Genomic DNA, 41,610 nt, shown 5'->3' on the forward strand with positions numbered 1-41,610 from the left:
CTGGTGCCGCAGGACGTGGCCCTGTTCAACGACACCCTGCGGGCCAATATCGCCTTCGCCCGGCCCGAGGCGAGCGCCGCCGACATCCAGGCCGCGGCCGAAGCCGCGGAGCTGGGCGACTTCCTCGAAGGCCTGCCCGAGGGCCTCGACACCATGGTGGGCGAGCGGGGGCTGAAGCTGTCCGGCGGCGAGCGCCAGCGGGTGGGCATCGCCCGCGCCCTCTTGGCCGATCCCCGCCTGCTGATCCTGGACGAGGCCACCAGCGCCCTGGACGGGCGGACCGAGGAGGCGATCCAGGCGACCCTGCGCAAGGTCCGCACCGGCCGCACCACCCTGGTGGTCGCGCACCGGCTCTCGACCATCGTCGACGCCGACCTGATCGTCGTGCTGCGCCGGGGCCGGGTCGTCGAGCACGGGACCCATGACAGCCTGCTGGCCGCAGCCGGCGAATATGCCGCCCTGTGGCGGCGTCAGACCCGCCAGCGCTGAACCTATTCGGCGGCCCGGGGCAGGGCCTCATCGTTGGCGGCGCGGCCGGCCCGAGGTCGCATGCCAAGCCTGCGGCGCGCCCAGTCTGCAGCCCTGCCCAGGCGTTCCCCATAGACCTTGGGGGCGGCCAGCATCACCGGGGTCAGGACCAGGGTGAGCAGGGTGGCGAAGGACAGCCCCCAGACCACGGCCGCCGACAGCTGGACCCACCACTCCGACCCCGGCGCCCGATACTCGATGTGGCCGACCCTGAAATTGGGATGCAGCTGGAACATCAGGGGCAGCAGGCCGACCACGGTCACGACGGTGGTCAGGATCACCGGCCGGAACCGCTGGGTGGCGGCCCGCACGGCGGCGTCATCGGCCGGATATCCCGAGCGCCGCAGCTGGTAATAGGTGTCCACCAGCACGATGTTGTGGCCCACCACGACCCCGGCCAGGGCGACGATGCCGGTGCCCAGCATGATCACCGACACATAGTTGAACGTGCCCAGGAAGTTGATCTGCACCCCCAGCAGCACGCCGACCGTCGACAGCGCCACCGCCGAGAGGGTGACCACGACCCCATAGAAGCTGTTGAACTGCCAGAGGAGGATCACCCCCATCAGGAACAGCGAGACGGCCATGGCGGTCATGAAGAACTGCGCCGCCTCCTGGCCCTCCTCGTCGGCGCCGGTGAACTTCCAGCGCACCTGATCGTCGATATCGGCCTGTTCCAGCCAGGGGCGCAGCTCGGCGATCTTCTGGTTGGCGGCGACGCCGTCGATGGCGTTGGCCTGGACGATGACCAGCCGCTCGCCGTCCCGCCGCTGGATGGTGGTCACCTGCTGGGCGGGCGCCTGGCGGATGAAATAGCTGGCCGGCACGGGACCCAGCGCGGTGGAGATCTTCAGGTCGTCGAAGGCGGCCATGTTGCGCGCCTCCGGCGGGAAGCGGACGCGGATATCCAGCTCGTCCTCGGCGTCATCGGGGCGGAAACGGCCCACCAGCACGCCGGTGGTGATGAACTGGATGGCCTGGCCGACGGACAGGACATCGACCCCGTAGCGGCCGGCCGCCTGGCGATCGACGGCCAGGTTCAGCTCGATCCCGGGCGAGGTGCGGTTGTCCTCCAGCTCGAACAGTTGCGGGTCCGACGCCAGCCGCGCGCGGACCAGCTCGGCGGCGGCGTTCAGCGCCTCGGGGTTCTGGCCGCGCAGTTCGACCTGCACGTCCTTGCCGGTCGGCGGCCCGCCTTGAGGTTCACGCACCTCGATCTGCACGCCGGGCAGATCGGTCAGGCGGGTGCGGATGTCACCCACAATATCGGCGCCGCGGAGATCCAGGGCGAGCCGTTCTTCGAAATCGACCAGATCCACCTGTAGGCGGCCGACCGTGTCATTGGGGGGGCCGCCACCCCCGCCACCGGGGCTGGTGGCGCCGGAGCGGGTGTAGATGGAATTGACGCCGGGCACGTCCAGCAGACGGGCCTCCACCTGGCGGACCAGCACGTCGTGGGCCTCAGGCGAGAGGTTGCCCCGGGCCTTCACATAGACCTGCGCCCATTCCGGATCCTCCTCGAGGAAGAACTCGGTGCGATGCGGGGTCATGGCGAACCAGACCACGATGGCGGCCACGATCAGGAAGGTGGCGGCGAAGGTCCGGGTCGGCGCGGCGCCCAGGGCCCAGAGGGTGCGGGCATACCAGCCCATGAAGCCCGACATCTGCCGCGGGTCGCCCCGCTCGGATTTCTCGATCTCGGCCAGGTGGGCTTCGTCCACGGCGGCCTGTCGGCCGAAGATCGAGCCGAGCGCCGGGGTGAAGATCAGCGCCACGAAGATCGAGGCGCCGAGCACGTACATGAGCGTCAGGGGCAGGAAGCTCATGAACTTGCCCGGGATCGAGTTCCAGAACATGAACGGCAGGAAGGCGCAGAGCGTCGTCAGGGTGCCGTTCAGCACGGGGAAGAACATCCGCTTGCCGGCGGCTGCGAAGGCTTCCTCCTTCGGAAGGCCCTCGGCCATCTTGCGGTCGGCGTATTCGACCACGACGATGCCGCCGTCCACAAGGATGCCGACCGCCAGCACCAGGCCAAACATCACCATCTGGTTCAGGGTCACGCCTGAGGCGTTGAGCATCAGGAAGGCCAGCATGAAGCAGGCCGGGATCGCAGCGCCCACCATCAGCCCCTGACGGATGCCCAGGCTGTAGACGATGATCATCATCACCAGGATGGTGGCGATCAGCAGGCCCGATTCCAGCACCACCAGGGTGCGATGGATGAAGTCGCTCTGGTCATAGGTGTAGGAGACGCGGATCGTCTCCGGCCAGCGGGTCTCCTCCTCGGCGACGACGGCGCGGACCGCGTCCACCGTATCGAGGATGTTGGCCCCGCTGCGCTTGGCCACCTCCAGCGACATGGCCGGTTCGCCATTGAAGCGGGTGATGAAGTTGGGCTCCTTGAAGGTGCGCCGCACCTCGCCGATGTCGCCGACGGTGATGACCCGATCGCCGTTCTTCTTGATCGGCAGGCTCAGGATGTCGGCGGGCTCCTCGACCACGCCGGGCACCTTGACGGCGAACTGGCCGCCGCCGGAGCGCAGATTGCCGGCCGGCACCAGCTGGTTGTTGCGGCTGATCACCTGGGCCAGCTCGCCGGTGGTGACGTTGTAGGCCTCCATCCGCAGGGGATCGATGGTGACCTCGAGCATCTCCTCGCGGCCGCCGGTCAACTGTACTTCCAGCACGCCCGGCGCGGCCTCCAGGCGGTCCTGCAGGGTGCGGGCGATGCGGTACAGCTCTCGCTCAGGGGCGGCGCCCGACAGGACGATGCCGATGATCGGCTCGCCGCTGAAATTGGCCTCCTCGATGATCGGCTCTTCGGCGTCGGGGGGGAAACGCCCGCGGGCCAGGTCCACCTTGGCGCGGACCTCGGCCAGCGCCGTGTCCTTGTCGAAGTCGGCCTCGAACTCGAGGTTGACGATGGCCATGCTCTGGCGGGCCGCGGAGTTCATCTCCTTCAGCCCTTCGATGGACTGAAGCTCCACCTCCAGCGGCTTGACCAGCAGGCGCTCGGAGTCTTCGGGGCTGACCCCCGGATAGGGGACGACCACGGAGACGAAGGGGAAGTCGATGTCGGGATTGGCTTCCCGCGGCATGGCCAGATAGGCGAACAGGCCGAAGATACCGGCGATCAGCGTGACCCCGAGCACAACCTTCCGTCGCTTGATGGCGCCGTCGATCAAGGGACCGATCATTGTCGCAAGCCTCCTGTGCGGCGCGCCCTATTGGGCCATCGCCACGCGAACCTTCTGGCCCTGGTCGACATAGGACTGGCCGACGGTGATGACGCGGGTCTGGCCGGTGAGGCCGCGGACCCAGACCCCCTCGGCGCTCTCCTCCAGCACCTGGACCGGCGCGAAGGCCACCACCTCGCCTGCGCCCACATGGCGCACCCCCTGTCGGCCCTCGGAGTCGAGGACCAGGGCCGAGGGCGGCACCAGGTGCGCCGGACCAGAGGCGCTGGTGACCTTGATGTCGGCGGAAAGGCCCGAGCGCACGACGCCGCGGGGATTGCTGGCGATGATCTCCAGGCGATAGGTGCGCGTCGCCGGATCAGCCTCCCGCGCCACATAGCGGACCTGGCCCGAAATAACCTGGCCCGAGACCAGGGTGGCCGTGGCCGGCTCGCCGCCGGTCAGCCGGCCAGCCTGGGTTTCGGGGACGTCGCCGACGATCAGGATGGGGTCGAGCTCGATGAGGGTGCCGCAGGCCTGGCCCGGCGACAGATAGGTGCCGACCTCGGCCTCGCGGTTGTCGAACACCCCGGCGAAGGGCGCGCGGATATTGACCTGCTCCAGGGCGATCTCGGCCTGGCGCACAGCTGCGGCGGCGGCGTCCAGATTGGCCTGGTCCTGCAGCACCTGGGTCTCGGAGCGATAGCCCTTCTCGGCCAGGGAGGCCGAGGCCTTGCGCTGCAGTTCCCGGGACCGCAGGGCGGCCCTGGCCTGATCGAGCGAGGCCTGGCGGGCGTCCACCGACAGGCGGCAGAGCACGGCGCCGCGGGGCGCCACCGCCCCCTCGCGGGTCGGTGTGGCCGCGACGACGCCGGAGGTTTCGGAGCGGATCGTCACGCTGCGGGCGGCCTCGGTCCGGCCGCGCAGGCTCACCTGATAGGGCCGGGTCACCTCCTCGATCAGAGCGACCTGGACCTGCGGCGCCGCGTCAGCCTTGGCGGCGGCTTCGGCCGGGGCGCTGTCGCCGCCACCCAGGACGGTCATGAGGATGAAATAGAGCGCCAGCGCCCCAAAGACGCCGAGAATGAAATAGTGAGACGCCTTGAGACGCATAAATCTGTTCCCCCGGCTGCAACGACGGCGTGTGCAGCCCGTCCTAGCCCGCATGCCCATGTTCTCTGGGATCACGCGCCGGTTGTGCTGCGCTCCCGGCGCTCACGCAAATGAAATCGCAGACAGGATCGCTTTCGCGCTGCGACTGTGCCTGACGAACCGCAGCGAACGGCATAGGATTGCGGTCAAACCCCAGGGGCGCTTGCCCCCACCAGCCTTCCGAGGGAGCTCCTATGCGATATCTCCACACCATGGTCCGCGTGCGCGATCTCGACGCCTCGCTGGATTTCTACTGCAACAAGCTGGGCCTGACCGAGGTCTCCCGGATGGAAAACGCTGCGGGGCGTTTCACCCTGGTCTTTCTCTGCGCGCCGGGGGACGAGGAGATGGCCAAGGCCAATCGCGCCCCCACGGTCGAACTGACCTTCAACTGGGATCCCGAGGACTATCAGGGCGGCCGCAATTTCGGTCATCTGGCCTATGCGGTGGACGATATCTACGCCGCCTGCCAGCGCCTGAAGGACGGCGGTGTGACCATCAACCGGCCGCCGCGGGATGGCCATATGGCCTTTGTCCGCTCGCCCGACGGCATTTCGGTGGAGCTGTTGCAGGCCGGCGCGGCTCTGCCGCCGGCCGAGCCCTGGGCGTCGATGCCCAATGAGGGGCAGTGGTGATGGCGGGCGGGGCGAGGCTGACCCTCAACGACGGTCGAACCCTTCCTCAGGTGGGGCTTGGGGTGTGGCGCACGCCGGCCGATGACGCCGCCGTGGTGGTGCGCACGGCGCTGGAGGCCGGCTACCGGGCGGTGGACACCGCCGCCGTCTATGGCAACGAGGCCGGCGTCGGGGAGGGGGTCCGCACCTCGGCTCTTCCCCGCGACGAGGTGTTCGTCACCACCAAGCTGTGGAACGAGAGCCAGGGCTATGACCGCGCGCTGCGGGCCTTCGACAAGAGCCTGGACCGCCTCGGCTTCGACCATGTGGACCTCTATCTGATCCATTGGCCCTGCCCACAGCAGGGGCTCTACCTGGAGTCGTGGAAGGCCCTGATCCGGCTGCGGGAGGAGGGGCGGGCCAGGTCCATCGGCGTGTCCAACTTCGCCCCCGAACACCTGCAGAGGATCATCGATGAGACGGGCGTCGCCCCGGCGGTGAACCAGATCGAGCTTCACCCGAGGTTCCAGCAGGCCAGCCTGCGATCCGCCAACGCCGCAGCCGGCGTTCTGACCGAATCATGGAGCCCGCTGGGGCAGGGCCAGATCCTCGAGGATCCGGTCATCGGAGGTCTGGCGGTCAAGCACGGTGTGACGCCGGCCCAGGTGGTGATCCGCTGGCACGTCCAGCTTGGCCTGATCGTGATTCCGAAGTCGGTGACGCCGGCCCGGATTCTCCAGAACCTCGATGTCTTCGGGTTCGTCCTTGACGCCGATGACATGTCCGCCATGGCGAGCCTGGACAGTGCAGAGGGTCGCATAGGTCCCGATCCCGCGAGCTTCGGCTGAGCGGGGGGTGGCGACTGAGAGGGGTGTTGAATGCGCCTGCTGGCGCTGGGGTCGAAGCCTCTGACATCCAAGGCTTAGGCGGTGCGGTGGCTCCCCGAGCAGGACTCGAACCTGCGACAAGTCGGTTAACAGCCGACTGCTCTACCAACTGAGCTATCGGGGATCAGCACCGTAGGGCGGCGCGTATACGCCGGGCTGGCGGGCGGTGCAAGTCTCGCGAAGCGCGCTATCCACAGCCAGGATCAAAAAAGAGCCCGGCCGAAGCCGGGCTTGAGAAGGTTGGTGATGGTGGGGTGTCTTCAGAGAAGACGTCGTGAAGGTGGGCTTTTATGGTTAAACGAAGGTTAAGGGGCGCGGGTCCCGTCAGGACTGTCGGGCGCCGGATAGACAAGCCCTGGTCGAGGCCCTAGAGCCAGCATACCGGCCGTGCGAATAAGGCCGGGTGGCGATGCGAGCCGCGCCTCGCGGGGGGTCTTTTAGGACGTCATGCGGTTCTTCCAGCAGAACGCCATGTTCGCTTACGGCCTGGCGATTCTCAGCGCGGGTCTGGCCTTCTATGTTCGCTGGCTGCTGAACGGCGTGCTGCCGCCGGGCTTTCCCTATCTGACCTTTTTCCCCGCGGTGATTCTCACCGCCTTCTTGGCGGGGCTTTGGCCGGGCATTCTTTGCGCCGTGCTTTCGGGGCTGGCCGCCTGGTGGTTCTTCGTTCCCCCCATCGGCTTCAGCCTGTCGCTGTCCAGCGGCCTGACCCTGGTCTTCTTTGTCTTCGTGGTGGCGGTGGATATCGCGGTGATCGAGCTGATGCGCCGGGCGATGGCCAGCCTCGGCGCAGAGCAGGCCCTGACCGCCCAGCTGTATGAACGTCAAAGGGTGATGTTCCAGGAACTACAGCACCGGGTCGCCAACAACATGACCTTTGTCGCCGCCCTTTTGCAGATCAAGAAGCGGACCATCGAGAATCCGCAAGCCGCGGCGGCTCTGGATGAGGCGCGCGAGCGACTGGTCACCATGGCCCAGATCCACCGACGCCTCTATGATCCCGCCAGCCTGGAGCTTGGTGTCGACGCATCCCTGCGCGAGCTCTGTGACGACCTCGTTCAGGCGGCCGGGGTCAAGGGTGTCACCTGCTCGGTGCAGGCCGATGGGGTGGATCTCGACACCCCCCGGCTGGTGACCTTGTCTCTCCTGGTGGCCGAGGTGGTCACCAATTCCCTCAAGCATGCCTTCGCCGACCGCGCCGCCGGCCAGATCACCCTCGATCTGGCGCCTTTCGGCGACGATCGCGCGGCCCTGGTCATTGCCGATGACGGGCCAGGCTTCCCCGAGGCCGGCCCGAATCTGGAAGGCCGCATCAGCCTGGGGTTTGGCATCATGCAAAGCCTGGCGGGCCAGCTCGACGGCGCCCTGGACTTCCCGGCCGGTCGCGGCGCCCGGGTGCGGCTGATCTTCCCAATCTAGACAACCGCGACCCGACAAGTGCGGCGGCCATTGGCCTGTCGCACTCGGGGGGTGTCACTGCGGCTTCACGTCCGGGTGCGAAACCTCCCTCCCGACGGCGGGGCTCCCCGACGCCGGGATTTGACAGCGTAGAGGTTCTCCATGCGGCGACGATCAGGTGCGATCCTGGCGGCGATCGGCCTTGGCCTGGCGGGGTGCGGCGGCGAGGCCAAGACCTCGGACGGCAGCTGGCAGTCAGAGATGAAGGAAGTCCGGATGGCCGTTCGCGGGTCGGAGGACGACCCCATGATCACCCGGCGACTGACCGCCTACAAAACCTATATCGGCAAGGCCACCGGCCTGCCGGTCAAGCTCTACGAATCCTCTGACTATAACGGCACCATCCAGGCGCTCTCCAGCGGCCAGGTGGACATCGCCACCATCGCCGGCGGCGGCTACGCCAATGTGGACGCCCAGATCGGCGAACTGGCCCAGCCCATCCTCACCGTCCGCCAGGCCGAAGGGGATATCGGCTATTATTCCGGGCTGCTGGTGATGGCCTCCAGCCCCTACCGGTCGATCCAGGACCTGAAGGGCAAGACCCTCGGCTATGTGGATTTCAACTCCACGTCTGGCTACCTCTATCCCCGCGCCATGATGCGCGAGCAGGGAATCGACCCTGACACCTTCTTTGGCCGGTCGAGCTTCGCCGGCGGTCACACCCAGGCGGTGATGGCCTTGGACAATGGCCAGTTTGACGCCACCATCATCAATATGGGGGGCGGCGACCCCGAGCACGGCTTCACCACCGGCGCCCACTTCACCATGGCCCGTCGGGGCGTGGTGGACCTGGACGATTTCCGCATCATCTGGACCGCCGGTCCCATCCCCAACAGCGCCGTCGTGGTGCGCACCGACCGGCCGCAGCCCTTCATCGACGCCGTGCGCGGCGCCATGGCCGCCTTGCCCTATGACGATCCCGAGGTCTGGCGCGACATCGGCCAGCCCGATGGGGCGGCCTTTACCGCCGTCACCCGCGAGCACTATGCCCCCATCATCAAGCTGCGCGCCGACGACATCGCCGCCCGCCGTAGCGGAGCGCGGCAATGAGACGTCTGATCCTCGCCGCCACGGCGGTTCTGCTCAGCGCCGCCCAGGCCCAGACCCCGACCTTGCCCCTGCGGGTCGCCGATATTGGCCAGGCCGCCGGTCCTTGCGCGCCGTTGTCGGCCAACGCCCCGGCGGGCCAGAAGGCCTATTTCGACCTGCTGGCCGAGCGCCTGCAGACGGATGTGCTGAGCTGCCCGATGGCTGACTCTGCGGCCGCGGCCCAAGCCCTTGCGGCGGGTCAGGTCGACCTGGCGCGGCTGGACGGCGCGGTCTTCGGGCCCGTTTCTCACGAGGTGCGCAGCGTGCTCACGACCCGCGCCAAGGGGGCGCTGAACCGCCTGCCGGTGGTGGTCTCCACGCTGAAAACCGGCCAGGCTCAGACCCTGGCTGATCTGGCGGGCGCCGGCCTGGTGTTTGGCGGCCCGATGAAGGCCAGCCTTGAGGTCCCCAAGACCGCCCTGGCCAGCTATGGCGCCGATGACGCCTTCTTCGGGGATCAGTTGGTGGCGCAGGACTATGAGACCGCTGCAGTCCAGCTGCGCAGCGGCGCGGCCCAGGCCATGGTTCTGCACGCCGGCGCCTGGCAGAAGCTGTGCCGCGGCGACCAGCCGGGCGAAGACCTGTGCGCCGATCTTCGGGTCGTCTGGCGCCAGCGCCCGGTGGCCGGCCAGGCCTGGTCGGTTCGCACCGACATGACCGACGATCGCCGGTTCCGGCTCATCGGCGTCCATGTGGCCATGCACAATGAAGCGCCGGCCGCCTTCGCCTGGGCCGCGGGCCCAGACGCCGAGGAATTCGAGCCCACCGAGGCCAAGGCGCTGATCCACCAGGGTCCGACGGTCGGGTCATGAACGTGACCAACACCACCGTCGAGACCTTCGAGCGCGAACGCCGACGGATGTTGATCCGCCAGCGGACCCAGGCTGTGGTCGGCCTGGCGATCTTCTCGGCGCTGTTGCTGGTCTCGTTCCAGCGCAGCCAGTTCTTCGGCTCAGACATCGGCGGCGACCCCCTGGGGCGCATGGCCGACTTTCTCCAGCGGATGAATCCGGGGCTGCAGCCTGAGCTCCTGCTGGAGGACCGCCAGACCCGCGGCTCGCTGCATTCCTGGTTCTACGCCCTGCCGATCTGGTTGCGGGCGGCCTGGCAGACGGTGGAGATGGCGATCCTGGCCACGGCCCTGGGCTCCGTCCTGGCGCTGGGGGCCTCGTTCCTCACCGCCCAGAATCTCATGCCGTTTGCGCCGGTGCGCTTCGTGGTTCGTCGTATCCTGGAGGCGATCCGCACCCTGCCGGACCTGATCATGGCCCTGATCCTGGTGGCCGCCTTTGGGGTAGGGCCGCTGGCCGGGGTCCTGACCCTGACCATCTCGACCCTGGGGGGCCTGGGCAAGCTGTTCGCCGAGATCAACGAAGAGATCGACCCCCGTCAGCTGGAGGCCCTGCAAGCCAGCGGCGCGGGTCCGCTGAAGAAGATCCGCTACGGGGTCATGCCCCAGGTGCTGCCCAACTACGCCTCCTACGCCCTGATCCGGCTGGAGGGGAACCTGGCAGGGGCCGCGGCCCTGGGTATTGTCGGCGCCGGCGGCATCGGCCTCGAGCTGCAACGGGCCATCACCTACACCGAGTTCGACACCTATCTGGCCATCCTGATGATCATCATCGCGATGATCTTCCTGATCGACCTCTTCTCCGAGCATGTTCGCCACCGTCTGATCGGTCTGGAGAAGGCCTGATGACCCGTCCCGCCTATGATCAGGCCCTGGCCATCGCGCCGGACGCCCTTCGCGCCCCCTGGACGCGGCGGGCGCGAGACGCCGTCCTGCTGCTCCTGGCCCTGGCCGCGCTGGTCGGCATGGCTGTCGATCTGCAACTGGCGCCCGGCGCCCTGATGACCGGCTTCGGCAAGCTCGGCCGCTTCCTGGGCGAGATGTTCCCGCCCTCGTCCGGCGGCCAGTCGGAGCGCATCCTCAGGGCCCTGGCCGAGACCTTCGCCATGGCCTTTGCGGGCACGGCCATCGCCGCCGTGGTGGCCCTGCCGCTGGGCGTGATCGGCGCCAAGACGGTGGTGTCCAACGCCGCCCTGCATTTCGCCTTCCGGCGGTTCCTCGACATCTTCCGCGGGGTGCCGGCCCTGGTCTGGGCGCTGATCCTGGTCTCGGCCTTTGGATTGGGTCCCTTCGCCGGCGTGATCGCCCTGGCGCTCGCCGACATCCCCAATCTGGCCAAGCTGTTCTCCGAATCCCTGGAGAACGCCGACGCCAAGCCCCTGGAAGGGGTGCGCTCGGCCGGCGCCTCGCCCCTGGCGGTGATGCGGTTTGGCCTGGCGCCGCAGTTCGCGCCGGTGGCGACCAGCCAGACCCTGTTCTTCCTGGAAGGCAATTTCCGCAACGCCGGGGTGCTGGGCATCGTCGGGGCCGGCGGCATCGGCTTCGAGCTGGACGAGCGGATCCGCATCTTCGCCTTCGACGAAGTGGCCTTCATCATCCTGCTCTACATGATCGCCGTAGCCTGCCTCGACACCCTGTCCCGCTGGTTCCGCAACCGCCTCGCCTAGAGGGTAAAGGGGCGGTAGGCGCCCGGGGCGGCGTCCACGGGCGCGGAACTCGCCAGACCCACGGTGACCGCCCCCCAAGCGCAGGCCTGGTCGAGCGCCTGGGTCATGCTGGCGCCGGCGCTGAGGGCTTCCAGCAGGCCGGCGGCGAAGACATCGCCTGCGCCGGTGGCGTCGACCACATGGACTGGCGGCGGCCGCACGGTGGTCGGGGACCCGGCGCTGTAGGCGCTCGCCCCGGCCGCGCCATGGGTGACGACGATGGCAGATAGCCGTGGGCCGAAGACAGCCCGGGCGGCCTCGAACGGGGCGGCCAGGACGCCCGGCTCAAGATCGTCGGCCGAACAGACCACCACATCGGCGGGCCCGGCATAGTTCGGCGCCGGCCAGTGGACCACCACCGGCCCACGGCTGTGGGCGGCCCAGGCGTCGGCGCCCGGGAAGGCGGCGCGCACATAGACCCCATCAGGCCGAACGCCGGGGTGATCGGCCGGCGCGGGGAGGGGCGGCAGAACAAGCCGGGCGCGGTCGAGGTCCAGACCGAGCACCAGGCGCTCGCCATCCGGCTCAATCAGAATCAGGGTGGTGCGACTTTCCCCCGGTCGGCGTCCCACCAGGGCGACATCGAGACCGGCGGCCCTGGCCAGGGCGATCGCCTGGTCGCCGCCGGCGTCGGAGGCGACAAGACTCGCCAGCCTGACCGTGTGGCCCGCCTTCATGAGGGCCACGCCGGCATTGGCGCCTCCGCCGCCGAGGCGAGGGCCGAGGCTGGCCTCCAGGCTGCGCCCGGCCACGCGGCCGCCGCGTTCGAGGGCGTTCTCCAGCCAGACCGGACGGTCCAGGGCCAGGGCGCCGATCACCAGGAAGTCCGCCATGTTGTCGCCTCCGCAGGCCACACCTAGGTCATGGCGGTGACGTGGGCGAGACACCCCGCCACGGTCCAGCCGACAAATCCCCCCTTGGTGCGCGCAGGGGTCCTGGCGGCCGTCACGTCGGGGTCACTGGGCAGGTCTAGTCTGCAACACATCAAGAGCTTACCGCCGAACCCTGGAGGCAGGATGCTGGAGCTGCGCAACGTGACCAAGCGGTTCGGGGAGGTCAGCGCCGTCGACGGCGTGTCCTTCAAGTGTGACCGCGGGGAGTTCATCGGGGTGATCGGACGCTCAGGCGCCGGGAAATCCACCCTGTTGCGCATGATCAACCGCCTGGCCGACCCCAGTTCGGGTCAGATCCTCTGGGACGGTGAGGATGTCGGCAAGCTGAGGGGCAAGCCCCTGCGCCGCTGGCGTCGCCGCTGCGCCATGATCTTCCAGCAGTTCAATCTCTGCCCGCGGCTGGACGTGATCACCAATGTCCTGGTGGGCGTGCTGGCCGAGCGGCCGACCGCCACCTCCCTGCTCAAGATCTTCCCCGCCGAGGACCGCGCCCGCGCCATACTCGAGCTCGATCGCCTCGACATGGCCCAGGTGGCCCTGCAACGGGCCGCGACCCTGTCGGGCGGACAGCAGCAGCGGGTGGCCATCGCCCGGGCCATGCTGCAGGAGCCCGACATGCTGCTGGCCGACGAGCCGGTGGCTTCGCTGGATCCCATCAACGCCGAGGTGGTGATGGAGGCCCTGGAGGACGTGTGCCGCGAGCGCGGCATCCCGGTGATCGTCAACCTGCACAGCCTCGACATCGCCCGGCGCTACTGCACGCGCATCATCGGCATGTCCAAGGGCAAGATCATCTATGACGGCGCGCCCTCGGGCCTGACGCCGGACGTGGTCGACAGGATTTATGGCGTGCGCACCGGCCGCGCCGGCCGCGCCTTCGCCACCCAGGCCGTGGCCGCCGCCTGATGGGTCTGAAACTTGCCGACCGGCCCCTGGCGCCGGGTTATCGCTATGTCGAGCGCTTCGTCCCGCCGGTTGAACCGATTGAGAAGGTTCGCGGGCCAGAACCCGCCATCAACGCCCAGGCCCAGGTGCATGACAGCATCCTTGGCCCCTGGTGCCGGGTGGGCGCGCGCACCAGCCTGTCGGAAACCGCCATGGGGGCGTTCAGCTATATCGTGAACGACTCCAGCTCGGCCTATGCCGAGATCGGCAAGTTCTGCTCGATCGCGCGCGACGTCCGGATCAATCCTGGCAATCACCCGACCTGGAAGGCCGCCCAGCACCACTTCAGCTATCGCGCCATCTCCTATGAGCTGGGCGACGAGGACGACCAGGACTTCTTCGAGTGGCGCCGCTCCCACACCGTGACCCTGGGCCACGATGTCTGGCTGGGCCATGGGGTGACCGTGCTGCCCGGCGTCACCGTCGGCACGGGCGCGGTTGTCGGGGCCGGCGCGGTGGTGTCCAAGGATGTGGCCCCCTTCACAATCGTGGGCGGCGTGCCGTCCAAGCCGATCCGTGAGCGCTTCCCCCAGGCGGTGCAGGATGGCCTTCTCGCGATCGCCTGGTGGGACTGGGAACATGAACGCCTCGCCGACGCCCTCGACGACTTCCGCACCCTCGACGCCGACGCCTTCGTCGAAAAATACGCCTAAGGTCGGGCTGCTGATCCTCGTGGTCGGCCCCTCCGGGGTCGGCAAGGACACCCTGATCGACGGGGCGAGGGCGGCCCTCGCCGACGATCCCCATGTGGTCTTTGTCCGTCGCGACATCACCCGCCCGGCCGAGGCCGGGGGCGAAGATCATCAGCCGGTCAGCGAGGCCGAGTTTCACCGCCGCGAGGCGGCCGGCGACTACACCCTGTCCTGGCGCGCACATGGCCTGTGCTACGGCGTACCGGTCGACATCCTCCAGGACCTGGCCATGGGGCGCCGCGTGGTGGCCAATGTGTCCCGCGGGGTCATTGACGAGGCCCGCAGCCGTCTGGGCGCCGTGCGCATCGTGTCGGTCAGCGCTGATCCGGACCAGCTCGCCGAACGCCTGCGCCAGCGCGGCCGTGAGACCGAAGCCGAGGTCACCGACCGCATCGCCCGCGCCCAGGCCTACAGCATCGCCGGCCATGACGTGGTCGAGCTGCGCAACGATGGCTCACGAGAAGCTGGCGTCATGGCCATGGTGAGCGCCATCCTCCGGGTGGATTGAGTCTGGAGCAGCTGAGGCGATCTGCTAGGAGGGTTGGCCCTCAGTCACCTGCCTAGGAGCCGCCCGTGGTCGACTCGCTGGAACTGGCCCTGACCAACCTGCTGACCCCGGCCATCCTGTTCTTTCTGCTGGGTTTTGGGGCCGGCTGGTTCAAGTCCGACCTGACCGTGCCGGAAGGCGCCGCCAAGACCTTGGCCCTGGTGCTGATGCTGTCCATCGGGTTCAAGGGCGGTGTTGAGGCTGCGCGAGCTGGTCTGAGCCCGGAATTTCTCAAGGCCGCGGGTGTTGGCCTGACCCTCAGCTTCGGCATTCCCGTCATCGCCTTTGGCGTCCTCAAGATGATCAGTCGGCTGGACCGGACCACAGCAGCGGCGACGGCGGCGCACTATGGGTCAGTGTCCATCGTCACCTTCGTGGCGGGGACAGAATTTCTGCGGGTCGGCGGCGTGCCATTCGGCGGTTACATGGTCGCCGTGGTGGCCCTGATGGAGACCCCGGCCATCCTCTCAGCCCTCATCCTGGCCGGCGGCGGCGCAGCGGGCCGCCAGGGCTTGCGCCGCGAACTCTTCCGCGAGGTGGCGCTGAATGGGTCCGTCGTCCTGCTGATCGGCGCCTTCCTCGTCGGCCTGCTCAGCGGTGACGCCGGCATGGCCAAGATGGAGGTCTTTGTCGGTCCCGTTTTTCAGGGGGTGCTGGTTCTCTTCCTGTTGGATATGGGGCTGGTGGCGGCGAGGCGGCTTAGCGCTGCGCGCTCGCTCACCCTGCCGCTCGTGGCGTTTGCGATCCTCATGCCGCTGGCGTCTTCGGCCCTGTCGCTCGGCCTGTCCCTGGCTCTTGGCCTGTCGCCGGGCAATGCCGCAGTCCTCGCCATCTTGGCGGCAAGCGCTTCTTATATCGCCGTGCCGGCCGCCATGCGGATCGCCCTGCCGGACGCTGACCCGGGCGTCTATCTGACCCTGTCCCTGGCCGTGACATTCCCGTTCAATCTGGTCTTTGGCATTCCCCTCTATACGGCGGCCGCCGCCGCCCTCATCGGGTGAGATCCATGCAGCTGTCGCACCGCAAGAAGCTGGAAATCATCGTCGAGGCGCCGGTGTTGCGGCGTGTCGAAGCCTTCCTCGCCGAGGCGGGGGTGCGGGGCTGGACCGTGCTGCCCAGCTTGGCCGGCGCCGGCGACAGCGGCGAATGGCGCAGCGGGGACTTCACGCCTGGCCAGGAAAAGCGCCTGATCTTTGCGCTCGTGACCGCCGAGGTGGCCGATCGCGTCCTGGCCCGTCTGGCTGACTTCTTCGCCGACTATCCCGGCGTCGTGGCCGTGTCTGACGTGGAGGTCATGCGCGGCGAGAAATTCTAGACCCGCGCGGTCTCGCTGGCGAAGCTGAAGCGCGACATGACCTCGAAGGGCGCGTCGCGGTCGGCCTGGCGGTAGATGGCGACGCTGTCGAAGCGGTGTGGCCCGGTCACATAGGCGAAGAGCTGCAGCAGGGTCTCCAGCACCCGGGCGCGCATGGCGTCGTCGGCGATCCCACTGGTCAGCGTCATGTGAAAGCGGAAGTCGTCGAAGATATAGGGATAGCCCCATTCCAGCATCCGGGCGTCCTGGACCGGCGTCAGGTTCGCCTTGCGGCGCCGGGCGATGTCGGCCTCCGACAGGGGGGCGCGGAAGGGATCGAAGTCCCGCACGCAGGCCTCGGCCAGGGCGTCCATGGCCGGGCAGGGGTCATTGAGCCGGAAGGCCAGAAAACGCCCCAGCGCCTGGGGGGAGATCGAGGCCTCGAAAGCGGCTCGGCGGCCGGCGAAGCCTTCGGCGAAGTCCAGCAGGTCCCGCTCACTGGCGCCGTCGGCCAGCTCGAACGGCGCCTTCAGGGTGGCGTGGAAGCCATAGCCCCGGGGGCTGGCGGTCAGGGCGTCGAGGTCGAGGTCGGCCAGGGCTGGCGTGGCCGGCCGGACACAATCCACCTTGCGATGGGGATCGCGACCGAGCCAGGCGCAGGCCAGGTCCCACAGGTCCCCATGCGGATCCGGTGCGTAATAGACGGCGTAGCGGGGGCTCATGCCACCCGCGCGCCCTGGCGCCAGACTTCCACCGGAACGGGCCAGCCCTGGCTGCGGCGGGAGACCCGCACCAGATCCGCCCGCTGGCCGGCGACGATCTCGCCGCGGTCCTCGAGGCCCAGGCTGCGGGCCGGGGCCGAGCTGACCGTGGCCATGGCGTCCTGCGGCGCCCAGCCCAGGTCGTCGATCAGCATGAAGGCGGAGCGCAGCATGGAGAGGGGCACATAGTCCGAGGCGAGGATGTCGAGCACGCCGGCCTCGGCGCTCTCGCGGGCCGACAGATTGCCCGAATGTGAGCCGCCGCGCACGAAGTTCGGCGCCCCCATGGCCACGAACATGCCCAGCTCGCGCGCCCTGTGGGCCGCGGTCAGGGTGACGGGAAACTCCGCGATGATGCAGCCGTCGTCATGGGCCTCTTCCACATGCTCCAGCGTCTCGTCGTCATGGGCGGCCAGCGGCAGGCCGTATTCCCGGGCGAACGCCACCACCTTGCGGCGGTTGTCATAGGCCACGCCGGGATCACGGCCGGCGTGGCGCCGCGCCATGATCTCTTCGATCTCGTCCGGCGAACGACCGGCCGCCACCATGCGGGCCTGGAGGCGCTCCACATTGGCGGTCTGCCGCTGACCGGGCGTGTGGTCCATGACCGACAGCAGCTTCAGCCGCGGATTGTCGGCGTGCGGCTCCAGCAGGGTGAGCAGTTCGGGATTGGTCACTTCGCAGCGCAGGTGCAGCAGGTGGTCGGCGCGCAGGGCGCCGTCGGCCTGGGCCTGGTCCATGCCGCCGATCATCGGACCCAGCGCGTCCTTGCGGTCGAGGCCGTCCTTGCGCCCGTGCAGGCTAAGCGAGTCCAGCACCGTGGTGATGCCGGCGGTGACGCACTGGCCGTCATGGGCCAGCGCCGCCCCATAGGCGTCCCACAGGGCGCCGGGGCGGGGCTGGTAGTGCTTTTCCAGATTGTCGGTGTGGATGTCGATCAGGCCCGCGACCAGCACGTCGCCGGTCCAGTCCAGCGCGCCGGCGGGCGCTGAGGCCCGGGCCTCCACGGCGGCGATGACGCCGTCGCGGAGGACCAGTTCGGCGGCGATCTGGCCCGTGGGCGTGATCACCTGGTCGGAGAAGATACGGGTCTCGGTCATGGTCAGGCCGCCGCCTTGAATTGCGACACTTCGAACAGCCGGCTGGCCACGGCGTCGCGGACGTCGAGATCGTGGAAGATGCCGATCATGGCGGCGCCCTCAGCCAGGGCCTCCTTGATCAGCCGCACGACGATGGCCCGGTTTTCCGCATCCAGGGAGGCGGTGGGCTCGTCCAGCAGCAGGACCGGATATTTCCGGATGAAGCTGCGGGCGATGTTCACCCGCTGCTGCTCGCCGCCGGAGAAGGTGGCCGGCGGCAGGTCCCAGTGGGCCTCGGGCAGGCGAAGGGCCGACAGCAGTTCGCTGGCCCGGTCCTTGGCCTCGTCGAACGAGACGCCGTTTTCCAGCAGGGGCTCCATCACCAGCTGCAGGGTCGGCACCCGGGGGATGACCCGCAGGAACTGGGAGACATAGCCCAGGGTCCGGCGGCGGACCTCCAGCACCTCGTGGGGGTTGGCCTTCGTGATGTCCACATAGGCGCCGTCATGCCAGACCTTCACCGCCCCTTGGGTCGGCAGATAGTTGCCGAAGATGGAGCGCATCAGGGTGGACTTGCCGACGCCGGACTGTCCGGCCAGCACCACGCATTCGCCGGCGGCGACCTGCAGGGTCAGGTCCTGGAAGACCGGGATGGTGGCCGATTCCGCGTTGTGCAGAACGAAGGTCTTGGCCAGGTCTTCGACGATGATCAGGGGTTTGTCGGTCATGGCTCTAGATCTGCAGGACGGAGGAGACGAGGAGCTGGGTGTAGGGATGCTGGGGATCGTCCAGCACCTGGTCGGTCAGGCCGGTTTCCACGACCTCACCGCCCTTCATGACCATCAGGCGGTCGGCCATCAGCCGGGCCACGGCCATGTCGTGGGTGACGATGATCACCGCCAGGCCCAGGTCGCGGACCAGTTCGCGCAGCAGGTCGAGCAGGCGGGCCTGCACCGAGACGTCCAGGCCGCCGGTGGGCTCATCCATGAACACCAGGCGGGGGCCATGGATCAGGTTGCGGGCCACCTGGATCCGCTGCTGCATGCCGCCGGAGAAGTTGCGCGGCTTGTCGTCGATCCGGCGGGTGTCGAGTTCGACCCGGTCCAGCCAGTCGATGGTGGCCTGGCGCATATTGCCGTAGTGGCGACCGCCCAGGTTCATCAGCGGCTCGGCCACATTGGCCCCGCCCGAGACCCGCATGCGCAGGCCATCGCGGGGGTTCTGGTGCACGAAACCCCATTCTTCCCGCTGCATCCGGCGCCGGTCAGGCTCGGACAGGCCGTAGATGTCGGTCAGGCCGAAGCGGCGGGTGTCGAAGCGGACCTCGCCCGAGGTGGGCGTCAGCTTGCCGGAGATGCAGTTGAGCAGGGTCGTCTTGCCCGACCCGCTCTCACCGACGATGCCCAGCACCTCGCCGGGCCGCAGGTCGAAGGCCACGTCGCGGCAGCCCAGGACATGGCCGTACCACTTGGTCAGGCCCTCGACGCTGAGCAGCGGCGCCGGGGCTATTCTGCCAGGGATGGCGTTCATTGGGCGGGCTCCTTCAGGGCGGCGTCCTGATCCAGGGTATGACCGGCCATCGGTCCGACATGGCCGGCGGCGCGGCGTTCTGCGCAGTGGTGGCTGTCGGAGCAGACGAACATCTTGTCGCCGGCGTCATCGAGGATGACCTCGTCGAGATAGGAGTCCTTGGCCCCGCAGAGGGCGCAGGTCTCTTCCCAGGTCTGGGTCTCGAAGGGGTAGTCCTCGAAGTCCAGGCTGCGCACGCGGGTGAAGGGCGGCACGGCGTAGATCCGCTTTTCCCGGCCCGCCCCGAACAGCATGACCGCCTCGTTCTGGGCCATCTTCGGATTGTCGAACTTGGGGATCGGCGAGGGCGACATCAGGTAGCGTTCCTCCACCATCACCGGATAGCCGGCGGTGGCGGCGATCCGCCCATAGGCCGAGATGTTCTCGTAGAGCGAGACGTACTGCAGGCCGTATTCCTCATAGGCGTGCATGGCGCGGGTCTCGGTCTCCCGGGCCTCCAGGCCGCGCAGAGGCTCGGGCTGCGGCACCTGATAGATCAGGACCTGGCCAGCTTTCAGGGGCTTTTCCGGGATCCGGTGGCGGGTCTGGATGATGGTCGCCTCGCCGGTGTCCTCGGTGGTGGCCACATCGGCCACATTGGCGAAGAACCGACGGATCGAGACGGCGTTGGTGGTGTCGTCGGCGCCCTGGTCAATGCACTTGTAGACATCGTCGGGGCCGATGATCGCCGCGGTCAGCTGGATGCCGCCGGTGCCCCAGCCGTAGGGCACGGGCATTTCCCGCGAGCCGAAGGGCACCTGGTATCCGGGGATGGCCAGGGCCTTCAGGATCGAGCGGCGGATCATCCGCTTCGTCTGCTCATCGAGATAGGCGTAGTTGTAATAGCGCTCGGGCGCATTGGCGCGAGCCGGGACGGGCGTACTCATTCTGCGGCTTCCTTCAGGGCGGCGCGGCGCTCGAAGTGCTCCTTGCGGAGCCGGCGGATCAGTTGCAGGTCGGCCTGGAAATCGACGTAGTGGGACAGCTTCAGGTGCTGCACGAAGCCCGAGGCCTCCACATTGTCGGAGTGGTAGAGGACGAACTCCTCGTCCTGCACCGGGGCGTCGGCCTGTTCGCCCACTTCGCGGTGACGCAGGGCGCGGTCGACAATGGCCATGCTCATGGCCTTGCGCTCGCAATGGCCGAAGGTCAGGCCATAGCCGCGGGTATATTGCGGCGGGCGCTCGGCCGAACCGGCGAAACCCGACAGCATGGTGCATTCGGTCAGGGTGACTTCGCCGATCTCGATGGCGAAGCCGAGTTCGTCGGGGACGAATTCGACGGCCACCTCGCCCATGCGGATCTCGCCGCAGAGGGGGTGGGTCGAGCCCCAGCCGCGCTGCGAGGAATAGGCCAGGCTGAGCAGGAAGCCCTCGTCGCCGCGGGCCAGGGCCTGCAGGCGCTGGTCGCGATCGGCGGGGAACTTCATCGGCTGGCGGGTGAGGTCGTAGGGCTCAGGCGCCTCGTCGGCCCGGACGTCGTGCTCCAACAAATCCTCATGGCGGAACACCGAGGCGATGTTGGGCATGGGATAGGCCTGGGGCTCTTCAGCCTGGGGCGCGGGCTCGGGCGCTGCGCCGCCTTCCGCCGCCAGGGCGAAGTCGAGCAGGCGGTGGGTGTAGTCGAAAGTGGGGCCAAGCACCTGGCCGCCGGGAATGTCCTTGAAGGCGGCCGAGACGCGGCGGCGCACCGCCATGGCCTCGGTCTCCACGGGCAGGGAGGCGCCGAAGCGGGGCAGGGTGGTGCGATAGGCGCGCAGCAGGAAGATGGCCTCGGGCAGGTCGCCCCGGGCCTGCTTGACCGCGAGCGCAGCCAGGTCGCGGTCGTAGCAGGAGCCTTCGCTCATCACCCTGTCGACGGCCAGCGACAGCTGTTCGCGAACCTGCGCGACCTCCAGCTCGCTGACGCCCGGATCGCCGCGGCGATCCTCGGCCAGCCACTGGTGGGCGTGGGTGATCGCCTTCTCGCCGCCTTTGACGGAAACATAGGCCATGTCAGCCTCCCTTGATCTGAGCGGTTGTGGTGCGCGGCAGGGCGAGCAACTGGTCGCCAGCGACCAGCAGAACGTCGACGCCGAACTGGAATTGCGCCTGGTTGGTCTCGATCTGCGTCCAGAAGTCCTGGGGCAGGCCCTGGGGCGCAATGTCGGTGGTGGTCTGGATGCCCGGGCCGCTGAGGGTCACCGTCGGGCCGCCCTCGAGGGAGGCCACCTGCAGGATCACCGTGGTGGAGCGGTCGGGGTACTTGGCGTCGCCCTGGTTGAAGACGGCCAGGTTCGGGGCCTTGGCCATGTCGGTGACGATGGCGAAGGCGGCGTCCTGCGCCTGGACGGTCAGCGGGCAGCCGCAGTGGAAGCGGAGCCAGGCCTCGGCCTCTGAGTCGGCGAGCGCCGGATCGAGCCAGACCAGGGTCTCAAAGTCGAACAGGGTCAGGGCCACGGCGCCGGCGGCCTGGCCCAGACCGGTGGGGGCCTGGGGGGCGCGGTCGAAGCGGGTGATGCGGCCGGGGCGGGCCATGCATTCCATCACCTCGCGGAACACCGCCTGGCTCTCGCGGACAGGGTCGGCGAAGGCCGGCGCGATGCGGCTGAGATCGAGGGTTGCGACGCTCATTGGGGACCTCGGGTGCGAACCATGGTGAAGAAGTCGACCTTGGTGGCCGCGGCCTTGCGGGCGGCGGTGTCGCGGCGCTCGGCCTGGGCGCGGGCCAGCTTGGCGACCACCGCGCCCTCGACCACCGGGCGGAGGGCCGGCGCCTGCATCATGGCGTCGACGGCCGCGGCCAGTTCGGCGTGGCGACGATCGCGACCGGCCACATAGCCAATCCCGGTCTCGCCGCTCTCCAACCGCACCGCGGCGCGGGTGACGGTCATCTCGCCCATGTTGAAGGCGTCGCCGGCGCCGCCCATGCGGCCCCGCACCAGCACCAGGCCGGTCTCCGGCGCGCGCAGCGCCGAATAGGTCGGGGGCTCGGCAAGCGCGTCCCAGGCGGCGCTGACCTCGGCCGGCTGAGCCTTGGCCAGGATCGACAACCAATTGCGGCGCTCGTTGTTCGCCGTCTCGTGGACCGGTTCAGCCGGCATGTCTCACCTCGACAAGTAAGTAAAATGTTGTATTCGTCCTATGCATTGGGTATTCGAAAGCGGAATTGGCGACAACAAGCCAAGTATGAAAGTTATTTTACAGTAGTAAAACTTGTCTAGGACATCCGACGTAGACTGATCACGAGGTGATGGAATGTCAGGTGGAATGCCGTTGTGGCGAGAGATCGCCCAGTCGCTGGAGCGGCAGATACGATCGCGTGAACTGACGCCGGGCGACAAACTGCCCACGGAACACGAGCTGTCGCGTCAGTTCATGGTCAACCGCCATACGGTGCGGCGGGCCCTGTCCGACCTGCAGGAAAAGGGCATCGTCGAATCCACCCAGGGCCGCGGCAGCTTCGTGCGCCGCCCCTCGCGCCCAGCCCGCCTGCAGAAGCGGCCACGCTTTACCGAGGCCGTCCTACGCAGCGGGGCCGAGCCCACGACCCAGATCCTCAAGCTGGAGGTCCGCCCGGCGATCGGCGCCGTGGCCGAGCCCTTGGGGATCAAGGTCGGGGCGCCCGTCATCTTCATGGAGCGGCTGCGCTTCGTGGATGGCGAGCCGACGGCCCTTGGCCTTCACCACTTCAGCTTCGAGCGCTTCCCGACCTTCATCGAGATGTACAAGGTGCGCGGCACCATCACCCAGACCCTGCGCGACAGCGGCGTGCCCGACTATACGCGGCGGCGGACGTCGATCTCGGCGCGCCTGCCGACCCCGCAGGAGGCCGAGCAGCTGCATGTGCCCCGACACGTGCCCCTGATGATCCGAAGGTATCTCAATGTGGACGGCCTGGGCCGTCCGCTGGAGTTCGGCGAATCCCGCTCGACGGCCGAGATCGAGATCATTTTCCAGGACCCGGAACGGGACTGAATTTCCAATATTTTCCAGGAGATAGAGCGTGGAACTGGCGTTTCGAAACGCGCGCGTGGTGACGGGCGACGAGGACTTCATCGGATCGGTTCTGGTGCGCGATGGCGTCGTCGCAGAGGTGAGCCGCGGGGCGAGCGGCGTGGGGGAGGATTTCGACGGCGACGTCCTGATGCCCGGCGTGGTGGACCTGCACACCGACAGCCTGGAGAAGCACTATTTCCCCCGGCCGAATATCGACTGGAACCCGATGTCGGCGGCGGTCACCCATGACGGCTGCTGCCTGTCGGTGGGGGTGACCACCATCCTCAATTCCCTGACGCTGGGCTCCTTCAACCCTTCTGCGGCGCGGAACACCGACAACCTGCGCCGGCTGGTGGATGGCCTGCACGGCGCCCAGGACCAGGGCATGCTGCGGGCCGATCACAAGATCCACTGGCGCTGCGAGACCACGGCCGATGATCTCCGATCGCGCCTGGAGGTCATGGCCGACCATCCGATGACCGCCATGTTCTCGCTGATGGACCACACGCCGGGCCAGCGGCAGTACCGCAATCTGGAGAAGCACCTGGCCAACTGGCAGGCCAATGGGATGACCGAAGCGACGGCCCTTGAGCGCCTGGCCCAGGTCCGCGACCGTCAGGCCCGCAACGCCGAGGGCAACCGGACGCACGTGGCGCAGATGGCCAAGAGCCGCAATACGCCGCTCGCCAGCCACGACGACGAGAGCCTGGCCCATGTGGACGAGGCCGCTGACCTCGGCGCCACCGTGGCCGAGTTCCCGGTGACGGCCGAGGCCGCACGCCGGGCCCGCGAGCGCGGCATGGTGGTGGTCATGGGCGGCCCAAACCTGATCCGCGGCGGCTCCTATTCCGGAAACGTGCCGGCCGCCGAACTGGCCCAGGCCGACCTGCTCGACGCCTTCGCCTCGGACTATGTGCCCCGCAGCCTGGTGGAGTGCGCCTTCGCCATGACCCGGGAGCCCTTCGGCTGGAGCCTGGCCCAGGCGGTCGCCCTGGTCACCCGTGGTCCTGCCCGGGCCGTGGGCCTGGAGGACCGGGGCGAGGTCGCCCCTGGCCGCCGAGCCGACCTGCTGCGGGTGCGCCTGGCCGGGGACCTGCCATTGGTCCGCGGGGTCTGGACCCAGGGGAGGCGGGCGGCCTGATCGCCTGACCCGACCATGCGGATCGTCACCCTCAACACCTGGAAGAATGAGGGCCGATACGCGCGCCGCCTCGCCCTGATGGCCGAGGGCCTGACCGCCCTGGCGCCGGACGTGGTGTGCCTGCAGGAGGCCTTTCAGGCGCAGAGCTGGGATACGGCCGCCCACCTGGGCGCGGCGCTGAGCCTGAAGGTCGCCGCAGCGCCGGCCCGGCGCAAGGTGCGCGTCCACGACGGCCAAGCCGTGGAGAGCGCCTCCGGGCTCGCCATCCTGTCCCGTGACCCGCCTGCAGCCGCGGGGCGGGTCGAGCTGCCGTCATGCCCCGCCGATGGGGAGCGGATCGCCCAATGGGCGCAGATCCTTCCGGACCTCCGCGTCTTGAATCTCCATCTGACCCACCTGCGGGGCCCTGAGGCCGCCGCCCTGCGAGGTCGGCAACTGACCCTCGCCCTGGCGGAGGGCGCGCCGCCTCGAATGCCGACCGTCGTCGCAGGCGACTTCAACGCCCCGGCGATGGCCCTCGAACTGGCCGATCTCGCCCCAGCCCTCGATCCGGACGCCCCGGCCACGCTGCAGGGCGAACGCCTCTGCCAGGCCCAGCCCGGCGGCCGGGCCATCGATCATCTGGCGCTGGTCGGGCCAGGGATCTGGCGCGTGGTCGGCCGCTTCAACAGTTTGAACCAGCCCGATGCGGATGGCTTCTTTCCCAGCGACCATGCCTGCGTGGTCATGGATATCGAGCGCACCTGAGGTCGGCCTCAGGTCCTTGGGCGCGCAACAAAAAATGAGGCGTCCCGGCGATGGCCGGAACGCCCCGAAATGTCCGTTGGCGGGCCGCCGTTGCGCGACCCGCCCTTGGATTGGGGACTAGAAGCTGGCGCGGACGCCCACCAGGTACTTCCGGCCAAAGCCTTCGACCTCATAGGGACGGTCCTCGCGGCCCTGGTAGCGGACGCCCTGCTCGTTGGTCAGGTTGTTGGCGTCCATGAAGACCGAGAAGCTGTCGTTGACCTGATAGCGCACCGAGAAGTCCAGGCGCTGTGTGGCGTCCCAGTAGAGGTTGGAATTGGCCGAGGAGCCTGAGGGGAAGACCTCGTCCAGCCAGTCGGTGCGGTGCTGCCAGGTCAGGCGGGAGGACAGGCCGTACTTCTCATAGAACAGGGTTGCGCTGGTGATCCGGTCCGAGGTGCCGGGGAATTCCAAGGTCTCGCCATCGGGTGTTTCAAACTCGCCCTTCGTGAACGACACGCTACCCTGGAAGCCGAAGCCCGACATCCAGCCCGGCAGGAAGGTCCAGGGCTGGGTGTAGACGAACTCCAGCCCGGTCAGGTGGCCGCTCTCGCCGTTCACGATCGTGGACAGTGTGTAGGCGCTACGGTCCACGCCGCCGAAATTATAGCTGTCATCCCCGACGATCTGGGAGGAGTCGAAGAGCACGTCCTCGACTTCGCGGTGGAAGAAGCTGGCCGCAAGCAGCGAGGCCGGGGCGAAGTACCACTCGGCTGACAGGTCGATGCCGTAGGCCTTCTCCGGGGTGACGAAGGGATTGCCGCCGGAGATCGTCTCGGCGGTGTCGTTCACCGAGACGGTGGCGCGCATGTCCTCCAGGCTTGGGCGCGCCGAGCCAGTGATGAAGGCCGCCCGCAGCTTCAGGGTGTCGGAATAGTCGAAGCCGTAGTGCAGGCTCGGGAAGACGTTGGTCTCTTCGGAGTCGAAGCTGAGGGGCACAAGGGTCCCTCCGGCGTTGGCGAGGCCCTCCGAGCTGATCTCGGTGCGCTCGATCCGGACGCCGCCGGTCAGGGTGTGGCGATCCCACTTCCAGCGGTTCATGGCATAGGCGGATGCGACCTTTTCATCGACCGTGTTGGTGGCGCGGTCGTCGATGTCATAGACGGCGTAGTTGCCGGTCCCGGCGTCGTTGGCCGCCCGGGCGGCGTCCATCAGGGCCAGCAGTTGAGAGGTCATGGCGCGGGTGTCGATATGGACCGCCGTGAAGCCGCGGTTCATGTTCTGGTCCCACACGGTGGACCCGAAGAAGCTGTCCATGTCCCAGACCATGCCCAGCTTGGCGGCCGTGGATTCCAGCGGGAAACCGTTGCGGTTGGCGCTGACTACCGTGCCATCGGCGCGAACCAGGGCGGTGAGATCATTCTCCTGCGAGCGGTCATCATATTGGAAGCCGGCGCTGAAGGTGGCCTGGGCGCCGAAGCTGTCCCAGTCACGGCTCCCGTCGAACTTCAGGGTGACCGCTTCGGTTTCGAGGCGCGCGGTCGATTCTGACGCGAAGGACTCGCTCAGCGACAGCTGGTTCAGCGAGGTCCGCTCCGGGCCACGGGTCGGCACGCCATTGACCAGCACCGTGTCATAGAGGGTGTGGAGCGGAATCCCGCCGGAGACGGCGTTCACCTGCACCTGCATTGAGGGCAGCAGCGCAGCGTTGGCGGCGGTGGGCCGAGTAAAAGCGGTGGATGTCTGCTGGGTTACAGAGGGATAGAAGTTGTTAAATTCGGTCGTGGCGTAGGCGACGTCCCAGTTCAAGTTCCAATCGCTTATGCGATGCTTGCCCTGGAGGACGTTGAACGTCACCCCGTTGGAATAGATGCCGTAGGCGAAGGACGCATCCATTGGCACGCCGACCAAGTCAGCGGTCTCGAAGTTCCGCGTGCCGGAGAAAGCGCCGGCATAGTTGAACCGATACCAGTTGCGCTCTTCGAAGTCGTTGAACTCTGTATTGAGGTGGGTCAGCGAAACGTAGTGATCGTCGTTAGGCGAGTATTCAATCTTGGCCGAATAGGACTCGGTTTGACGTTCAATGACGTACTTGGTGTACCGGATCGATGATAGGCCGACGGCGTCGAAGCGCGGTTCGTCGTTATCGGTGTGCTGTTCGAAGGAATAGTGTGAGCCGATCAGGCTGGCGCCCCAGGTCCCGTTGGACCAGGAGAGGCGGCCGGAATACTGCTTCACCGGGCCGTCGCCCATATCGACGAAGCCGCCACCGAGGTCGAAGGACCCATGGAAGCCGGGCAGCGAGAGCGGCGAGAAGGTTTCGATGTTCACGCGGCCGGCCAGGGCCTCGGCGGGCATGTTGGGCAGCAGGGTCTTGTTCAGGATGACCTGGCTGATCTGCGCGGCCGGCACGGAGTCGAAGCGGAAGATGCGGTCTTCGGCGCCGATCAGGTTGACGCCGTCCAGCGCCATGGTCGTCCAGCGGGTCGGCGCCCCGCGGATCTGGATGTAGCGCTCCTGGCCCTGGTCGCGCTGAACGCCAACGCCGGGGAGGCGGGCGAGCGCGCCGGCCGCGGTGGCGTCGGGGAAGCGGCCGATAGTGTCGGCGGCGATCACGTTGACGATGTTGTCGGACGCCTTCTGGATTTCCAGCGAGGCCTCGATGGACTCGCGGATCGGCGTGGCGGTGACGACCAGCTCGGAGACTTCGGCTTCTAGGGCGCGGGCGGGCGCTGCGGCGGCGGCCAGGATGGGCAGGGAGGCCGAAACGGCCAGGAGAGCACGGCGCTTGCGAGCGCCAGCATTACGCGCAGCTTGGCGCAGACGATTGGATGACATGGGTCCGTCCCCCTTTTTGCTGTGATCAGCGGACGGGAGCCTCGACTAGGCTAAGCTGGTGTCATCCATTCGTGGGTTTGGTGATGTCTCGATGTTGGCGCCGGGACTTGTTGGCTAGACAGGGAAGGTTGGCGCACCCATCCCGAGGGGACAAGTGCGCCGAACCAACCTAGCCGTGCAGCTTCTTGGCCACTTCGGCGATGCGGCGGCCCTGATAGCGGGCGCCGTCCAGTTCCGTCTGGCTCGGCTGGCGCGAGCCGTCGCCGCCCGTGATGGTGGTGGCGCCGTAGGGGCTGCCGCCGGTCACCTCGTCCAGGCGCATCTGGGCCTGATAGCCATAGTCCATGCCCACCACCACCAGGCCGAAATGCATCAGGTTGGTGATCAGCGAGAAGAGCGTCGTCTCCTGGCCGCCATGCTGGGTGGCCGTGGCGGTGAAGGCGCCGCCGACCTTGCCGTTCAGGGCGCCGCTGGCCCACAGGCCGCCGGCCTGATCCAGGAAGTTGGCCATCTGTGAGGCCATGCGGCCAAAGCGCGTGCCGACGCCGATAATGATGGCGTCATAGTCCGCCAGGTCCTGGATGGAGGCCACCGGCGCCTCCTGGTCCAGCTTGTAGTGGGCCGCCTTGGCGACCTCTTCGGGCACCAGGTCGGGGACGCGCTTGATGTCCACCTGGACGCCGACCTCGCGGGCGCCCTCAGCCACGGCCTTGGCCATGGTTTCGATGTGGCCATAGGCCGAATAGTAAAGGACCAGAACCTTGGTCATGTCGCTCTCCTGTGGATTGGAAATGGGGGAAGGGGACGCGGCCCTCAGGCCGCGTCCACCAGGACGAGTTCGGCGTCTTCGAGGGCGGTGATGGTCAGGGACGTCTCGCCGGTGATGGCCGCGCCATCCCGCGCCTCCAGGGTCACGCCATTGACCTCCACCCGACCCTTGGCCGGCACCAGATAGGCGTGGCGGTCGGCGTCCAGGATGTGTTCGGTGGTCTCACCGGCCTTCAGGGTGGCGCCCAGGACTCTGGCCGGGGTGCGGATGGGCAGCGCCTCGCCGTCGTCTTCGAAGCCGCTGGCCAGGGTCACAAAGCGCCCGGAGCGATCGCCCTTGGGGAAGGGCTTGGCGCCCCAGGCGGGCGCGCCGCCGGTGCGGGCCGGCTCGATCCAGATCTGGAAGATGCGGGTGGTGTCGCTTTCCAGATTGTACTCGGCATGGCGGATGCCGGAGCCCGCGCTCATCACCTGAACGTCGCCGGCCTCGGTGCGGCCCTTGTTGCCCAGGCTGTCCTGGTGGGTGATGGCGCCCTCGCGGACATAGGTGATGATCTCCATGTCGGCGTGGGGGTGGGGCGGAAAGCCCGAGTTCGGCGCGATCTCGTCGTCGTTCCACACCCGGATCGGGCCCCAACCCATGCGCTTGGGATCGTAGTAGTTGGCGAAGGAGAAGTGGTGGCGGGCCTTGAGCCAACCGTGGTCGGCGCCGCCCAGTTCGGAAAAACCTCTGCGCTCAATCATCTCTCAAACCTCCGCGCCGTGGTCGGCGCCATTGCCTGAGACGAAGATAAGCTTCATGATCAGATTAGAAATAGAAACTATCGAAAAGCATCGTTTCCATATACATGACAGCGCTGCCTGACCTCGAAGCCATGGCCATCTTCGCCAAGGTGGTGGAGATGCGCTCCTTCTCGGCCGCCGCGACGGAGCTCAAACTGTCCAAGGCGACGGTCTCCAAGGCGGTCACGCGCCTGGAAGCGCGTCTGGGCGCGCGGCTGTTCAACCGCACCTCGCGCCGCCTGGCCCTGACCGAAAGCGGCGCGCGGCTGGCCGATCGCGCCCGACAGCTACTGGCTGACGGAGAGGCGGCCGAGGACGAGATCCTGGCCCAGTCGTCCCAGCCCCGCGGCCTGGTGCGCCTGGCCGCGCCCATGTCGTTTGGTCTGATCGAGCTGGCGCCCCTGCTGCCGGAGGTTCTGGCCGCCTATCCGGAGGTGGCCATCGATCTTCACATGAGCGATGAGGCGATCGACCTGGTCGGCATGGGGTTCGACATGGCGCTGCGGATCGCCAGCCTGCCGGACTCCTCCCTGATCGCCCGGAGGATCGGCCCCGTTCACCGCCATGTGGTCGCCGCGCCGGACTATCTGGCCCGTCATGGGCGTCCGACCCATCCCAGCCATCTCGCCGAGCACGCCTGCCTGGGCTACGCCTATCTCCCGACCCCTGAAACCTGGCGGTTCGCCAATGCGGCGGGGGAGGAGGTGGCGGTGCGTCCCAGCGGCCCCTTGCGCGCCAACAACGCCGAGGCCCTGTTGCCGGCGCTGGAGGCGGGCCTCGGCCTCGCGGTCCAGCCGGACTTCATTGTCCGCGACTGCCTGGCGGCCGGCCGGCTGGAGGTGGTGCTGGAGGGCTGGAGCCCGCCGCCCGTGGCCCTGCATCTGGTCATGCCCCCGGGCGGCCCCCGCCCTGCGCGGGTCGAGGCGGTGGCGAGCTTCCTCACCAGGCGCCTGGCGCAGCGATGCGCGATCGCCGGCGAACCGGCCTCGACAGCCGGCGTCTCGTGAGCCAGGGATAGGATTGATGGGCAAGCCTCTGGGAGCCGTCATGAGACCGCGCAAGGGCGCCACTTGGATGATCCTGGCCGCGACCTTCGGGCTTGTGGCATGCGGCTCAATTTCCCGCCCTAGCGCGGACCTGGTCGAGCTGTCGGCCTCGCCCGCGCCCACCCCCCTGGACGCCTTCCGCTTTATCGCCACCGACCCGGTCGGCAGCACGGCCTTCCTGGAGAGCTGGCGCGCCCAGCGCGATCCTGAGTCTGACGGCGTGAACGTGCTGGCGGTGTCCGGCGGCGGGGCCAATGGGGCGTTTGGCGCCGGCCTGCTGGTGGGGTGGTCGGAGGCCGGCGGGCGTCCCGCGTTCGACATTGTCACCGGAGTCAGCACAGGCGCCCTGATGGCGCCGTTCGCCTATCTCGGCCCGGAATGGGACGACCAGCTGATGCGCGCCTATACCGACCCGGACGCGGCCCGCCTGACCGAGGGCCAGTGGGGTCTGCTCCGACGGCCGAGTCTCTATAGCGACCGGTCGCTTCGCGCTCTGGTGGGCAAGTACGTCGATAGCCCCCTGCTGAGGGCCATTGCGGTCGAGCACCGGGCTGGTCGGCGTCTGTTGATGGCGACCACCAATCTCGACGCCCAGGAGGAGGTGATCTGGGACATGGGGGCCATCGCCCTGGCCGGACAGGCGCCAGGCCAGGCGCCGGCCGCCCTGGCGCTGTTTCGCAATGTGATGGTGGCCTCAGCCAGTATTCCGGGCGTCTTCCCGCCGGTCATGATGGATCCGGGGAGTGTCGATGATCTGGCCGAGATGCATGTGGACGGCGGGGTGACCACGCCCTTCGTCCTGGCGCCCGCCACCATGTCCTTCTGGGAGCCCAAGGGCGCCCTGGCGCCGGCCGACCTCTATGTGATCATCAATGGCGAGATCGAGGCGCGGCGGACCATCACCAAGGGGGCGACCCTGCCGATCCTGATGCGCAGTTTCGACACCATGTCCAAGGCCGACCTGCGGGCGCACCTGCTCGCCAGCGTGGCCTTCGCCGAGCGCAACGGCGCGACCTTGCGTTACGCCGCCATCCCCACGGAGCTGGGCGCCGACAGCCTGGCCTTCGACACGGAGTCCAGGGGCCGGCTGTTTGCGGCCGGACGCGCCGCCGGGCTGGCGGGCACGGCGTTCCGAGAGGCCATCCCGGAAGAGATTTCTCCCCCGGCCGGCCGGCCATAGGGGATTAAGCTCAGGCGGCGGTGGAGGCCGCAGGGGTGGCCCCGGCCGAGGCTTCGTGCTCACCGGCCTTGGCCAGGCGCACGCTGCGGCCTTCGAACACGGCGCCGGTCTCCATGGCCAGCTGTTCATGGGCGATGTCGCCCTCGATATGGGCCGTGCCATAGAGGCGCACCTGCCGGGCCTTCATCGGGCCTTTCACATGGCCGCGGATCTCGGCGATCACCGCGACCACGGAGCCCTCGATGCGGCCCTGCGGCCCGAGGCTGAGCTTGCCGACGCGGATATCGCCGCGGACCAGGCCGTCGATCTGCACCTCGGCCTCGCCGGCGATATCGCCCTGCACACAAAGGCCTGGGCCGATCAGTGACGCCGGCTTGGGCTTGGCGACCGGTTGCGGCGGTTGGGCGCGCAGAGCCTGATCGTCGTCTGGCCGCCGCTGAGCGGTGGTTTTGCTGGATTTGTCGAACATGGCCCGTCCCGTCCCGATACGTTTCGGCACGCGCCGTGCAAGCTCAGGGCCAGTCCGGGATCACTGTTCTGCGAATGCGCCCCTGACCAGGCGAGCATAGAGTCGTTCCTCCAGCCCACGGGGTTTCGAAAGACCAAGGCGCTCAAGGGCCTCGGCCAGGCCGGGCGCAGCCTTGCCCGGCGCCAGGCCGCGCAGGGCCAACCCCGCGATCTCGGTCTTGGACGCTGCAGCGGCCTTGATCCGCTGCAGGACAGGGGCCAGGTCCTGCTCGACCTGGGTCATCTCGCTGCCGAATGGGAAGGGCGGCAGATCGCCGGCCTCGCGGAAGGGCGCCAGCCGCTCGGCGATCCCCGCGGCGGTGTTGCCGGCGGCGAAGGCGCTGATCCGATGTTCCCGCGATAGCTTGCCCGCGTCCTTGGCCTGGCCGGCGAGGGTTTCGTGGAAGGCCGTATCGGCCACCTCCAGCATGCGGGCGATCACCTCGCCGTCCCGGGCGCCGCGCAGGTCGGCGACGCCGTACTCCGTCACGATCATGTCGCGCAGGTGACGGGGGATGGTGGTGTGGCCATAGGACCAGCGGATATTGGACTCTTGTCCGTCGCTGGCCTGGCGGCTGGCGGGCAGGGTCATGATCGACCGGGCGTCGGGCAGGGCGAAGGCCTGGGCCACGAAGTTGTACTGGCCGCCGACCCCGCTCACCACCCGGCCATCCTCCAGGGCGTCGGAGGTCACCGCCCCCAGCAGGGTGGCGATCATGGCGTTGTTGACGAAGCGCGCCCCCTTGCGGTCGGCGACCCGCTTGTCGAAGTCCGCGCCGTGCAGCTCATTGACGAAGCCCACATCGGTCATCCGGAACTTGGCCCGCTCCTCCAGGGGCATGTCGCGCAGGGCGGCGTAGAAGTCCCGCGGCGCCAGGAAGAAGGCCGCGTCCAGCACCGCCCCGTCCACCTCGCGCTTCAGCACGCCGGCGCGATAGAGCTCCAGGAAGGCGTCCACGAACATCTCGGTGGCGGCATAGATCCCCTCATCGAAGGGTTTCGTGTGGCGCTCCAGCCGGTCGTCGGGTGGGGTCAGGGCCTTGAGGATGGCGGCGAACCTGGCCGGCTGCCGGTGGCGCAGGATGAGCGCGTGGGCCACCGCATGGCCCATGGAGCCGATGCCGATCTCCAAAGTGCCGCCGTCGGGGATCAGGCTCGCGACGTGGAATCCCATGGCGTAGTGGGTCAGGCTGACCGGCTGCTTGGGCGGGCCAGGCAGGGGAAACTCAACCTCCGGGCTTTCCAGCATCATGGCGAAGGCGTCGGGCGCCAGTTCGGCTGGACCTGGCATATAGGGCAGTTGGGAATTGACCTGGCCCACCAGGATGAGGTCGGTTCGTCCCTCGGCCTTGGCCTTGAGCAGCTCCAGGGTCATGTCGGTGTTGCAGGAGAGGCTGTAGCGCTCTGCGCCGTCCCGCTCGCCCTTGGCCACCAGCTGGGCGACCACATTGCAGCCGCGCTCCAGGATGTAGCGACTGGCATGGGTGTAGTTGGCGCTGATGTAGTTCTGTTGCACCTCGGGATCGTTCAGCCACATGCCGGCCTGCAGGAAGAACTCGTCCACCTCGATATTGGGCGGCAGGCCGCCGCGGCGCTGGGCCTGGGCGTAGGCGAGCTCGGGATAGCCCCCCAGGGTCCGCTCCAGGATCGGCCCCATGAAGCGCTTCTCCAGCAGGCTGCCGGGCTCGGGCGGCGTCAGGGTGAGCGCCGTGAAGATCCGCAAAGAGATCGAGCGGTCGGTCGCAGCCCGGGCATAGAGGGCGTTGGCGATGTGGTTGGCCTTGCCCAGGCCAAGCGGCAGGCCCAGCACCACCTTGCCGTCGAGCCGCTCGATGATGGCCTTGGCGACCTCGTCGGCCTGGGTCATCCGCAACATCGCCCCACTCACGTCAGACGATCCCAGCCCTGGTCGGGACGGAAGCGTTCCCCGTGGATGGCGGCAAGTTCCTCCATACGGGCCTTCAGGGCCGGAGCCCCGGCCTCACGGGCATAGTGGATCGGACCGCCGCGGAAGGGAGCAAAGCCCGCGCCGAAGATCATCGCCCCATCGACGATGTCCTCGTCCTCGACCACGCCCTTGCGGAGGCATTCGAGGCAGGCGTCGATCATCGGCAGGATCAGGCGGTCGGTCATCTCCTGGGTCGGTTTGGCGAAGGACTTGGCCTTCTGGGCCTCGCCGTCCTTCCAGGCATAGACGCCCTTGCCGGTCTTGCGGCCCAGATCGCCGGCCGTGACCTTGGCGCGCAGGGTGTCGGGCGGGACGGGCAGGGGCTTGTCGAGGCCGGCCTTCAGGCTGTCGGCCACCGCCATGCCCACGTCCAAGCCTACCTGGTCGGCCAGTTCGGCGGGTCCCACGGGCATGCCGAAGGCCTCGGCCGCGGCGTCGATGGTTTCGGGGGCGACGCCCTCCTGCATCATCACCATGGCTTCGAGCATGTAGGGGGTCAGCGCTCGGTTGACGAGGAAGCCCGGCGCGCTGCGCACCGGCGCGGGCAGGCGGTCGATGGCCCCGAGGAAGGCCTTGGCCAGGTCCAGGGTTTCGGCCGCCACACCCTCATGGGTGACGATCTCCACCATCTGCATCCGTGACACCGGATTGAAGAAGTGGATGCCGATCAGCCGTTCGGGCCGCGACAGGCCCTGCGCCAGATCCTCCAGCCGGATGGATGAGGTATTGGTGGCCAGCACCGCGCCGGACTTCATGCGCGGTTCGAGGTCGGCATAGATTTTCTTTTTGAGTTCAAGCTTTTCCGGGGCCGCCTCGATGATCAGGTCGGCGTGGCCAACCCCCTGGCCATCGGGATCGGGGATCAGGCGGTCCAGGGCGTCGCGGGTCTTGGCGCTGTCGTGGCCGAGCTTGGGATAGAGGGCGGCGGCCCGGCCGACGGCCTGGGCGATGATCTCGGGCTTCAGGTCGGCCAGGGTGACCTTGATCCCATGCCAGGCGGCCCAGGCGGCGATGTCGCCCCCCATGGCGCCGGCGCCGATCACGTGCAGGTGGCGCGGCGGCTGCGCCCCCACCTCGGTCAGCCGCTTCATCTTCTCCCGCAGGAAGAAGACGCCGATCAGGTTCTGGGCGGCGTCGGTCGTCATCAGCTGGGCGAAGGAGGCGATCTCGGCCTGGCGCAGGGCCTTCAGGTCATCCCCGTGACGTTCCCACAGGTCCACCAGGGCGCCCGGCGCCGGATAGTGTTCCGGGGGCGCCTGCTTGGCGGCCTGACTGCGCATGCGGTCGGCGGCGGCGCGGCGGGGAATGTCGGCGTGCAGGATGCGTTCGGTCACCTGGTGGCGCAGCCGGCCCAGGCGGCCGGGCTTGGACGAGCGGAACTCGCCCCGGGCCACTGCGGCGACGGCGGCGCGCACATGGCGCTCCTCGGTCACGGCGTCGGCAAGGCCGATCGCCTTGGCCTCGCCCGGGCGCTTGGCCTTGCCGGTCAGCATCATCTGCATGGCTTCCAGCGGGTCGATCAGGTCCAGCAGACGGGCCGTGCCGCCCAGGCCGGGATGCAGGCCGAGCTGAACTTCGGGAAAGCCCAGGCGCGCCTCATCGCCCACCAGGATGCGATGGTCGCAGGCCAGCGCGATCTCCAGCCCGCCGCCCAGGGCGTAGCCGTGGATCACCGCCACCGTCGGGACGCTGAGCTTGGCCAGGCGATCGACAACCTCGTGGGCGCGGGTCATGCGCTTTTCCACCTCGGCGGCGTCACGGGCGCCGACGAAGGCCTTCACATCGGCGCCAGCGAAGAAGCCGCCGGCCTTGGCCGAGCGGATCGCCAGGGCTTTCGGCGCGTCCTGCTCCACCTTGGCCAGGATCTGGTCGAGCTCCTCCAGCACCTCTTCGGATACGGTGTTGGCGCTGACGCCCGGCTGATCGGCGATCAGCCAGTCGATTCCATCCTCGTCCCGGCTCAGCCGCCAGGCCGTCCAGGGGCCGGGCGCGCCGGTGTCGGGGCCAAGCTCCATCAGCCGCGGTTCGAGAGTGTTCCAGGCGGTGTCCGTCATCGATGTCTCCTTCAGACCGCTTGGATGAGCATGGCGCCGCCCTGGCCGCCGCCGATGCATTCGGTGGCGACGCCGCGGGGCTGGGACAGGCGCTTCATGGCGTTGGCCAGGTGCAGGACGATCCGCGCGCCGCTGGCGCCCACCGGATGACCCATGCCGATGGCGCCGCCATCGACATTCAGCCGCTCCCGGTCGATCTGACCGAAGTCGCCCTCCAGGCCGAGCACCCGCCGGCGGAACCCGTCGTCCTGCCAGGCGGCCAGACAGGCGAGGACCTGGGCGGCGAAGGCCTCGTTGATCTCCCAGATCGGCACGTCCGACAGGGTCATGTCGTGGGCGCGCAGCAGGTCCGTGGCCGACATCACCGGGCCAAGCCCCATGATCTTCGGGTCCAGGGCCGCCCAGCGGCTGTCGACGATCTCGGCCAGGGGCTCCAGGCCGTGTTCTTTCACGGCCTCTTCCGAGGCCAGCACGACCCACGTAGCGCCGTCGGTGATCTGTGAGCTGTTGCCGGCGGTCACCTTGCCGAAGGGGGGCTCGAAGGCCGGCTTCAGCTTGGCCAGCTTGTCGGGGCTGGAGTCCGGCCGCACGCCGTCGTCACGGTCGTAAAGCTCACCATCGCGGGCGAAGGCGGGTTCCAGCTCGCCCTTGAACCAGCCCTCGGCGTGGGCGCGGGCGGAGCGCAGCTGGCTTTCAGAGGCGTAGACATCGGCCTCGTGGCGGGAGATGTCGAACATCTGCGCCAGAATTTCCGCTGTCTGGCCCATGTTCAGGTCGGTGATCGGGTCGGTCAGGCCGCGCTCCAGGCCGATGACCGGGCTCAGGAAATCAGGCCGGAAGCCCATGGCCGCCTTGGCCTGGGCCAGCGGGCTGCGGGCGCCGTTCAGCTCGGCGAACCATTCGGTGGCGTCGTGGCTCAGCACCAGGGGCGCATGGCTCAGCGACTCCGCGCCGCCGGCCAGGATCAGATCGGCGGTCCCCTGCTGGATGTAGCGGAAGGCGGTGTCGATGGACTGCATGCCCGAACCGCAATTGATCTGCACGGTGAAGGCCACCATGGCCTCGCCCATGCCCAACCTCAGGGCCGCCACCCGGGCGGGGTTCATCTCGTCGGCCACCACGTTCACGCAGCCCAGAATGACCTGGTCGAAGGCGGTCGGGGCGAAGGGCTGGCGCAGCAGCAGCGGTCGCCCGCACTGGACGGCCAGGTCCACCGGGGTGAAGGGGCCGGGCCGCCCGCGGGCCTTGATGAACGGGGTGCGCGCGCCGTCGACAATATAGACTGGCCGGCTCATTCGGCGGCCTCGACGCGCACCTGCTCAGCCGGGACAGCCTTGCCGGTGATCTCCTCGGGCGAGAAGTCGTCCACGGCCACCACCTTGGCCACGGCGATAGCGACCTCGGCCAGCCTGTCGTGGTCCTCGCGGCTGATCAGGCCCTGGTCGAGGGCGGCGTCCGGATCCCGGACCCGCAGCTTCTTCAGGCGGTCGCGGATCGGTTCGGTGGAGACCACCAGATCCAGGGCGCGCTCCAACTCGGCCACGGCGTCGTCGCCGGCGCCCAGATAGACCCCGTCGGTGAGGCGGTCGCGGGTGGCCGAAGGCTCCAGGATCAGCCGGGCGCAGGCGCGAGTAGTCCTGTCGCTGGGGCCGCGGCGGATGACGCCGAAGGGCAGGACGAACAGGCCCAGCAGCCAGGCCACCGGCTGGTTGGGGAAGTTGTCGAGAATCTCCTTCAGGCGACGCTCGATGGTCAGGAAGCCATCCTGCATGATCCATTCGACGAGCGGCAGGTCCGCCTCCTGGCGGCCATCCTCCTCCCAGCGCTTCAGGGTGGCGCTGAGCAGATAGAGTTCGGCCAGGATGTCGCCGAAGCGGGCCGAGAGCATCTCCTTGCGCTTCAGGGAGCCGCCCATGGTCAGCAGGGCGGCGTCGGAGGCGAGCGCAAAGCTCGCCGCATAGCGGCTGAGCTTGCGGTAGTAGCGCCGGGTCGGTCCGGTTTCCGGCGCAGGCCCCAGCAGGCCGTCGCTCCAGGAGCGAATGAAGGCGTTCTTCGCCGTCCTCAGAATGTGTCCCGCATGCGCCCAGACCGTGACATCGAAGGCCGCCAGGCCCCGCTGCGTGTCCTCGTCGGCCAGGGCCTCCATCTCCTTGAGGATGAAGGGGTGGGCGCGGATCGCGCCTTGGCCGAAGACGATCAGGCTGCGGGTGAGGATATTGGCGCCCTCCACCGTGATGCCCACCGGCACGGAGCGGTAGAAGGTCCCCATATAGTTCTTCGGCCCATCAATGACGGCCTTGCCGGCATGGACGTCCATGGCGTCGTTGGCGCTGATGCGCATCCGCTCGGTGGCGCTGTTCTTCATGATCGCTGAGACGACCGAAGGGTGGTGGCCCAGCGCCAGGCCTGCGCAGGTGAACCGGCGGGCGGCGTCCAGCAGATAGGCGTTGGCGGCGATGCGCCCCAGGCGCTCCTGCACGCCCTCGAACTCGCCGATGGGGATGCGGAACTGGGTGCGGACCCGGGAATAGGCGCCGGTGGTGCGCGCAGCCATGGCCGCGCCGGCCGCCGACAGGGAGGGCAGGGAGATGCCGCGTCCGGCGGCGAGCGCCGCGTTCAGCATCATCCAGCCCTTGCCGATCTGGTCCTGACCCCCAAGGATCGCGTCCATGGGCAGGAAGACGTCGTGGCCGGAATTGGGGCCGTTCTGGAAGGCCTGCATGGCCGGAATGTGCCGGCGGCCGATCTCGATCCCGGGGGTGTCGGTGGGGGCCAGGATGACCGTGATGCCCAGGTCCTCCTCGCCGCCCAGCAGGCCGTCGGGATCCTTGACCTTGACCGCCAGCCCGAGGACCGTCGCGATGGGCCCCAGCGTGATATAGCGCTTGGCCCAGTTGAGCTTCAGGCCCAGCACCTTCTGGCCCTTGTACTCGCCCTCGCAGACCACGCCGGTGTCAGTCATAGCCGTGGCGTCAGAGCCCGCCTCGGCGCTGGTCAGGCCAAAGGCGGGGATGTCGCGGCCATCGGCCAGCCGCGGCAGCCAGAAGGTCTTCTGGTTGTCCGTGCCGAACTTCATCAGCAGCTCGCCGGGGCCCAGCGAATTGGGCACCATCACCGTCACGGCGGCGGCCACCGAGCGCGTGGAGATCTTCCGCACCACTTCGGAATGGGCGTAGGGACTGAAGCCCAGGCCGCCATATTCCTCAGGGATGATCATCCCGAAGAACCGCTCGCGCTTGATGAAGTCCCAGGCTTCCGGGGGAAGGTCGCGGTCCTCCCAGTTGATCTTCCAGTCGTCCAGCATGGCGCAGAGCTGATCGACGGGCCCGTCGATGAAGGCCCGCTCGGCCTGCGTCAGCTTGGCGGGGGGGATGTCCAGCATGGCCTGCCAGTCCGGGTCGCCGGAAAACAGCGCCGCGTCCCACCAGACATCGCCGGCGGCGATGGCCTCCGCCTCGGTGTCGGACATCTCGGGCAGGACACCCTTGGCCATGTGATAGATCGGCCGCGTGACAAAGTCGCGGCGCAGGGCGGACGTGTCCATGCAACACCTCGCTCGGGGTTTGAGGGTTCGGAGTGTGGGCTCAGCCTAGCCAACGCATGGGAGTCCCTTAGGTTCGCCGGTCTTCCCCCAATCGGCCGGGGATGCAGGAAAACTTGCGGCCAAGTTGAACGGTCGGGAGGGTGGGGTGTTCGGTCTGCAAATCATCTCATCTGATGGAGGCGACCATGCCCGAACAGCCCGATTTCGAACCGCAGGATCAGGCCGAGACCTTCGACGAGGACAATACGATCGGCGCCGGCGACGACATTCCGCCCGCTGAGATGCGAACCTTCGAAGAGATGCCGACCGTCCGTGACGAAACCTCCGCCCTGGGCGACGCGGACGACGACGAGGCCCTGATCGCCGAAGACCTGGATGATGACGAGATCGTCGCCCTGGCCCGCGACGAGCAGGATGGGCTCAGTCGCGACAGCGACGATCCCGAGGTTCGCGCCGCCGAGCCGGCCGGAAGCGTTCGATCGGGCGCCGAGGAGCCCACCTTGATCGACGCCGGCGGACTCGCCGGAGCGCCGGAGGACGCCGACCTGGGCGAGCTGGAATCGACACGCCTTGATGACGCGGACCTGCAGGATTTGGGCTATCGCAAAGACTGATGGCTGACCGATCCCCCAGAGCGTGACCTGACCCTTGCGATTGTGTCGGGGCGCACAGGCGTGACAGCCTGGACCCCTGCAACCGTGGAGCCTTGCCTTGCCCCTGCCGACCACCGCCGACAGCGCCCCGGGCTCCCAGCTGGAGCGCCTTCTCGCCCTGGCCGATCGCCCCGCCCCGGTGAAGACCGCCGTCGTTCACCCTGTGGACGAACTTTCGCTGGCCGGCGCTGTCGAGGCCGCTGAGCGCGGTCTGATCCTGCCCGTGCTGGTCGGACCCAAGGCGCGGATCGCCCAGGCGGCGGAGGCGGCCGGCCTGGACATCTCGGGGCTGGAGGTGCGTGACGCGCCGTTCAGCCACGCCGCTGCGGCCCTCTCCTGCCTGCTGGCCGGCCAGGGCGAGGTGCAGGCGATCATGAAGGGGGCGCTGCATACCGACGAGCTGCTTGAGGCGGTGGTGGCCAAGGACTGCGGCCTGCGCACCGAGCGGCGCATGAGCCACGTCTTTATCCTCGACGTGCCGACCTATCCCAAGCCGCTGCTGGTCACCGATGCGGCGATCAATATTGCGCCGGATCTCGCCACCAAGCGCGACATCGTCCAGAACGCCATAGACTGCGCCCGGGCCATGGGGGTGGCGCGGCCCAAGGTCGCCATCCTGGCGGCGGTGGAGACGGTGAATCCCAAGATGATCGCCACCCTCGACGCCGCAGCCCTCTGCAAGATGGCCGATCGGGGCCAGATCGTCGGCGGCCTTCTCGACGGGCCGCTGGCCTTCGACAATGCGATCTCGAAGGAGGCCGCCGAGGCCAAGCATATCGTGTCGGAGGTGGCGGGCGACGCCGACGTCCTGCTGGTGCCCGATATCGAGTCCGGCAACATGCTGGCCAAGCAGCTCTTCTATCTGGCGCGGGCCCAGTCGGCGGGGATCGTCATGGGCGCCAAGGTGCCGATCATGCTGACCAGCCGGTCCGACGGCGCGCTGTCGCGCATGGCCTCCTGCGCGGTCGCCCTCCTGGTCGCCAAGGCCCAGCGGTCCAAGCCGGCGAAGTGACCATGTCCCAGATCCTGGTTCTGAACGCGGGCTCGTCCAGCCTGAAATTCGGCGTCTATTCCGTATCTTCTGAAAGCGATCTGTCTCTGACCTTGAGCGGCTCGGTGTCGGGCTTGCCGGATGAGCCCCGGTTGGTCGCCCGGGGACCCGAAGGCCGGGTGGCGGCTGAAAGCGACTGGCCCCGCGCCGACGG

General features: G+C 68.3%; 40 protein-coding genes, 1 tRNA gene and 1 pseudogene. 21 read left to right on the top strand and 21 right to left on the bottom strand.

Annotated features, from left to right (window positions below; genetic code table 11):
* Nucleotides 1-489 (top strand): ATP-binding cassette domain-containing protein (locus tag Q7S93_RS15950; RefSeq protein WP_304714983.1); only part of this gene is annotated, 489 nt, incomplete at its 5' end.
* Between the two features lie 2 nt (nucleotides 490-491).
* Here the strand turns inward: Q7S93_RS15950 and Q7S93_RS15955 are convergent.
* Entirely contained in the window at nucleotides 492-3,725 is a 3,234-nt protein-coding gene (locus Q7S93_RS15955; protein WP_304714985.1) for an efflux RND transporter permease subunit, read from the bottom strand.
* Between the two features lie 27 nt (nucleotides 3,726-3,752).
* Complete coding sequence (locus tag Q7S93_RS15960; protein ID WP_304714986.1) at nucleotides 3,753-4,817, bottom strand: efflux RND transporter periplasmic adaptor subunit; 1,065 nt, start codon at nucleotides 4,815-4,817, stop codon at nucleotides 3,753-3,755.
* A gap of 233 nt (nucleotides 4,818-5,050) precedes the next feature.
* Between Q7S93_RS15960 and Q7S93_RS15965 the strand changes: the two genes are divergently transcribed.
* Together Q7S93_RS15965 and Q7S93_RS15970 are read left to right on the top strand one after the other, a co-directional pair.
* The gene (locus Q7S93_RS15965; protein WP_304714987.1) at nucleotides 5,051-5,491 is read left to right on the top strand and encodes a VOC family protein; all 441 of its coding nucleotides are present in this window, start codon (nucleotides 5,051-5,053) and stop codon (nucleotides 5,489-5,491) included.
* Nucleotides 5,491-6,318, top strand: coding sequence for an aldo/keto reductase (locus Q7S93_RS15970; RefSeq protein ID WP_304714988.1), 828 nt, complete (start codon nucleotides 5,491-5,493; stop codon nucleotides 6,316-6,318). The genes Q7S93_RS15965 and Q7S93_RS15970 overlap by 1 nt, the downstream gene beginning before the upstream one ends.
* 87 nt (nucleotides 6,319-6,405) lie before the next feature.
* On the opposite strand, the gene Q7S93_RS15975 is transcribed toward Q7S93_RS15970, so the two are convergent.
* Nucleotides 6,406-6,481: transfer RNA gene (locus Q7S93_RS15975), tRNA-Asn, on the bottom strand.
* 323 nt (nucleotides 6,482-6,804) lie between these two features.
* On the opposite strand from Q7S93_RS15975, the gene Q7S93_RS15980 reads away from it, so the two are divergent.
* The 5 genes from Q7S93_RS15980 to phnE (Q7S93_RS16000) all read left to right on the top strand — a co-directional run bounded on the left by Q7S93_RS15980 (nucleotide 6,805) and on the right by phnE (Q7S93_RS16000) (nucleotide 11,421).
* On the top strand, nucleotides 6,805-7,776 hold the full coding sequence (locus Q7S93_RS15980) for a sensor histidine kinase (protein WP_304714990.1): 972 nt from the start codon (nucleotides 6,805-6,807) through the stop codon (nucleotides 7,774-7,776).
* A 141-nt stretch (nucleotides 7,777-7,917) separates the two neighbouring features.
* Nucleotides 7,918-8,865, top strand: a complete 948-nt coding sequence (gene phnD / locus Q7S93_RS15985) for a phosphate/phosphite/phosphonate ABC transporter substrate-binding protein (RefSeq protein ID WP_304714991.1) — start codon at nucleotides 7,918-7,920, stop codon at nucleotides 8,863-8,865.
* On the top strand, nucleotides 8,862-9,716 hold the full coding sequence (locus tag Q7S93_RS15990; RefSeq protein WP_304714993.1) for a PhnD/SsuA/transferrin family substrate-binding protein: 855 nt from the start codon (nucleotides 8,862-8,864) through the stop codon (nucleotides 9,714-9,716). The genes phnD and Q7S93_RS15990 overlap by 4 nt, the downstream gene beginning before the upstream one ends.
* The gene (phnE, locus tag Q7S93_RS15995) at nucleotides 9,713-10,600 is read left to right on the top strand and encodes a phosphonate ABC transporter, permease protein PhnE (protein WP_304714996.1); all 888 of its coding nucleotides are present in this window, start codon (nucleotides 9,713-9,715) and stop codon (nucleotides 10,598-10,600) included. Before Q7S93_RS15990 ends, phnE (Q7S93_RS15995) begins: the two co-directional genes overlap by 4 nt.
* Nucleotides 10,600-11,421: a phosphonate ABC transporter, permease protein PhnE gene (gene phnE / locus Q7S93_RS16000; protein WP_304714998.1), complete on the top strand. Its 822-nt coding sequence runs from the start codon at nucleotides 10,600-10,602 to the stop codon at nucleotides 11,419-11,421. The genes phnE (Q7S93_RS15995) and phnE (Q7S93_RS16000) overlap by 1 nt, the downstream gene beginning before the upstream one ends.
* Here phnE (Q7S93_RS16000) and Q7S93_RS16005 read toward each other — a convergent pair.
* Together Q7S93_RS16005 and Q7S93_RS16010 are read right to left on the bottom strand one after the other, a co-directional pair.
* A complete protein-coding gene (locus tag Q7S93_RS16005) occupies nucleotides 11,418-12,293 on the bottom strand; it encodes a PfkB family carbohydrate kinase (RefSeq protein WP_304715000.1) in 876 nt (291 codons plus the stop codon). The two genes, phnE (Q7S93_RS16000) and Q7S93_RS16005, sit on opposite strands and share 4 nt — an antisense overlap.
* A 23-nt stretch (nucleotides 12,294-12,316) precedes the next feature.
* Nucleotides 12,317-12,445 (bottom strand): hypothetical protein, encoded by a 129-nt coding sequence (locus Q7S93_RS16010; protein ID WP_304715001.1) that lies wholly within the window; start codon nucleotides 12,443-12,445, stop codon nucleotides 12,317-12,319.
* Nucleotides 12,446-12,476: 31 nt separating this feature from the next.
* Between Q7S93_RS16010 and phnC the strand changes: the two genes are divergently transcribed.
* The 5 genes from phnC (at nucleotide 12,477) to Q7S93_RS16035 (ending at nucleotide 15,852) form a co-directional block, all read left to right on the top strand.
* A complete protein-coding gene (gene phnC / locus Q7S93_RS16015) occupies nucleotides 12,477-13,259 on the top strand; it encodes a phosphonate ABC transporter ATP-binding protein (protein ID WP_304715002.1) in 783 nt (260 codons plus the stop codon).
* A complete protein-coding gene (locus Q7S93_RS16020; RefSeq protein ID WP_304715004.1) occupies nucleotides 13,259-13,951 on the top strand; it encodes a hypothetical protein in 693 nt (230 codons plus the stop codon). Before phnC ends, Q7S93_RS16020 begins: the two co-directional genes overlap by 1 nt.
* Nucleotides 13,878-14,498, top strand: coding sequence for a phosphonate metabolism protein/1,5-bisphosphokinase (PRPP-forming) PhnN (gene phnN / locus Q7S93_RS16025; RefSeq protein WP_304715006.1), 621 nt, complete (start codon nucleotides 13,878-13,880; stop codon nucleotides 14,496-14,498). The genes Q7S93_RS16020 and phnN overlap by 74 nt, the downstream gene beginning before the upstream one ends.
* A 65-nt stretch (nucleotides 14,499-14,563) precedes the next feature.
* A complete protein-coding gene (locus tag Q7S93_RS16030) occupies nucleotides 14,564-15,538 on the top strand; it encodes a sodium-dependent bicarbonate transport family permease (RefSeq protein WP_304715007.1) in 975 nt (324 codons plus the stop codon).
* Nucleotides 15,539-15,543: 5 nt separating this feature from the next.
* A complete protein-coding gene (locus tag Q7S93_RS16035) occupies nucleotides 15,544-15,852 on the top strand; it encodes a P-II family nitrogen regulator (protein ID WP_304715008.1) in 309 nt (102 codons plus the stop codon).
* On the opposite strand, the gene Q7S93_RS16040 is transcribed toward Q7S93_RS16035, so the two are convergent.
* Genes Q7S93_RS16040 through phnG form a run of 8 tightly spaced genes read right to left on the bottom strand, consistent with a single transcriptional unit; the run spans nucleotide 15,849 to nucleotide 22,322 of the window.
* Nucleotides 15,849-16,553: a DUF1045 domain-containing protein gene (locus Q7S93_RS16040; protein WP_304715011.1), complete on the bottom strand. Its 705-nt coding sequence runs from the start codon at nucleotides 16,551-16,553 to the stop codon at nucleotides 15,849-15,851. The genes Q7S93_RS16035 and Q7S93_RS16040 overlap by 4 nt on opposite strands.
* Entirely contained in the window at nucleotides 16,550-17,692 is a 1,143-nt protein-coding gene (locus tag Q7S93_RS16045; protein ID WP_304715012.1) for an alpha-D-ribose 1-methylphosphonate 5-triphosphate diphosphatase, read from the bottom strand. Before Q7S93_RS16045 ends, Q7S93_RS16040 begins: the two co-directional genes overlap by 4 nt.
* 2 nt (nucleotides 17,693-17,694) lie before the next feature.
* Complete coding sequence (gene phnL / locus Q7S93_RS16050) at nucleotides 17,695-18,399, bottom strand: phosphonate C-P lyase system protein PhnL (RefSeq protein ID WP_304715013.1); 705 nt, start codon at nucleotides 18,397-18,399, stop codon at nucleotides 17,695-17,697.
* 4 nt (nucleotides 18,400-18,403) lie between these two features.
* The gene (gene phnK, locus Q7S93_RS16055; RefSeq protein WP_300573857.1) at nucleotides 18,404-19,201 is read right to left on the bottom strand and encodes a phosphonate C-P lyase system protein PhnK; all 798 of its coding nucleotides are present in this window, start codon (nucleotides 19,199-19,201) and stop codon (nucleotides 18,404-18,406) included.
* Nucleotides 19,198-20,127 carry an alpha-D-ribose 1-methylphosphonate 5-phosphate C-P-lyase PhnJ gene (locus Q7S93_RS16060; protein WP_304715015.1) on the bottom strand — a complete coding sequence of 310 codons (930 nt, stop codon included), beginning with the start codon at nucleotides 20,125-20,127 and terminating at the stop codon, nucleotides 19,198-19,200. Before Q7S93_RS16060 ends, phnK begins: the two co-directional genes overlap by 4 nt.
* Entirely contained in the window at nucleotides 20,124-21,233 is a 1,110-nt protein-coding gene (locus Q7S93_RS16065; protein ID WP_304715017.1) for a carbon-phosphorus lyase complex subunit PhnI, read from the bottom strand. The genes Q7S93_RS16060 and Q7S93_RS16065 overlap by 4 nt, the downstream gene beginning before the upstream one ends.
* A gap of 1 nt (nucleotide 21,234) precedes the next feature.
* Nucleotides 21,235-21,852 (bottom strand): phosphonate C-P lyase system protein PhnH, encoded by a 618-nt coding sequence (gene phnH / locus Q7S93_RS16070; RefSeq protein WP_304715023.1) that lies wholly within the window; start codon nucleotides 21,850-21,852, stop codon nucleotides 21,235-21,237.
* A complete protein-coding gene (gene phnG, locus Q7S93_RS16075) occupies nucleotides 21,849-22,322 on the bottom strand; it encodes a phosphonate C-P lyase system protein PhnG (RefSeq protein WP_304715024.1) in 474 nt (157 codons plus the stop codon). The genes phnH and phnG overlap by 4 nt, the downstream gene beginning before the upstream one ends.
* Before the next feature lie 166 nt (nucleotides 22,323-22,488).
* Here phnG and phnF point away from each other — a divergent pair, with 166 nt between their 5' ends.
* Genes phnF through Q7S93_RS16090 form a run of 3 tightly spaced genes read left to right on the top strand, consistent with a single transcriptional unit; the run spans nucleotide 22,489 to nucleotide 25,105 of the window.
* The gene (phnF, locus tag Q7S93_RS16080; protein ID WP_304715029.1) at nucleotides 22,489-23,196 is read left to right on the top strand and encodes a phosphonate metabolism transcriptional regulator PhnF; all 708 of its coding nucleotides are present in this window, start codon (nucleotides 22,489-22,491) and stop codon (nucleotides 23,194-23,196) included.
* Between the two features lie 28 nt (nucleotides 23,197-23,224).
* The gene (locus Q7S93_RS16085; RefSeq protein ID WP_304715031.1) at nucleotides 23,225-24,358 is read left to right on the top strand and encodes an alpha-D-ribose 1-methylphosphonate 5-triphosphate diphosphatase; all 1,134 of its coding nucleotides are present in this window, start codon (nucleotides 23,225-23,227) and stop codon (nucleotides 24,356-24,358) included.
* Between the two features lie 15 nt (nucleotides 24,359-24,373).
* A complete protein-coding gene (locus Q7S93_RS16090; protein WP_304715037.1) occupies nucleotides 24,374-25,105 on the top strand; it encodes an endonuclease/exonuclease/phosphatase family protein in 732 nt (243 codons plus the stop codon).
* 117 nt (nucleotides 25,106-25,222) lie between these two features.
* Here Q7S93_RS16090 and Q7S93_RS16095 read toward each other — a convergent pair whose 3' ends face one another.
* The 3 genes from Q7S93_RS16095 to Q7S93_RS16105 all read right to left on the bottom strand — a co-directional run bounded on the left by Q7S93_RS16095 (nucleotide 25,223) and on the right by Q7S93_RS16105 (nucleotide 29,434).
* Nucleotides 25,223-27,922 carry a TonB-dependent receptor gene (locus Q7S93_RS16095; protein ID WP_304715038.1) on the bottom strand — a complete coding sequence of 900 codons (2,700 nt, stop codon included), beginning with the start codon at nucleotides 27,920-27,922 and terminating at the stop codon, nucleotides 25,223-25,225.
* A 169-nt stretch (nucleotides 27,923-28,091) separates the two neighbouring features.
* Entirely contained in the window at nucleotides 28,092-28,691 is a 600-nt protein-coding gene (wrbA, locus tag Q7S93_RS16100) for an NAD(P)H:quinone oxidoreductase (protein WP_304715041.1), read from the bottom strand.
* Nucleotides 28,692-28,735: 44 nt separating this feature from the next.
* Nucleotides 28,736-29,434 (bottom strand): pirin family protein, encoded by a 699-nt coding sequence (locus Q7S93_RS16105; RefSeq protein ID WP_304715044.1) that lies wholly within the window; start codon nucleotides 29,432-29,434, stop codon nucleotides 28,736-28,738.
* Nucleotides 29,435-29,538: 104 nt separating this feature from the next.
* Here Q7S93_RS16105 and Q7S93_RS16110 point away from each other — a divergent pair, with 104 nt between their 5' ends.
* Both Q7S93_RS16110 and Q7S93_RS16115 read left to right on the top strand, forming a co-directional pair.
* Nucleotides 29,539-30,480: a LysR family transcriptional regulator gene (locus Q7S93_RS16110; protein ID WP_304715047.1), complete on the top strand. Its 942-nt coding sequence runs from the start codon at nucleotides 29,539-29,541 to the stop codon at nucleotides 30,478-30,480.
* A 40-nt stretch (nucleotides 30,481-30,520) separates the two neighbouring features.
* Nucleotides 30,521-31,699 (top strand): patatin-like phospholipase family protein, encoded by a 1,179-nt coding sequence (locus Q7S93_RS16115; protein ID WP_304715049.1) that lies wholly within the window; start codon nucleotides 30,521-30,523, stop codon nucleotides 31,697-31,699.
* Nucleotides 31,700-31,709: 10 nt separating this feature from the next.
* On the opposite strand, the gene Q7S93_RS16120 is transcribed toward Q7S93_RS16115, so the two are convergent.
* From Q7S93_RS16120 to Q7S93_RS16140, 5 genes are read right to left on the bottom strand one after another with little or no spacing between them, the layout of a single operon-like run.
* The gene (locus tag Q7S93_RS16120) at nucleotides 31,710-32,168 is read right to left on the bottom strand and encodes a bactofilin family protein (RefSeq protein WP_304715051.1); all 459 of its coding nucleotides are present in this window, start codon (nucleotides 32,166-32,168) and stop codon (nucleotides 31,710-31,712) included.
* A gap of 60 nt (nucleotides 32,169-32,228) precedes the next feature.
* Nucleotides 32,229-34,082: an acetyl-CoA hydrolase/transferase C-terminal domain-containing protein gene (locus tag Q7S93_RS16125; RefSeq protein WP_304715054.1), complete on the bottom strand. Its 1,854-nt coding sequence runs from the start codon at nucleotides 34,080-34,082 to the stop codon at nucleotides 32,229-32,231.
* 8 nt (nucleotides 34,083-34,090) lie between these two features.
* Nucleotides 34,091-36,208: a 3-hydroxyacyl-CoA dehydrogenase NAD-binding domain-containing protein gene (locus Q7S93_RS16130; protein ID WP_304715055.1), complete on the bottom strand. Its 2,118-nt coding sequence runs from the start codon at nucleotides 36,206-36,208 to the stop codon at nucleotides 34,091-34,093.
* 11 nt (nucleotides 36,209-36,219) lie between these two features.
* Nucleotides 36,220-37,503: an acetyl-CoA C-acetyltransferase gene (locus tag Q7S93_RS16135; protein ID WP_304715059.1), complete on the bottom strand. Its 1,284-nt coding sequence runs from the start codon at nucleotides 37,501-37,503 to the stop codon at nucleotides 36,220-36,222.
* Nucleotides 37,500-39,752: an acyl-CoA dehydrogenase gene (locus tag Q7S93_RS16140; protein ID WP_304715061.1), complete on the bottom strand. Its 2,253-nt coding sequence runs from the start codon at nucleotides 39,750-39,752 to the stop codon at nucleotides 37,500-37,502. The genes Q7S93_RS16135 and Q7S93_RS16140 overlap by 4 nt, the downstream gene beginning before the upstream one ends.
* 185 nt (nucleotides 39,753-39,937) lie before the next feature.
* On the opposite strand from Q7S93_RS16140, the gene Q7S93_RS16145 reads away from it, so the two are divergent.
* The 3 genes and pseudogenes from Q7S93_RS16145 to Q7S93_RS16155 all read left to right on the top strand — a co-directional run.
* A complete protein-coding gene (locus tag Q7S93_RS16145; RefSeq protein WP_304715063.1) occupies nucleotides 39,938-40,366 on the top strand; it encodes a hypothetical protein in 429 nt (142 codons plus the stop codon).
* 97 nt (nucleotides 40,367-40,463) lie between these two features.
* The gene (locus tag Q7S93_RS16150; protein WP_304715067.1) at nucleotides 40,464-41,417 is read left to right on the top strand and encodes a bifunctional enoyl-CoA hydratase/phosphate acetyltransferase; all 954 of its coding nucleotides are present in this window, start codon (nucleotides 40,464-40,466) and stop codon (nucleotides 41,415-41,417) included.
* Nucleotides 41,418-41,419: 2 nt separating this feature from the next.
* A pseudogene (locus Q7S93_RS16155) lies at nucleotides 41,420-41,610 on the top strand (acetate/propionate family kinase); the annotation flags it as partial.

Origin of the sequence: Phenylobacterium sp. (genome assembly GCF_030646615.1) — a bacterium.
In the GTDB taxonomy this organism is placed as follows: Bacteria; Pseudomonadota; Alphaproteobacteria; order Caulobacterales; family Caulobacteraceae; genus Phenylobacterium.

What these genes read in the sequence shown, in the direction of transcription:
- Q7S93_RS15955 (WP_304714985.1), bottom strand. Translation starts at nt 3,725, where the DNA reads ATGATCGGTCCCTTGATCGACGGCGCCATCAAGCGACGGAAGGTTGTG.
- Q7S93_RS15960 (WP_304714986.1), bottom strand. Translation starts at nt 4,817, where the DNA reads ATGCGTCTCAAGGCGTCTCACTATTTCATTCTCGGCGTCTTTGGGGCG.
- Q7S93_RS15965 (WP_304714987.1), top strand. Translation starts at nt 5,051, where the DNA reads ATGCGATATCTCCACACCATGGTCCGCGTGCGCGATCTCGACGCCTCG.
- Q7S93_RS15970 (WP_304714988.1), top strand. Translation starts at nt 5,491, where the DNA reads ATGGCGGGCGGGGCGAGGCTGACCCTCAACGACGGTCGAACCCTTCCT.
- Q7S93_RS15980 (WP_304714990.1), top strand. Translation starts at nt 6,805, where the DNA reads ATGCGGTTCTTCCAGCAGAACGCCATGTTCGCTTACGGCCTGGCGATT.
- phnD (WP_304714991.1), top strand. Translation starts at nt 7,918, where the DNA reads ATGCGGCGACGATCAGGTGCGATCCTGGCGGCGATCGGCCTTGGCCTG.
- Q7S93_RS15990 (WP_304714993.1), top strand. Translation starts at nt 8,862, where the DNA reads ATGAGACGTCTGATCCTCGCCGCCACGGCGGTTCTGCTCAGCGCCGCC.
- phnE (WP_304714996.1), top strand. Translation starts at nt 9,713, where the DNA reads ATGAACGTGACCAACACCACCGTCGAGACCTTCGAGCGCGAACGCCGA.
- phnE (WP_304714998.1), top strand. Translation starts at nt 10,600, where the DNA reads ATGACCCGTCCCGCCTATGATCAGGCCCTGGCCATCGCGCCGGACGCC.
- Q7S93_RS16005 (WP_304715000.1), bottom strand. Translation starts at nt 12,293, where the DNA reads ATGGCGGACTTCCTGGTGATCGGCGCCCTGGCCCTGGACCGTCCGGTC.
- Q7S93_RS16010 (WP_304715001.1), bottom strand. Translation starts at nt 12,445, where the DNA reads ATGTGTTGCAGACTAGACCTGCCCAGTGACCCCGACGTGACGGCCGCC.
- phnC (WP_304715002.1), top strand. Translation starts at nt 12,477, where the DNA reads ATGCTGGAGCTGCGCAACGTGACCAAGCGGTTCGGGGAGGTCAGCGCC.
- Q7S93_RS16020 (WP_304715004.1), top strand. Translation starts at nt 13,259, where the DNA reads ATGGGTCTGAAACTTGCCGACCGGCCCCTGGCGCCGGGTTATCGCTAT.
- phnN (WP_304715006.1), top strand. Translation starts at nt 13,878, where the DNA reads ATGAACGCCTCGCCGACGCCCTCGACGACTTCCGCACCCTCGACGCCG.
- Q7S93_RS16035 (WP_304715008.1), top strand. Translation starts at nt 15,544, where the DNA reads ATGCAGCTGTCGCACCGCAAGAAGCTGGAAATCATCGTCGAGGCGCCG.
- Q7S93_RS16040 (WP_304715011.1), bottom strand. Translation starts at nt 16,553, where the DNA reads ATGAGCCCCCGCTACGCCGTCTATTACGCACCGGATCCGCATGGGGAC.
- Q7S93_RS16045 (WP_304715012.1), bottom strand. Translation starts at nt 17,692, where the DNA reads ATGACCGAGACCCGTATCTTCTCCGACCAGGTGATCACGCCCACGGGC.
- phnL (WP_304715013.1), bottom strand. Translation starts at nt 18,399, where the DNA reads ATGACCGACAAACCCCTGATCATCGTCGAAGACCTGGCCAAGACCTTC.
- phnK (WP_300573857.1), bottom strand. Translation starts at nt 19,201, where the DNA reads ATGAACGCCATCCCTGGCAGAATAGCCCCGGCGCCGCTGCTCAGCGTC.
- Q7S93_RS16060 (WP_304715015.1), bottom strand. Translation starts at nt 20,127, where the DNA reads ATGAGTACGCCCGTCCCGGCTCGCGCCAATGCGCCCGAGCGCTATTAC.
- Q7S93_RS16065 (WP_304715017.1), bottom strand. Translation starts at nt 21,233, where the DNA reads ATGGCCTATGTTTCCGTCAAAGGCGGCGAGAAGGCGATCACCCACGCC.
- phnH (WP_304715023.1), bottom strand. Translation starts at nt 21,852, where the DNA reads ATGAGCGTCGCAACCCTCGATCTCAGCCGCATCGCGCCGGCCTTCGCC.
- phnG (WP_304715024.1), bottom strand. Translation starts at nt 22,322, where the DNA reads ATGCCGGCTGAACCGGTCCACGAGACGGCGAACAACGAGCGCCGCAAT.
- phnF (WP_304715029.1), top strand. Translation starts at nt 22,489, where the DNA reads ATGCCGTTGTGGCGAGAGATCGCCCAGTCGCTGGAGCGGCAGATACGA.
- Q7S93_RS16090 (WP_304715037.1), top strand. Translation starts at nt 24,374, where the DNA reads ATGCGGATCGTCACCCTCAACACCTGGAAGAATGAGGGCCGATACGCG.
- Q7S93_RS16095 (WP_304715038.1), bottom strand. Translation starts at nt 27,922, where the DNA reads ATGTCATCCAATCGTCTGCGCCAAGCTGCGCGTAATGCTGGCGCTCGC.
- wrbA (WP_304715041.1), bottom strand. Translation starts at nt 28,691, where the DNA reads ATGACCAAGGTTCTGGTCCTTTACTATTCGGCCTATGGCCACATCGAA.
- Q7S93_RS16105 (WP_304715044.1), bottom strand. Translation starts at nt 29,434, where the DNA reads ATGATTGAGCGCAGAGGTTTTTCCGAACTGGGCGGCGCCGACCACGGT.
- Q7S93_RS16110 (WP_304715047.1), top strand. Translation starts at nt 29,539, where the DNA reads ATGACAGCGCTGCCTGACCTCGAAGCCATGGCCATCTTCGCCAAGGTG.
- Q7S93_RS16115 (WP_304715049.1), top strand. Translation starts at nt 30,521, where the DNA reads ATGAGACCGCGCAAGGGCGCCACTTGGATGATCCTGGCCGCGACCTTC.
- Q7S93_RS16120 (WP_304715051.1), bottom strand. Translation starts at nt 32,168, where the DNA reads ATGTTCGACAAATCCAGCAAAACCACCGCTCAGCGGCGGCCAGACGAC.
- Q7S93_RS16125 (WP_304715054.1), bottom strand. Translation starts at nt 34,082, where the DNA reads ATGTTGCGGATGACCCAGGCCGACGAGGTCGCCAAGGCCATCATCGAG.
- Q7S93_RS16130 (WP_304715055.1), bottom strand. Translation starts at nt 36,208, where the DNA reads ATGACGGACACCGCCTGGAACACTCTCGAACCGCGGCTGATGGAGCTT.
- Q7S93_RS16135 (WP_304715059.1), bottom strand. Translation starts at nt 37,503, where the DNA reads ATGAGCCGGCCAGTCTATATTGTCGACGGCGCGCGCACCCCGTTCATC.
- Q7S93_RS16140 (WP_304715061.1), bottom strand. Translation starts at nt 39,752, where the DNA reads ATGGACACGTCCGCCCTGCGCCGCGACTTTGTCACGCGGCCGATCTAT.
- Q7S93_RS16145 (WP_304715063.1), top strand. Translation starts at nt 39,938, where the DNA reads ATGCCCGAACAGCCCGATTTCGAACCGCAGGATCAGGCCGAGACCTTC.